This window comes from Streptomyces sp. NPDC004031 (assembly GCF_053604375.1).
Genome location: NZ_JBSGHL010000042.1, coordinates 1 through 57671 on the forward strand (window position 1 = coordinate 1; position 57671 = coordinate 57671).

The following is a 57671-nucleotide window of genomic DNA, read 5'->3' on the forward strand; positions in this document are numbered from 1 at the left end:
ACTCTTTCCCTACAGGTCGCTCTTCCGATCTAGCCCACCACCGGCCGGTGGTGGGCTCAGTGCGCGGCTCCCGCGCCCCTGGTGGTCACCCGGCGCGGAGCGCTGAGGCCTAGCTGAAGGAGTCGCCGCAGGCGCAGGAGCCCGTCGCGTTCGGGTTGTCGATCGTGAAGCCCTGCTTCTCGATGGTGTCGACGAAGTCGATCGACGCCCCGCCGAGGTACGGCGCGCTCATGCGGTCGGTGACGACCTTGACGCCGCCGAAGTCCTTGACCACGTCGCCGTCGAGCGAGCGCTCGTCGAAGAAGAGCTGGTAGCGCAGACCGGAGCAGCCGCCGGGCTGGACGGCGACCCGCAGCGCGAGGTCTTCCCGGCCCTCCTGCTCCAGCAGGCTCTTGACCTTGGAGGCCGCGGCCTCGGACAGGATGATGCCGTCCGTGGTGGTGGTCTCGTCCTGAACCGTCATCTGCTCACTCCCGGGTTGTACGGACTACTGGCTTACCGACTGCTAACCGGCGCCCTTCCGGATTCATTCCGGCGCCCGCGGCGGGGGCCGCGGCGTGTTCGTCCCCCCATGCTCGCACAGGTGGCCGCGAATCGAATGCGTCACATTGACGCGTCCGGACATCGTCAATGTGACGCGAACGGGCTATGATAGATAGCGTCAAGTAGACGAAAAGGTCTGCGCTGTCGAAGAAAGGGCGTCCGGCCCGTGACCACCACCGAAACTCTGGACGTACAGCCCACGCCACTCGCGCTGCTGCTGCTCGGCCGCGAGTCCGACCCACGCAGCGAGCGCGGCGTGGAGTGTCCGGGCGACCTTCCGGCGCCGTCCGACCCGAATCTGGTGGAGCGCGCCCGGGTCGCGAAGGCCCGCCTCGGCGAGAAGGTCTTCGTCCTGGGGCACCACTACCAGCGCGACGAGGTCATCGAGTTCGCCGACGTCACGGGCGACTCGTTCAAGCTCGCGCGGGACGCGGCCGCGCGGCCCGAGGCGGAGTACATCGTCTTCTGCGGCGTCCACTTCATGGCGGAGTCCGCCGACATCCTGACCTCCGACCGCCAGCAGGTGATCCTGCCGGACCTGGCCGCGGGCTGCTCGATGGCCGACATGGCCACCGCCGAGCAGGTCGCCGAGTGCTGGGACGTGCTGGCCGACGCCGGGGTGGACGGCGTGACCGTACCCGTCTCGTACATGAACTCCTCGGCGGACATCAAGGCCTTCACCGGGCGGCACGGCGGCACCATCTGCACGTCGTCCAACGCCCGGCGGGCCCTGGAGTGGGCCTTCGCGCAGGGCGAGAAGGTGCTCTTCCTGCCCGACCAGCACCTGGGCCGCAACACCGCCGTCCGCGACATGGGCCTCTCGCTCGACGACTGCGTCGTCTACAACCCGCACAAGCCGGGCGGCGGGCTGACCGCCGAGCAGCTGCGGGCCGCGAAGATGATCCTGTGGCGCGGCCACTGCTCGGTGCACGGCCGCTTCTCGCTGGAGTCGGTCGAGGACGTCCGCGCGCGCATCCCCGGTGTCAACGTGCTGGTGCACCCCGAGTGCCGGCACGAGGTCGTCATGGCCGCCGACCACGTGGGCTCCACCGAGCACATCATCACCATGCTGGACGCGGCCCCCGCCGGATCGGCGTGGGCGATCGGCACCGAGCTGAACCTCGTCCGGCGGCTCGCCAAGGCGCACCCGGACAAGCAGATCGTCTTCCTCGACAAGACGGTGTGCTTCTGCTCGACCATGAACCGCATCGACCTCCCCCACCTGGTGTGGGCGCTGGAGTCGCTGGCCGACGGCAAGCCGGTCAACCGCATCCAGGTCGACGCCGAGACCGAGCACTACGCCAAGCTCGCCCTGGAGCAGATGCTCGCGCTGCCGTAACCCTGCCGTACGCGGCGGCGGGGCGCGATGATGGGGCGGTGATCCTTCGACCGGTACGCGACGACGACGCGGACGCCGGGCTCGTACGGGAGATCACCGCCGCGGCCTTCGCCGCCCCGCACGCCCTCCCGGCCGGGCCCGCCGCCCCGCCCCGCCCGGCCGACGCCCGCGAGCACGACCGCACCCGGCACCTGGCCCGTACCGACCCCGGCGGCTGCTGGATCGCCGAGGACGAGACGGCGGGCCCGGTCGGCGCTGTGCTCTCCTCCCGCCGGGAAGGCACCTGGGGGCTGTCGCTGCTCGTGGTGACGCCGGGCGCGCAGGGCAAGGGCGTCGGCAAGGCGCTCATGGCACGGGCCCTCGTGCACGGCCGGGCGTGCCTGCGCGGCATCATCTGCTGCTCCCGCAACCCCGTCGCGGCCCGTACGTACCGCAGGGCGGGCTTCACGCTGCACCCCGCGATGCGGCTGACCGGCGTGGTCGACCCGTCCCGGCTGCCGCCGCCGGACGGCGCGGTGCACGAGGGCACCGAGCGGCACCGCGACCTCATGGACTCCGTCGACCGCCGCTCCCGCGGTGGGGCCCGCGGCCCCGACCACGAGCAGCTGCTCCGCCACTTCCGCCTGCTCGTCGTCGACGACCTCGCGGGCAGCGGGTACTGCTACGCCGACGACCACGGCGTCCACGCCCTCGCGGCGACCTCGCGCCGCCTCGCCACGCGGCTGCTGACCGCTGCGTTGCTGACGATGCCCGAGGGGCGGGCGGTACGCGTCACCGAACTCACGGCCGAGCAGGAATGGGCGGTGGACGTCGGCCTCGCGGCCGGCCTCGCGGTGTCCACCGCGGGGTATCTCTGCCTCAGGGGCATGCGCCCGCCGAATCCGTTCATCCCGTCCCGGCTCTTCGCGTGAGCCGGCTCCCCCCCTTTTTTTGCGCCTCGGGCTGCCCCCGGAGGTGCTTTGCGCGATCTTCCGCGCGTCGTGGCTGCTCGCGCAGTTCTCCCCCAGAGCTTCGCCTGGGAGGTACCCCCACGCGCCCCTGATGTGCTGGGCTCTTCCGTGCCGGGCACTCGTTTTCAGGGGCGCGGGGACTGCGCGACCAGCCCACCACCGGCGGACGGTCCCGTCGAAACAGGCACCCCCACCCCGTGGGGAACCCGGCGGCCGGGGCTACGCCCCCTCCGCGGGGGCACCGACGTACGGCCGCCCCGCCAGGGGCAGCCGCACCCACACGCGGAACCCCCCGCCCGGACGGGCGCCCGCCCGGCAGACGCCGCCGAGCGCGTTGGCCCGCTCGTACATCCCCAGCAACCCGTGCCCGCCCCCGGCGGGCCCCTCGGCGGCGGTCGCCGCGGCGCGCTTCTGGGCCGGCACCCCCGAGGCCGCCGGCACGGCCGACGTGCCGTCGTCGTCCACGACGACCTCCAGCGCACCGGACTCGCGCCGGATCCGGACCACCGCCCCGGCACCGGGCCCCGCGTGCTTGCGGACGTTGGTCAGGGACTCCTGGATCACCCGGTAGGCGGTGAGGTCCACGCTGACCGGCAGCGGCGGGCGCTGCTCCGGCGCTGGCCCTCCGGCCTGCGACGACAGGCACTCCACCGTGACCTGGAGGCCTTCCCGGCGGAATCCGTCGAGCAGCTGGTCGAGCAGGCCCAGGCCGGGGGCGGGCTCCATGGGGACGTCGGGCTCGCCGCGCAGCCGCAGCAGCCCGACGGTGGCGCGCAGCTCGTCGAGGGCGGAGCGGCTGGCCTCGCGGGCGTGGGTGAGTGCCTGCCGGGCCTGGTCGGGGCGGCGGTCCATGACGTGCGCGGCGACGGAGGCCTGCACGTTGGCCAGCGCGATCTGGTGGGCCACCACGTCGTGCAGCTCACGGGCTATGCGCAGCCGCTCCTCGGCGACCCGGCGGCGGGCCTCCTCGTCGCGGGCGAGCGCCTCGCGGCGTTCCCGCTCGGCGGCGGAGGCGGCGTAGGCGCGGCGGCTGCGCAGGGCGTCGCCGAACGCGACGGCGGTGCCGCCCCACGCCACGAGGGCCATGATCCAGCCGTCGACGACCCCGAGCAGGGCGAGCAGGACGGACAGGGCGCAGCACAGCAGCAGCCCCGTCCACAGCGCCCGGCGCGAGAGCCGCGCGGACGGCCCCACCCGCCGGGAGGTCCTAGCCAGGGATCAGCCCGTCGTTGTGCAGCATGTCCCGGACCTGGTCGAGTGTGGCGTCGGGGGCGGGGAGGATCAGCTGGGAGGGTTCCAGCGCGTCGTCGGGCAGTGGTTCGCCGAGGCGGCGGACCCCGTCGAGCAGGGCGCCCAGGGTGCGGCGGAAGCCCTCCTCGTCGCCGGCCTCGACGGCGGCGAGCAGCTCGTCGTCCAGCTTGTTGAGCTCGGTGACGTCGGCGTCCGCCAACCTCACCTGGCCCTCCCCCATGATCCGCGCGATCATGACGGCCTCCTCCGTTGCGGCTCCATTGCGGCTAAAGGGCGGTACGGCTGCGGAAGTGCGGGAACGGCGGCGCGCCCCTGCGGGCGTACGGGGACCGGGCGGGTCGAGAGATACCGGAGCCTGGGGCGTACGGGCGCGGGACGGGCCGGCCACGCCGGCGCGGTGTCCGCCGCCGGGCGTACCCGGTGCGCGGCCCACCGCCCGTCGTCACTGCTTGTCGAACCTCGGGGTGTCCTGCGGCCGGCCCTGGGCGTCCCGGCCCTGCTGACCGCCCTCGATCGCCGGGGTGCTCGTGCCGCCGGCCAGCTCCGCCTTCATGCGCTGGAGCTCCAGCTCGACGTCGCTGCCGCCGGACAGCCGGTCCAGCTCGGCCTGGATGTCGTCCTTGGCCAGGCCCGACGGGTCGTCGAGGGCGCCGGAGGCGATCAGCTCGTCCAGGGCGCCGGCCCGAGCCCGCAGCTGCTCCGTCTTGTCCTCGGCCCGCTGGATCGCCATGCCGACGTCGCCCATCTCCTCGGAGATGCCCGAGAAGGCCTCGCCGATCTGGGTCTGCGCCTGGGCGGCGGTGTAGGTGGCCTTGATGGTCTCCTTCTTCGTACGGAAGGCGTCCACCTTGGCCTGGAGGCGCTGGGAGGCGAGCGTGAGCTTCTCCTCCTCGCCCTGGAGCTGGGTGTGCTGCGTCTCCAGGTCGGTGACCTGCTGCTGGAGGGCGGCGCGGCGCGACAGGGCCTCGCGCGCCAGGTCCTCACGGCCCAGCGCCAGCGCCTTGCGGCCCTGGTCCTCGTAGGTCGCCGACTTCTTCTGCAGTTCGGTGAGCTGCAGTTCCAGCCGCTTGCGGGAGGTGGCGACGTCCGCCACGCCCCGGCGCACCTTCTGCAGCAGCTCCAGCTGCTTCTGGTACGAGTAGTCAAGCGTCTCGCGCGGGTCCTCGGCCCTGTCCAGGGCCTTGTTGGCCTTCGCGCGGAAGATCAGTCCCATCCGCTTCATGACACCGCTCATGGGCCTCGCGCGCCCCCTTCTCCGGCAACTGCTCCAGCACCTCTACAGACCCCAGCCTACGGGCCCTGGTTCCATTACCGCACTGTTCGGGACCGGATGCGCTCCTCCCCAAGGACGATCACGGTTCGGTGTCCCCCGCCCCGAGGAGTAGGTGAGGGGCTGGGGTAGCGCGGCGGAACCACGTAACCTGGGAGATGTGTTCCGACGTCGTACCCCAGATGAGCAGGCCCAAGCAGTAGCCACCGTGCTTGAGGACCAGACCCGCGACCCGCAGGCTCCCAAGGGTCGCCCCACGCCCAAGCGCAGCGAGGCCCAGAGCGGCCGCCGCAAGGCGCTCAACATGCCGACCGACCGCAAGTCGCAGGTCAAGGCCGCGCGCGAGGCGCGCCGCGAGGACCTCGCGAAGCGCCGTGAAGCGTTGGCCAACGGCGACGAGCGCAATCTTCCGGCCGCTCACCAGGGGCCCGTGCGCAAGTTCACCCGCGACTTCGTCGACTCGCGCTACCGCGTCGCCGAGTTCTTCCTCCCGATGGCGATCCTCATCCTCATCGGCAGCCTGCTGCCCGCGCTCCAGAACATCTCGCTCATCCTGTGGCTGCTGGTCATCGTGCTCATCGTGATCGACTCGGTGATCACCGCGATCTCGCTGCGCCGCCAGCTCGCCGAGCGCTTCCCCGACCAGAACACCAAGCGCGCGGTCAGCTACGGCCTGATGCGCACGCTCCAGATGCGCCGGATGCGGCTGCCGAAGCCGCAGGTCGCGCGCGGCGCCAAGCTCTGAACGCCGGACTGGACGCCGGGCCCCCCGGCCCCAGCGGCTTCCACGGCGGCGCCGACACCTGGCTGGGCAACCTCGGCGGACTGCGGAACACCGTCCGCCAGGAGCTGGTCTCCCGGCAGCTCGACGAGCAGCTCGCGCTGCACTACCCGCCCCCCGGCGGTGCGCACGCCGCGCGCCGCCGGCTGCGCGTGCTCGACGTCGGCCCCGGGCAGGGCACCCAGGCGATACGCCTCGCCCGCGCCGGGCACCTCGTCACCGGCCTCGAACCCGACCCGGCGATGATCGGCGTGCTGCGCTCGGCGGTCATGGCCGAGCCCGCGGAGGTGCAGGCGCGCGTCGTGGTCCTCCAGGGCGACGGCCGCGAGACCGGCCGGCACTTCGGGCCCGCCTGCTTCGACGTCGTCCTGTGCCACGGCGTGCTCATGTACGTGCCCGATCCCGAGCCGCTGCTCGCCGCGCTCGCGCGGGTCCTCGCACCCGGCGGGCTGCTGTCCCTGCTCGTCCGCAACGGGGACGCGCTCGCCATGCGGCCCGGACTGCTCGGCGACTTCCCCTCCGCGCTGCACGCGTTCACCTCCGAGGGGTACGTCAACCGGCTCGGGCTCGCGACCAGGGCGGACCGGCTCGGTCCGCTCACCGCGACGCTCACCGGCATCAACGTGCCGCTGCACACGTGGTACGGCGTGCGGGTCTTCACCGACGCCGCGCCCGACCACGCGATGGCGCCTTCGGCGCCGGGTGCTCTGGCCGCCCTCCTCGACGCGGAGGAGACCGCCGGGCGGACCGACCCCTATCGCGCGGTCGCCGCGCTCCTGCACGTCTGCGGCATCCGGGCGTAGCCCGGCCCCCCGGGGCCGCCGCCCCTTACGGCGGGCCGCGCGACCTTACCCCGGTGGGTGGTTGCGCGCGCAGTTCTCCGCGTCCGGCACGCAGGGTGAGCGTTTTCAGGGGCGCGGGACCCGGATGGACGTCGCGGGCGGGTGCGGGGGCGCGGGACGGGCGAGGCTCGGGGTATGAGCGCACTCCGGAGCCCCCGCGTCCTGGCCGGCGCAGCCTGCGCAGCGGTCCTCGTCGGCACGGCGACGTCCTGCTCGGGGGGCTCAGGGGGCGGCGGCGCCGAGGACCCGACGAGCGCGGCCCCCGCCGCGGGCGCCGCGGCGGTCGCGGCCTCCGGGGGCGGCGGCGAGCTGCAGTCGGCCTACGAGAGCACCGTCAAGGAGGTGCTGCCGTCGGTCGTGCAGATCACCACCGACCAGGAGCTGGGCTCCGGCGTGGTCTACGACGACAAGGGCGACATCGTCACGAACGCCCACGTCATCGGCAACGCCACCACCTTCCAGGTGTCGCTCGCCACGGGCGGCAGCCCGCTCGCCGCGAAGCTCGTCTCGTCCTTCCCGGCGAACGACCTCGCCGTCATCCGGCTCGACTCGCCGCCGGACGGGCTGAAGCCCGCGCGGTTCGGGGATTCGTCGAAGGTCGCGGTGGGCCAGATCGTGCTGGCGATGGGCAATCCGCTGGGCCTGTCCAGCAGCGTCACCCAGGGCATCGTGTCGGCGACCGACCGCACCGTGAGCGAAAGCGCGTCGGGCGGCGGGACGGGCGCGACGATCCCGGACATGGTGCAGACGTCCGCGGCGATCAACCCGGGCAACAGCGGCGGCGCGCTGGTCAACCTCGACAACCAGGTCATCGGTATCCCGACGCTCGCGGCGACCGACCCGCAGCTGGGCAGCGGGGCGGCGCCCGGCATCGGCTTCGCGATCCCGGCGTCGGCGGTCAAGCGGATCGCCGACCAGATCATCAAGAACGGCAAGGTGACAAACTCCGGCCGGGCGGCGCTCGGCGTGACCGTCCGCGGTGTGGTGGGCCCGGACCAGCAGCCCGCCGGGGTCGCGGTCGTGGCCGTCACGAAGGGCGGCGCGGCCGCGAAGGCAGGGCTGGAGTCCGGGGACGTCATCACGAAGCTGGGCGGGACGACGGTCACGACCGTCCAGTCGCTGACCGCGGCCCTCGCCGAACTGAAGCCGGGCCAGAAGGTGAAGGTCACCTACGACCGGGACGGTTCGACGAAGACCGCGGAGGTGACGCTGTCCTCGCTCGACTAGCGGGCGGGTCCGGGCGGCCACGCGCCCAGGCGCTCAGACACTCAGGCGCTCAGGCGCTCAGACCTCGGCGTGCAGGCTCATCGGGCCGTAGATCTTCGTGTCGCCGTCGCTGAGGACGACCTGCTCCGCGCCGCCCTCCAGCAGTTCCTTCCAGTACAGGCCGAGCCATGACTCGGCGTCCCCCTGTGTGGTGAACTCCTCGGGCTGCACCGCGGGCTCCACCGCGGTGCCGTCGGCCGTCTCGAACCGCCACGTCCACGCCATGTAGGTCTCCTCGTACGTCTGCTGACGGGGCCTGCCCTGGCAGCGTAGCCGCAGGACGCGCGGGTGGGGACGGTCGCCACATGGCGGACCCCGCGCGCCCGGGGCGGCCGGACGCGAGACGATCGTGTCCGTGGAAGCGACTCTGCTCGGCACCGCGGGGCCCGCGGGCCTGCCCGTCCCCGACTGCCCCTGCGCGGCGTGCGCCCTCGCAACGGGCGACGGGGGACGCGCGCCCAGCGCCGTACTCGTCGACGACGTGGTGCTGCTCGACCTCACCCCCGGAGTGGCGCTGGCCGCCGCGCGAGCCGGGCACAGCCTCGCGGGGCTGCGGCTCGTGCTGCTCTCGCACCCGCACGACGGGCCCGCCGTGGAGATCCCCGCGGGCCTGCCCGCGCCCGCCCGGGTGCCCGACGGGCAGCGGCTCACCCTCATCACCGGCCACAAGGTGCGGGCGCTGGCCATGGACGCGCCCGGCACCGGCTACGGCGTCGAGTCCCCGTCGGGCCTGCGGCTGCTGTACCTGCCGCCCGGCTGCGCGCCCGCGGGCCTCACGGAGGGCTCGGGCGAGCCGCCGTACGACCTGGTGCTGCTCGACGCGGTCGGGCGGCCGGACGCGCTCGCCCGGCTGCGGGCGGCCGGGGCGGTCACCGGCACGACCGACGTCGTCGCCCTCCACATCGGCCACGACGCGCCCCCGCAGCCCGAACTCGGCCGCCGGCTCGCCGCGTACGGGGCGCGGGCCGTGCCCGACGGGACGACGCTCACCGCCGGGGACTACCACGAGGTACCGGACGTACCGCGCCGCACCCTCGTGACCGGTGGCGCCCGCTCCGGCAAGTCCGCCGAGGCGGAGCGGCGGCTCGCCGCCTTCCCCGAGGTCGTGTACGTCGCCACGGGCGGCACCCGCGAGGGCGACGCGGAATGGGCCGACCGCGTCGCCCGCCACCGCGAACGCCGCCCGGCGGGCTGGCGCACGCTGGAGACCCGCGACCTCGTCCCCCTCCTCGCGGACGCCGCCGGCCCGCCCCTCCTCGTCGACTGCCTCGCGCTGTGGCTCACGCACGTCCTCGACGAGGAGGGGGCGTGGGACGACGCGACCTGGCGCGGGGGCGCTGCGCGCCGGGTCCGGGCGCGGGTGGACGAGCTGGTCACGGCGTGGCGGGCGACCCGGCGGACCGCCGTGGCCGTCACCAACGAGGTGGGCGCGGGGGTCGTCCCCGCGACGGCGTCGGGCCGCCGCTTCCGCGACGAGCTCGGCATCCTGAACGCGGCGATCGCCTCGGAGTCCGAACATGTCCTCCTGACGGTCTCCGGACTCCCCCTCCCCCTCCGCTGACCCCCTCCCGGGGGTTCACCCCCCCCGCCGCGGGGCACGCGTTTTCAGGGCCGCGCCCTGCCCCGCGGGGGACGCGCGTTTTGGGGCGCGGCCACGCCGCCGGGCAGGCGTTTTTGGGGCACGGCTGCGTTGCCGGGGACGCGTTTTTGGGGCACGGCTGCGCCGCCGGGCAGGCGTTGTTTAGGGGCGCGGGGAACTGCGCGAGCAACCCACCACCGGCCGGTGATCCGGACACGACAGCAACTGCCCCCTCGGGCCGGATCACTACCCACGCCCCGGTGGGGGCCCAGCGCGCAGCTCCCCGCGCCCCCGAAAACGCGTGCCCGGCAGGGCATCCGCGGCGGCCCCCGCGCAGGGGGAAGGTCGTCCCGCCGGACGGGGGCGGTAACGTTCGGCGGGTGAGTGGGATTGAACTCGACGACTTCGGCTCCCTCGTGGAGCGACCCGACGCCCGGACCCGGCGCGACTCCCAGGAGCGCTGGACCTCGCTCGTGCGGCCCGCGACAGGGCTGGGGAAGGCCGCGGAGATCGCGGACTGGCTGGCTGCCGTGCAGGGCGTGGTGCCCGCGCGGCCGATCACCTCGCCGCGCGTGGTGCTCTTCGCCGCGGACCACGGTGTCGCCGCCCTGGACGTGTCCACGCGGCCCGCGGGGACGGCGACCGAGCTGGTCCGGGCCGTGCTCGACGGCACGGCCCCGGTGAGCGTGATCGCCCGTCAGATGGGCGACGTGCCCGTCGAGGTCGTGGACATGGCGCTGGACTGCGATCCGGCGGAGCTGCCCGCCGAGGTGACGGCGCATCGGGTGCGGCGCGGCTCGGGCCGTATCGACGTCGAGGACGCCCTCACGCGTGAGGAAGCCGAGGAGGCCTTCCGGCACGGCATGGCCCTGGCCGACCGGCATGCCGACGCCGGTACGGATCTCGTCCTGCTCGGCGATCTGAGCGTGGGCGGTACGACGGCGGCCGGTGTGCTGATCGCCGCGCTGTGCGGCACGGACGCCTCCGTGGTGACCGGCCGCGGCTCCGGTATCGACGACCTCGGGTGGATGCGCAAGTGCGCCGCGATCCGTGACGCGCTGCGCCGGGCGCGCCCCGTGCTGGGTGACCAGATCGCACTGCTCGCGGCGGTCGGCGGCGCCGACTACGCGGCGATGACGGGCTTCCTGTTGCAGGCGGCGGTGCGCCGGATGCCGGTGGTGCTGGACGGTGTCGTCAGCGCGGCCTGTGCGCTGGTGGGCCAGCGGGTCGCCTTCCGGGCCCCGGACTGGTGGCTGGCCGCGCACACGACGGGCGAGCCGGGGCAGGCGAAGGCGCTGGACCGGGTCTCGCTCGACCCGCTGTTCGACCACGGCCTCCACCTGGGCGGCGGCGTCGGCTCCCTCCTCGCCCTCCCCCTGGTGCGGTCCGCGGCGGCGCTCTCCGCCGAACTCCCCCTGGAGGAGGCTCCGGAGGCCGCCGGGGACCCGGAGCCGGAGCCGCTGGAGGAGGACGCGACCGCGTAGGCGCGCCGCACCACGGCGTAATGCAATAAATAGGACATTACGCCTTATGCTTCCCAGCCATGGGAACGGGCAGCGCGCAGCCGGCGGACACACGGCACCGCGGGCCCGTCGCGGAGGCGCGGCAGCTCTTCCCCGACGTGTGGGAACGGCTCCGCGCGGGCGGCCTGCGCGGGGTCCCGGTCACGCTCACCGCGTGCGCGGGCATCCTCGTCCTCCAGATCCTCCAGCACCGGCAGGCCACGGCGGGCTGGGTGGAGCGCGCCGGCGGCGTTTACGCGAGCCTGCCGTGGTGGCAGGCCCTGCTGCGCACGCCCGTGTCGCTCTTCCTGCCGGACCCCGAACTGCCGGTGTGGGGCCTGGTCCTCCAGGTCGTCGTGGTCTTCGGCATCGCGGAGGCGACGATCGGCCCCCGCCGTACGCTCACCGTCGCGCTGCTGGCCACCCTCGCCGGCACCGGCTTCGCCCGCTACAGCCTGTGGGCGTCCCCGCGCTGGCCGCTCGCCCTGCCGCACGCGGACCTGCTGGTGCGCGACACCGGGCCGTCCGCCGCGGTCGTCGCGCTCGGGGTGTACGTCGCGCTGCGCCACCGCGCGTGGTGGACGGCGGGCGCGATCGTCGCCGCGATGGTGCTGGAGGTCGTGTCGATCCCGAATCTCGCGGGCTACGAGCACCTGGCCGGTATCGGCCTCGTCCTGGTGCTCACCGCGGCCCGCGCGGCAGGACGGGGAGGCGGGGCGGATAACCTCGCGCGGTGAACGACGACTCCCGGCCCAGCACCTCGGACGCCCTGCGGTTCGCCTTCGGCACCCTCACCGTGCTGCCCGTACGGGTCCGCCGGTGGGACCGGGGCGCGGCCCGCGGCGGCATGCTGGCCGCGCCGCTCGCGGGCGCCGTCGTGGGGCTCGCCGCCGCGGGCTGCGGCGGTCTGCTGTGGGCGCTCGGCGCGGGGCCGCTGCTCGCGGCGGTGGGCACGGTGGCCGCGCCCGCCGTCCTCACCCGGGGGCTGCACCTCGACGGGCTCGCCGACACCGCGGACGGGCTCGGCTCCGGCAAGCCCGCGGAGGACGCCCTGCGCGTCATGAAGCAGTCCGACGTGGGGCCGTTCGGCGTCGTCGTGCTCGTCCTCGTGCTGCTCGCGCAGGTCGCGGCGGTCGCGCAGTGCTACGGGCACGGGTGGCGGTACGGGTGCGGGGCCGCGGTGACCGCGGCGGTCACCGCGCGGGTGGCGCTCACCCTCGCCTGCCGGGCCGGCGTCCCGCCGGCCCGCCCGGAGGGCCTCGGCGCGGCGGTCGCCGGGACGGTGCCCGTACCCGCGGCCCTCGCCGTACCCGCGGCCTGCGCGGCCCTCGCCGCCGCCGCGTACGCCCCCTTCGGGGGCCTCACCCCGCTGCGGGCCGCCCTCGCGGTCGTCCTCGCCCTCACCGCGGCGGAGGCGCTCCTGCGGCGCTGCGTGCGCCGCTTCGGCGGCGTGACCGGTGATGTCTTCGGCGCCCTCGCCGAATCCGCGCTGACGGTGACCCTCCTCCCCCTCGCCCTCCGCTGAGCCCCCGCCTGCGCCGCAGGGCACCCGTTTCCAGGGGCGCGGGGAACTGCGCGAGCAACCCCCACCGGGGCGCGGGTAGCCAACCGGCCCGAAGGGGCAGTTGCGGTCGGTTCCGCCCCACCGGCCGGTGGGGCGGGCCGCGCAGTTCCCCGCGCCCCTGGTGGCTGCCCCGCGGCGCAGCCGCGAGCCCCCGCGGCGCCGGGCGGCGGAAAAACGGTCACCGCACCACGGAGCGGAACCGTCACCCGCCGCGGAGCGGCGTACGCTCGGCAGGTCGCCCGCGAAATGCCCCGATGGTGCGGCGGAATACGATGCGGAGACGGCCCGGCCGGGCCACCCACCGGCCATCGATGCGGACCTCGACCGAATAGGACCCTACCGACCGTGACAGCTCTGACACTCAGTACCTCCGCCGCCGCAGCGTTGCGCGCGGACGCCGTCGTCGTGGGGGTGAGCAAGGCCGCCAAGGGCGGCCCGGTGCTCGCGCCGGGCGCGGAGTCGGTGGACGCCGCCTTCGGCGGCAAGCTCGGCGCGACCCTGGAGACGCTCGGCGCGAGCGGCGCGGAGGGTGAGCTGACCAAGCTCCCCGCGCCGGACGGCGTGAAGGCTCCGGTCGTGGTCGCGGTGGGGCTGGGCGAGCCGCCCGCCGCAGGCGAGGGCTTCGACCCCGAGGCGCTGCGCAAGGCCGCCGGTACGGCGGCCCGCGCGCTGGCCGGTGCGAAGAAGGCCGCGTACGCGCTGCCGGCGGACGAGCCGGCGCAGGTGGAGGCGGTGGGGATCGGCGCGCTGCTGGGCGCGTACAAGTTCACCGCCTACCAGGCGGACGCCGGCAAGGCCCCGCTGGGCGAGGTCGCCGTGGTGGGGGCGAAGCCGCGGGACAAGGCGTTCAAGGCGGCGGTGGAGCGGGCGGTCGCGGTGGCGGCGGAGGTGAACCGGGCGCGTGACCTGGTGAACACCCCGCCGAACGACCTGACCCCGAAGGCGTTCGCCGCCGAGGTTCAGGCCGCGGCCAAGGAGTTCGGCCTGAAGGTCGAGGTGCTGGACGAGAAGGCGCTGCTCAAGGGCGGTTACGGCGGCATCATGGGCGTCGGCCAGGGTTCGGCGACGCCGCCGCGGCTGGTGCGGGTGGCGTACACGCACCCGAAGGCGAACCGGTCGCTGGCCTTCGTCGGCAAGGGCATCACGTACGACTCGGGCGGCATCTCGCTGAAGCCGCCGGGGCACAACGAGACGATGAAGTGCGACATGAGCGGCGCGGCCGCGGTCTTCGCCGCGGTCGTGGCGAGCGCGAAGCTCGGTCTGGAGGTCAATGTGACCGGCTGGCTGGCGCTGGCCGAGAACATGCCGGGCGGTGGCGCGACGCGTCCCGGTGACGTGCTGCGGATGTACGGCGGCAAGACGGTCGAGGTGCTGAACACCGACGCCGAGGGCCGTCTGGTGCTGGCGGACGCGCTGGTGCGGGCCTCGGAGGAGTCGCCGGACGCGATCGTGGACGTGGCGACGCTGACCGGCGCGATGGTGCTGGCGCTGGGCGACGGCCGGTTCGGGATCATGGCGAACGACGACGACTTCCGTACCGCCGTGCACGGCATCGCGCTCGCCGAGGGCGAGGACTCGTGGCCGATGCCGCTGCCGCAGGCGCTGCGCAAGACCTTCGACTCCCCCACCGCGGACATCGCCAACATGGGTGTCCGGATGGGCGGCGGCCTGGTCGCGGGGCTGTTCCTGCGCGAGTTCGTCGGCGAGGGCATCACCTGGGCGCACCTGGACATCGCGGGCCCGGCCTTCAACGAGAGCGGACCGTCCGGTTACACCCCGAAGGGCGGCACCGGTTCGGCGGTACGGACCCTGGTCGCGCTGGCCCGGCGGACCGCGGAGGGCGAGCTGCTCTGAGCGCGGCCCGTCACCTCCCCCGTACAGCCCGCGCAGGGCGCCGCGGGGGCGGGTTCTGACAAAAGCGGGCAGCGGGTGAGATGTGTCACGCGTACGGCCCCCGACGGCATGTCGGGGGCCGTACCGCGTGTTCCGTCGGGCAGGGCCGGTGCCCCGCGAGGGCGCGAGAAGTGCGAAGATGTTGTCTCGGCACGACAGGGCCCCCCTTTGAGACAAAGCGGCCGAACCAAAGCCGCCGTCCGGTCATGGTGGACCGGCTCCGGCGAACCCATGCATGGAGGACGTGACGTGGCGAACGACGCCAGCACTGTTTACGACCTAGTGATCCTCGGCGGCGGCAGTGGCGGCTACGCGGCCGCTCTGCGTGCCGCGCAGCTGGGACTGGACGTCGCCCTGATCGAGAAGAACAAGCTCGGGGGCACCTGTCTGCACAACGGCTGCATTCCCACCAAGGCGCTGCTGCACGCCGGTGAGATCGCGGACCAGGCTCGCGAGAGCGAGCAGTTCGGTGTGAAGGCCACCTTCGAGGGCATCGACATCGCGGCCGTCCACAAGTACAAGGACGACGTGATCTCGGGCCTGTACAAGGGCCTGCAGGGCCTGGTCGCCTCGCGCAAGGTGACCTACATCGAGGGCGAGGGCCGGCTGTCGTCGCCGACCTCGGTGGATGTGAACGGGCAGCGGATCCAGGGCCGGCACGTGGTGCTGGCGACCGGTTCCGTACCGCGTTCGCTGCCGGGGCTGACGATCGACGGCAACCGGATCATCTCGTCCGACCACGCGCTGACCCTGGACCGCGTGCCGAAGTCGGCGATCGTGCTGGGCGGCGGTGTGATCGGCGTCGAGTTCGCCTCGGCGTGGAAGTCCTTCGGCACCGACGTGACGATCGTCGAGGGCCTGCCGCACCTGGTCCCGGTCGAGGACGAGAACAGCTCGAAGCTGCTGGAGCGGGCCTTCCGCAAGCGCGGCATCAAGTTCAACCTGGGCACCTTCTTCCAGAGCGCCGAGTACACCGCGGACGGTGTGAAGGTGACGCTGGCCGACGGCAAGACCTTCGAGGCCGAGATCCTGCTGGTGGCCATCGGCCGCGGCCCGGTCTCGCAGAACCTGGGCTACGAGGAGCAGGGCGTCGCGATGGACCGCGGCTACGTCCTGGTCGACGAGTACATGCGGACGAACGTCCCGACGATCTCGGCGGTCGGCGACCTGGTGCCCACGCTCCAGCTCGCGCACGTCGGCTTCGCCGAGGGCATCCTGGTGGCCGAGCGGCTGGCGGGCCTGAAGGCCGTGCCGATCGACTACGACGGTGTGCCGCGCGTGACGTACTGCCACCCCGAGGTCGCCTCCGTCGGCATCACCGAGGCGAAGGCCAAGGAGATCTACGGCGCGGACAAGGTCGTGTCGCTGAAGTACAACCTGGCGGGCAACGGCAAGAGCAAGATCCTCAAGACCTCGGGCGAGATCAAGCTCGTCCAGGTCCGCGACGGTGCCGTCGTGGGCGTCCACATGGTGGGCGACCGGATGGGCGAGCAGGTCGGCGAGGCCCAGCTGATCTACAACTGGGAGGCGCTGCCGGCCGAGGTCGCGCAGCTCATCCACGCGCACCCGACGCAGAACGAGGCCATGGGCGAGGCCCACCTGGCACTCGCGGGCAAGCCGCTGCACTCGCACGACTGACCCTCACAACACGCCACCCATCCGCACAGATTGCAGAGGAGTAACCGCAACCATGGCGGTTTCCGTAACCCTGCCGGCGCTCGGCGAGAGCGTGACCGAGGGCACCGTCACCCGCTGGCTCAAGGCCGAAGGTGAGCGCGTCGAGGCCGACGAGCCGCTGCTGGAGGTGTCGACGGACAAGGTCGACACCGAGATCCCGTCGCCCGTGTCCGGCACGGTGCTGGAGATCCTGGTCCAGGAGGACGAGACGGCCGAGGTCGGCGCCCGGCTCGCGGTGGTCGGCGCTGCCGGCGCCGCGCCCGCCGCCGCCCCCGCGCCTGCCGCGCCCGCCCCGGCCCCGGCTGCTCCCGCGCCCGCTCCGGCCGCCCCGGCTCCGGCCCCCGCCGCGCCGGCTCCGGCTGCTGCCGCGCCCGCTCCGGCCCCCGCGGCTCCGGCTCCGGCCCCCGCGCCGGCTCCCGTCCAGCCGCAGGCCGCTCCCGCCGCTCCCGCGGCCACCTCCCCGGTGGACGAGGGCGCGTACGTGACCCCGCTGGTGCGCAAGCTCGCCGCCGAGAACGGTGTGAGCCTGGGCTCGGTGCGCGGCACGGGCGTCGGCGGCCGGATCCGCAAGCAGGACGTCATCGCCGCCGCGGAGGCCGCCAAGGCCGCCGCGAGCGCCGCTGCCGCCCCGGCCGCGCCCGCCGCCGCGCCGAAGGCCGCCCCGGCGGTCTCCCCGCTGCGCGGTCAGACGGTCAAGATGACCCGGATGCGCAAGGTCATCGGCGACAACATGATGAAGGCCCTGCACTCGCAGGCGCAGCTGACCAGCGTCGTCGAGGTGGACGTCACGCGGCTGATGCGGCTGCGCGGGCAGGCCAAGGAGGCGTTCGCGCAGCGCGAGGGCGTCAAGCTCTCGCCGATGCCGTTCTACGTCAAGGCCGCCGCGCAGGCGCTCAAGGCGCACCCGGTGATCAACGCCCGGATCAACGAGGACGAGGGCACGATCACCTACTTCGACAGCGAGAACATCGGCATCGCCGTGGACTCCGAGAAGGGCCTGATGACCCCGGTCATCAAGGGTGCGGGCGACCTCAACATCGCGGGGATCGCCAAGAAGACCGCGGAGCTCGCGGCCAACGTCCGGGCCAGCAAGATCACCCCGGACGACCTGGCGGGCGCGACCTTCACGATCAGCAACACCGGTTCGCGCGGTGCGCTCTTCGACACCGTGATCGTGCCGCCGAACCAGGCCGCGATCCTCGGCATCGGCGCCACCGTCAAGCGCCCGGTGGTCCTGGAGACGGTGGACGGCACGACGATCGGCGTCCGCGACATGACGTACCTGTCGCTGTCCTACGACCACCGGCTGGTGGACGGTGCCGACGCGGCCCGCTACCTGACGGCGGTCAAGGAGATCCTGGAGGCAGGCGAGTTCGAGGTCGAGCTGGGCCTGTAAGGGCTCCGCACGGCCGACAGCACACGGCTGCGCCCCCGTCCCGGTCTCCGGGGCGGGGGCGCAGCCGTCTGACATGCGGTCCGGTGAGAGGCAGGGTTGCTTCCGCGTCGTATCGTCTAAGGCACGCCACCCGTGAAGGAGCGCGCCCCATGACCCATGCCGCAGTCCCCCACCTGGTCGTGCACAGCCTCCGCGACCAGATCCGCGAGCACATCCTGGAGGGGATCGTCAGCGGCCGCTGGAAGCCGGGCGAGCGCATCGTGGAGCGCCGGATCGCGACCGAGCTGCAGGTCAGCCAGACGCCGGTGCGTGAGGCGCTGCGCGAGCTGGAGACGCTGCGGCTCATCGAGTCGGCGCCGAACAAGGGCGTGCGGGTGCGCCGGCTGACCGCGGCCGAGCTGCGGGAGAGCTATCCGGTGCGGGCGGGCCTGGAGCAGGTGGCGGCCGAGCTGGCGGCCCCGCGGCTGGCGGCGGACCCGTCGGCGCTGGAGCGGGAGGTCGAGGCGCTGCGGGTGGCGGACGCCGAGCTGGACGGCGAGGCGCAGGCCCGGCACACGGTGGCCTTCCACCACGAGATCGTCCGGGCGACCCACAACAAGGTGCTGCTGCACGCGTGGGAGGCGCTGGGCATCGAGGTGTGGACGACGCTGTCGATCCGCTGGCTGAGCCCCGCGCCGCGGGCGTACGCCGCCGAGCACCAGGAGATCGTGGACGCGTTCACGCGGCGCGACCCGGAGATCTGCGCGCTCATCAAATCGCATGTGATGAGCTGCGCTCCGCAGGTATAGGCATGCCGACGGCCGCATAATCGTCCGGGGTCCGCGGAGGGTCCGGCACGATTCGAAGGCGGAGCCGTGACGGCACGGCGTGCCTTGAAGGCTGGCACCCCGTGCCGACTTTGGATTCACCCCCTGACCAGCATTGATCGATCATCGATCGCGGAGGTATCGTCGATGCCAGAGGGCGAGCCCTGTCTGCCGACGAATCCCTTTCGCTCCTCATCACCTCCCTCCGTCCGGAAGGCGGCACCCCATGCCTGACGCCGTAGGCCGTACCCGGCCAGGTCAGCTCGATCAGATCCCCGATCGGGACCCGGAAGAGACCGCGGAATGGCTCGCGTCGTACGACGCGGTCACCCAGGCCGCCGGCCCGCACCGGGCCGCGTACCTGATGCGGCGCGTCCTCGACCACGCCTCGGCCGGCGACACCTCCGGCCCCGGCGGCGGCCCGGCGCTGCCCGCCCTCCTGGAGACGGAGTACGTCAACACCATCCCCACCGCCGCCGAGCCCGCCTACCCGGGCGACGAGGCGCTGGAGGCCCGGATCACCGCCTGGAACAGGTGGAACGCCGCGGCCATGGTCACCCGCGGCAGCAAGCTCGGCCTCGGCGGCCACATCGCCACCTTCGCGTCGGCGGCGTGGCTGTACGAGACGGGCTTCCAGCACTTCTTCCGCGGGAAGGAGGGCGGGGGCTCCGGCGACCAGCTCTACATCCAGGGCCACGCCTCCCCCGGCATCTACGCCCGCGCCTTCCTCGACGGCCGGCTCTCCGAGGCGCAGCTCGACCGCTTCCGGCAGGAGGCCGGCGGCGACGGCCTGCCCTCGTACCCGCACCCGCGGCGGCTGCCGTGGCTGTGGGAGTTCCCCACCGTCTCGATGGGCCTCGGTCCGCTGTCCGCGATCTACCAGGCGCGCTTCAACCGCTACCTGGAGCACCGCGGCATCAAGGACACCTCCGACTCGCGCGTGTGGGCCTTCCTCGGCGACGGCGAGATGGACGAGCCCGAGTCGACCGCCGCCCTGGCGCTCGCCGGACGCGAGGGCCTGGACAACCTGACCTTCGTCGTCAACTGCAACCTGCAGCGCCTCGACGGCCCGGTCCGCCCCAACTTCAAGATCGTGCAGGAGCTGGAGGCGCAGTTCCGCGCCGCCGGCTGGAACGTCGTGAAGGCCCTGTGGGGCTCGGCGTGGGACGCGGTCATCGCGCAGGACACCGAGGGCGCGCTGCTGCGGCGGCTGCGCGAGGTGCCGGACGCGCAGTTCCAGACGTACGCCACTCGCGACGCGGCCTACATCCGCGAGCACTTCTTCGGCGCCGACCCGGCGCTGCGCGCGCTCGGCGGCACGCTCGCCGACGCCAAGCTGCTGGAGCTGTTCCAGACCTCGCGCGCCGGGCACGAGCCGCGCAAGGTCTACGCGGCCTACCGCGCGGCCGTCGAGCACAAGGGCGCCCCGACGGTGATCCTGGCCCAGACCGTCAAGGGCCACACCCTCGGCGCGGGCTTCGAGTCGCGCAACGCCAACCACCAGATGAAGAAGCTCACGCTCACGCAGTTCCGCACCATGCGCGACCTGCTGGAGCTGCCGATCCCGGACAGCGCGCTGGCCGGGGACACCGTCCCGTACTGGCACCCGGGCGAGGACTCCGCCGAGATGCGCTACCTGCGCGAGCGGCGCGCCGCGCTCGGCGGTCCGGCCCCGGCCCGCCGGGTCACCGCGCGGCCGCTGCCGCTGCCGGCCGCGGACAACAAGGCGTACAAGGCGCTGGAGCAGGGCTCGGGCACGCAGGAGATCGCCACCACGATGGCGTTCGTCCGGCTGGTCAAGGACCTGATGCGGGAGAAGGAGACCGGCCGCCGCTGGGTGCCCGTCGTCCCCGACGAGGCGCGCACCTTCGGCATGGAGTCGCTCTTCCCGTCCGCGGGCCTGTACTCGCCCAAGGGCCAGACGTACGACCCGGTCGACCGCGACCAGCTGCTTTACTACAAGGAGGCGAAGGACGGCCAGATCCTCAACGAGGGGATCACCGAGGCCGGTTCGCTCGCCGACTTCACCGCGGCGGCCACGTCGTACGCCACGCACGGCGAGCCGATGATCCCGTTCTACATCTTCTACTCGATGTTCGGGTTCCAGCGCACCGCCGACCAGTTCTGGGCGCTCGCCGACCAGCTGGGCCGCGGCTTCGTGATCGGTGCGACCGCCGGCCGCACCACGATGACCGGTGAGGGCCTCCAGCACGCCGACGGCCACTCCCACCTGCTCGCCTCCACCAACCCGGCGGCGCTCTCCTACGACCCGGCGTTCGCGTACGAGGTCGGGGTGATCGTCCGCGAGGGCCTGCGGCGCATGTACGGGCCCGACGCCGAGGACGTCTTCTACTACCTGACGGTCTACAACGAGCCGAAGGTGCAGCCCGCGATGCCCGCGGGCGCCGAGGAGGGCATCCTCAAGGGCCTCTACCGCTACCAGGAGGCCGCCGGCGCCGCGGCCGGCGCCCCGCGGCTCCAGCTGCTCGCCTCCGGCACCGCGATCCACTGGGCGCTCGACGCGCAGCGGCTGCTCGCCGACGACTGGGGCGTGGCCGCCGACGTGTGGTCCGCGCCGTCCTGGACCGAGCTGCGGCGCGAGGCCATGGAGTGCGACGCGGCGCGGCTGCGCGGCGAGGAGCGCACCCCGTACGTGACACGGGCGCTGGAGGGCGCGCCGGGCCCGGTCGTCGCGGTCAGCGACTGGATGCGGGCGGTGCCCGACCAGATCGCCCCGTGGGTCGAGCAGGACTGGACGTCGGTCGGCACGGACGGGTTCGGCCTGTCCGACACCCGCGACGCCGCCCGCCGCCACTTCGGCGTCGACCCGCAGTCCCTGACCGTCCAGGCCCTCGCGGCACTCGCCCGCCGCGGTGACATCGAGCCGTCGAAGGTCAAGGAGGCGGCGCAGCGCTACGGCCTCTGAGCCCGCGGCGCGGGTACGGGGCCACGTGCCCCGTACCCGCGCTGCGCCGTTCGGCGGGCCGCGGCCCGTCCTGGCCCAAGTGCCCTGACGCTTGGGGGAATTGGGCAGCATTGTTGGCCCGAAAGGGATTGCGGGGTGTTACACGTACCCGCTAGCTTGCCCCGGATGCCTGCCAACCCCACCCCGCTGGCCGCCCCCACGGCGGAGGACCTGCACGCCTGGTACCGCGTGCAGTCGGCCGCGTTCGCGCACGACCGGCCCGGTGAGCCGGTGCCCTCGCACGCCGCGGTCCGGGCGCGGCTGACCACGACCGGCAGCGGCCGCCGGCAGGTGCTGTGGCTGCTGCGCGGCGCGGCCTCCGACCCGGTGGCCACCGCGTCCCTCCGCCTCCCGGCGGACACGGACGGCACCGCGGCCGTCGGCGAGATCCGGATGACCGTGCACCCGGCGCACCGCCGGCTCGGCACGGGCTCACGGCTGCTCGCGACCGTCACCGAGGCGGCGGCCGCGGAGGGCTGCGGCAGCCTCGTCGGCGAGGTCACGTCCGGCACCTCCGGCGAGGGCTTCCTCGCCACCCGCGGCTTCGTCCCGGTCCTGCGCCGCACCTGGCAGCGGCTGCCGCTGGACGACCTGCCCGCCGCCGTCGCCAAGCTCCCCGACGTACCGCACCCCGGCTACCGGCTCACCGCCTGGGAGGGCGCGGCCCCCGACACCCTCGCCGACGGCTTCACCGCCGCCCTGCGCACCCTCCCGCCGCTCCCCCCGGAAGCCGGACTCGCCCCGGGCGCGACCCGCTGGGACCCCTCGTGCGTCCACGAGACCGCCGAGCTGGCCGCCCGCCGCGGCGACCGGCTGCTCACCGTCGCCGCGCTGCACGACACCGGCGACCTCGTCGGCTACGCCACCGTGCTGCTCCCCGGCGACGGCGCGCGCCGCGCCCGCCAGTACGACGCCGCGGTCGTCCCCGACCACCGCGGCAACGGCCTCGCCCTGTGGATGACGGCCGAGCTGCTGCGCCGCACCGCCGCCGCGCAGCCGGGCCTGACCGAGCTGTACACCGCCGTCCCCGACGACAACCGCCACCTGCTCACCGTCAACGCGACGCTGGGCTTCCGTCCGCTGCGCCGCACCGTCCGCTACCGCCACCGGCTGCGCGGTCGCTGAGCCGCACACCCCGCGGGCGCACGCACCTTTCGGGCGTACGCCCCGTGGGCGGGCCTTTCGGGCGTGCCGGCCGGGCGCGGGGCCGGGGCCGCGCGCCGTGCCGCGCACCGGTGTGCGTAACGACACGGACGCGTCCGGCGGAGATCGCGTGCATGCGCCCGCGGCAACCGGGAAGCTGGACCGGTGATGGACGAGACGGAGTTCTGGGAGATCGTCGACAGCACGCGCGAAGCGGCGGGCGGCGATCCGGACGAGCACGCGGACCTGCTCGTCGAGCGCCTCACCCGGCTCGACCCGGAGGCCGTGCTCGACTTCGCACGGCACTTCGAGACCCGCTTCGTGCGGGCCTTCCACTGGGACCTGTGGGCCGCCGCCGACATCATGCTCGGCGGCGCCGACGAGGAGTCCTTCGACTACTTCCGCTGCTGGCTCATCTCCCAGGGCCGGCACGTCTTCGAGGGCGCCCTCGCCGCGCCCGACGACCTCGCCGAGCTGGTCCCCGGCTTCGACCCCGACACGGACGGCGACGCGGAGGACGTCGGCTACGCAGCCGACGAGGCGTACGAGCGGCTCACCGCGCTCCCGCTGCCCGACCTGGGGCTGCCGCCCCAGGAGGACCCCGAGGGCGAGGCCCTCGACTTCGACGACTCCACGGCGATGGCGGCGAGGCTGCCGCGTCTGTGGGACGCGTACGCCTGAGCTCGCCGCTGCGGGGCGCCCCGCGTGGCGGCGCGGACCCGTCCGGAGCGGACGGCGGAACAGAACGACGCAGCAGAACCGCGTGCCCGGCGGCGGGGGCGTGCGCTCCGGGAGAGGATGAGGGCATGCGGATTGCCGTCACAGGTGCGTCGGGACTCATCGGGGGTGCGCTGCGCGCGGGGTTGGAGCGCGACGGGCACGAGGTCGTACGGCTGGTCCGGCGCGAGCCGGCGGGCCCGGACGAGGTGCGGTGGGATCCGGCGGCGGGCCGGCTCGACCCGCGGGACCTCACCGGCGTCGAGGCCGTCGTCCACCTCGCGGGCGCCGGCGTCGGCGACCGGCGCTGGACCGCGGCCCGCAAGAAGGTGCTGTACGACAGCCGGGTCGTCGGCACCCGGACGCTCGCCGAGGCGCTCGCCGCGATGGACGTCCCCCCGCGCGTCCTGGTGTGCGGCTCCGCGATCGGCTACTACGGCGACACGGGCGACCGGCCCGTCGACGAATCCGCCCCCGCCGGGCACGGCTTCCTCGCGGAGCTGGTCCGCGACTGGGAGGCCGCGGCGCAGCCGGCCGCGGCGGCGGGGATCCGTACCGCGTTCGCCCGTACGGGCCTGGTCGTGGCGCGCGAGGGCGGCGCGTGGGGGCGGCTCTTCCCCATCTTCAGGGCGGGCCTGGGCGGCCGGCTCGGCAACGGGCGGCAGTTCTGGAGCTTCATCTCGCTGCGGGACGAGCTCGCGGCGCTGCGGCACATCCTCGACACGCCCGCCCTCACCGGCCCGGTCAACCTGACCGCGCCCGAGCCGCTGACGAACCGTGAGGTCACCGCGGCGATGGGCCGCGTCCTGCACCGGCCGACGCTCGCGGCCGTACCGGCACCGGTGCTGCGGGCGGCGCTCGGCGAGTTCGCCGGGGACGTGCTGGGCAGCCAGCGGGTGCTGCCCGCGCGGCTGCTGGAGTCCGGCTTCACCTTCGCGCAGCCCGGCATCGACGACGCGATCCGGGCGGCGTTGCGTACCGGATAAGGCCGGATCAGGCCGGTTGCGCCCGCATCAAGGACCTTTGATGAGGGCATGACCCTTACCAGCGTTCCGCGCCGCGCGCGCCCCACCGACCGAGCCGCACCGGTCGCGCGCCCCGCGCGGGCGCCTTACGAGCGGGGAGTCGACCCGAACCTCGGGGAGGGACATCGTGCTGTCAGCACGCGGCAAGACCACGGCACCTGTGGACGTCATCGTGATCGGAGCGGGCCTCGCGGGCCTGGCCGCAGCGCACCATCTGCTGGACGCGGGCCTGACGGTCGGCGTGCTGGAGGCCACGGAACGGGTCGGCGGCCGGATGGCCACCGACACCGTCGACGGCTTCCGGCTCGACCGCAGGCCGCAACTGCTCAACACTTCCTACCCGGAATTCCACCGGGTGCCCGGCCTGCGCGGACTGCCGCTCGCCGCGCTCGCGCCCGGCGCGCTCGTCCGCGCCGGGGGACGCGGCTACCGGGTCGGCGACCCGCGCGGCATACGGGCCGCGGGCCTCGGCTCCGCGCTGGACCGCGCCCGGCTCGCCGCGACCCTCGGGCGGCTCGCCGGAGCACCCGACGGGCGGCTCGCCGCGCGTCCCGAGACGACCGCCGCGCAGGCCCTGGCCCGGCGCGGCTTCGCGCCGCGCAGCGTCGAGGGCTTCCTGCGACCGCTGCTGGCCGCGCTGCTGTGCGACCCCGAGCTCCAAACGTCCAGCCGGGTCGCCGACCTGGTGCTGCGCGGCTTCGCCCGGGGCCGCACCTGCGTACCGGCCGGGGGCGCGGCGAGCCTGCCCGAACGCCTCGCGGCCGCGCTGCCGCCGGGCACGGTACGGCTGGGTACGCGCGCGGAGCGGGTCGCGGTGCACAGCGTGCGCACCGCGGACGGCACGGAACTGCCCTGCCGGGCGGTGCTCGTGGCCACGGGCGCGCGGGCCGCGGCGGACCTGCTGCCGGGGCTGCGGGTGCCGGGCTTCCACCAGGTGACGGTCTACCACCACACCGCGCCGGCCGCGCCCCTGCGGGAACCGGTGCTCGTCCTGGACGCGGACCGGCTCGGGCCCGTCTCCCATTCGCTGCCCGCCTCGGCGATCGACCCGACCCGCGCGCCCGCCGGACGCCCCCTGATCACCTCGGTCGTCCTCGGCCCACCGCCGGACGGCGACTCCGACAAGACCGTACGGGCGCATCTCGCGGAGCTGTACGACACGCCGACGGACGAGTGGGAGCTGCTCGGGGTCCGCACCGACCCCGAGGCGGTCGCCGCGATGCCCGCGCCGCACGACCTGCACCGGCCCGTGCGGCTCCTCGACGGCCTCTACGTCTGCGGCTCGCACCGCACCTCCAGCACGGTGCAGGGCGCGCTGATCTCCGCGCGCCGCGCCGCTTCCACGGTGGCCCGTGACGCCCTCCCCTCCCCCTCCCCCCACCAGGCCGCAGCCTGACCCCACCCCGGCGGCTTGCGCTGCCGCGCGGGGCACCACCAGGGGCGCGTGGGGGTACCCCCAGGCGAAGCTCTGGGGGAGAACGGAGCGAGCAACCCACCACCGGCCGGGGGTCCGGGACGGACCGAAGTGCCCCTTCGGGCCGGTGACGACCCGCGCCACCGTCGTGGCTGAGCGCGCAGTTCCCCGCGCCCCCAAAAACGCTCGCCCCGCGCGGGAGCGCAGGCGCGGGGTCAGAGGGGGAGGCCCGCGGGGGATGTGCGGGTGAAGAAGGCGCGGGCGGCGGAGGTGTCGCGGTAGGGGTCGAGACGCCGCGCGAAGTCCCGCGCGTAGTCCGCCGCGCGAGCGGACCGCATGTCGGCGGCCCCGCGGACGACCTCCGCCCCGAGGGCGCACGCCGCGTCCACCTCGCCGAGGGCGAGCCGCGCGGAGGCGAGGACGGCGCGGCAGAAGAGCCGGCTGCGGGCGTATCCGGCGGCGCGCAGCTGGAGGGAGCGTTCGGCCTGCGCGACCGCGGCCCGGTACTGGCCGAGGTCGCGGTGGCAGTGGCCGAACTCGTCGGCGAGCTGGGCCTCGTCGAAGAAGCGCGCCCAGGGGGGCAGTTCGTCGCCGGGGCGGGCTGCGGCGTAGGCGCGTTCGGCGCGGGCGAGTGCGGCGGTGCAGGCGCGGGTCTCGCCGAGGACGCCGTGTCCGCGTGCCTCGGCGGCGTGCAGCAGTGCCCGCACCGCGGGCGGCGCCGACGTGCCGACGCCCTGCTGGGCGACCCGGGCGAGCTGCACGGCTTCGCGTCCGTGTCCGAGGTAGACCGCCTGGCGGCTCATCGTGACGAGGACGTACCCGCCGTGGACGCGGTCGCCCGCGGCCTGGGTGAGGCGCAGCGCCTGGACGAAGTAGCGCTGGGCGAGGCCGTGCGCCCCGATGTCGTAGGAGGTCCACCCGGCGAGCCGGGTGAGGTCGGCGACGGCGGCGAAGAGCCGGCGGCCCTGGGTCTCGCCGTAGCTGCCGCGCAGCATGGGTTCGGCCTCGTGTTCGAGGTAGCGGACGAGGGCCTGGCGGGCGTGGCCGCCGCCGTAGGCGTGGTCGAGGGTGCGGAAGAGGTCGCCGACGGCGCGCAGCGCCGCGATGTCCCCGGCGCCGACGCGGCCCACGGCGGCGGGCGGGAGGGCGCGGCCGTCCGGTCCGGCGCCGCGCTGCGGGCCGCGGCTCTGCGCGGGCACCCGCGCCCCGCCGTCGGCGCCCGGACGGGCCGGGCCGTACGCGGCGACGGGTCCGCGCGCGGGGCCGCCGTACGCTCCTCCGGGCAGGAGGCCCGGGGGGCGTGCGGCGGTGGCGGTGCCGGGCGGCGGGGTGCGCGGGACGGCGGTGGTGCGGGACTGCGGGACGGGGGTGGACAGGCGGCTCACGGAGTCGTCGGCGGCGCCGATGAGCCAGTCGCGGCTGGGGACGACGAGGCCCGCCGGGGAGAAGGCGATCTTGCGCAGTTCGGCCTGGTTGCCGGTGTCCTTGCGCCACAGGCCGCTCACGATGTCGATGGCCTCGGCGGCGCCGGCGGCGTATTCGAGTCCGGCGTAGACGGGCGCGCACGCGTCGAGCCCGAGGTCCTGGGCGGACAGCCGGCGGCCGAGGCGCTGGGTGAAGACCTCGGCGATGAGCGCGGGTGTGGTGCCGCGCGGCTGCTGGCCGCGCAGCCAGCGGGTCACGGAGGTCTTATCGTAGCGCAGGTCGAGCCCGTGTTCCTGGCCGAGGCGGTCGACCCGGCGGGCGAGGCCGGCGTGCGAGAAGCCTGCTTCGGCGATGAGCGCGGCGAGCCGGGCGTTGCGGTGCTGGGTGCGTTCGCCGCGGCCGGTGCCGGCGGGCCCGCCGGGTTCGGCGGGGCCGGTCCGCGGGTCCTGGCCGGTTTCGGGGTCGGTGTCGAGGGCCGTCTGCTGCGCCGCGTCCGCCGTGTCCGGTGCGGACTGCGCGGGCGGCGGGTGGTGGCCGGTGGCGGTGGGGCGTCCGGGCCCGGGGGCGGGGACGGCGGAGGGCGCGTTCGGGGTGCGCGGCGTGACACTGTCGGCCATCGGCGGTACGGCCCTCTTCCCATGCGGCAACGTCGGATCGGCGCGAATGTAACGGCCGGGGCCGTCCGGCTCGCCACAAGAGCCCCGTATTCGTCCGATTGAGCGACAACGGTCCGCATTGCCGGGTAAGCAACCCGCGCCGGTGGTGGTCACCGTGGTATGGGTCACGCCGTCGCACGCCCGGCGGGCCCGCCCCGCGCAGGGTTGCTCCGCGCGTCCGCCGTACAGTTGACGGGGCGCCTCACGACAACCCGCGTCGGCCGCGCCGCCGCACCGCGAAGGAGTCGCCGTGAGTGAGCTGAAGTTCGTTCACCTGGGTTTCGGGCCCGACGCCGTGGAGTACCAGGAGGCGTGGCAGCAACAGCGCACGGTGCACGCGGCGCGGTTCGCCGACGAGATCCCGGACACCGTCCTGCTGCTGGAGCACCCGCCGGTCTACACCGCGGGGCGGCGTACGGCGGACAGCGAGCGCCCGCTGGACGGCACCCCGGTGGTGGACGTCGACCGCGGCGGCAAGATCACCTGGCACGGCCCCGGCCAGCTCGTGGGTTACCCGATCCTGAAGCTGCCGCGCCCGGTGGACGTCGTGGCGCACGTCCGCCGGATCGAGGAGGCCCTGATCCGGGTGGCCGCCGACTTCGGCGTCGAGACCTCCCGGGTGGAGGGGCGCAGCGGGGTGTGGGTGCTGGGCGACCCGGTCGAGAAGCGGCCGAGCGGGCTGACGCTGGACTTCGACCCGCGGCTGACCGACGACGAGTTCGACCCGCGGCTCAACGGCCCGGAGTACGCGCCCTCCAACGCCGGCCAGCGGCGCGAGGACCGCAAGCTCGCGGCGATCGGCATCCGCGTCGCCAAGGGCGTGACCATGCACGGCTTCGCCCTCAACTGCGACCCCGACACCACCTGGTACGACCGCATCGTGCCGTGCGGCATCCGGGACGCCGGTGTCACCTCGCTCGCGGAGGAGCTGGGCCGGGACGTCACCGTCGCCGAGGTGCTGCCGGTCGTCGAGAAGCACCTCGCGGACGTCCTGACCACGGCCGTCCCGCTGCCCCGGGTCATCGACGAGCCGTCCAGGAATTCCGCGGCGTAAGCTGGCGTTCACCGAAGAATCAAAGCCTCAGGCACAATCTCAGCTTTAGGGAGCCGGTCGTGTCCGCAGTCTCACCCGACGGACGCAAGATGCTGCGCCTGGAGGTCCGCAACAGCGAGACCCCCATCGAGCGCAAGCCCGAGTGGATCAAGACCCGGGCGAAGATGGGCCCCGAGTACACCCAGATGCAGTCGCTCGTGAAGCGCGAGGGCCTGCACACGGTGTGCCAGGAGGCCGGCTGTCCCAACATCTACGAATGCTGGGAGGACCGCGAGGCGACGTTCCTGATCGGCGGCGACCAGTGCACCCGGCGCTGCGACTTCTGCCAGATCGACACCGGCAAGCCGCAGGCGCTGGACCGCGACGAGCCGCGCCGCGTCGGCGAGTCCGTCGTCACGATGGACCTGAACTACGCCACGATCACCGGTGTCGCGCGCGACGACCTGGCGGACGGCGGCGCCTGGCTGTACGCCGAGACGGTGCGGCAGATCCACGCGATGACCGCCGACCGGGCCGCCGGACGCACCAAGGTCGAGCTGCTCATCCCCGACTTCAACGCGGTGCCCGAGCAGCTCGCCGAGGTCTTCGGGGCGCGCCCGGAGGTGCTGGCGCACAACGTCGAGACGGTGCCGCGGATCTTCCGCCGGATCCGCCCCGGCTTCCGCTACGAGCGCTCCCTGGAAGTGATCACGCGGGCCCGCGAGGCGGGCCTGGTGACCAAGTCGAACCTGATCCTGGGCATGGGCGAGGAGCGCGCCGAGATCAGCCAGGCGCTGCAGGACCTGCACGACGCGGGCTGCGAGCTCATCACCATCACGCAGTACCTGCGCCCCTCCGTGCGGCACCACCCGGTGGAGCGCTGGGTCAAGCCCGCGGAGTTCGTGGAGCTGAAGGAGGAGGCCGAGGAGATCGGCTTCGCCGGTGTCATGTCGGGCCCGCTGGTCCGCTCGTCCTACCGCGCCGGGCGCCTCTTCCAGCAGGCCGTCGACCGCCGCGCGCGGCTGGGCGCGGTGCCCGGCGCGGTGCACGCGGGCTGAGCCGCCGGGGGGCTCGGGTGTGAGTCCCCTCACCTGGCCCTGCCGGGCTGCCGGAAGAGTGACCTGGCGGGGCGGGGTGCGGGCGGGGGTGGGGCTTTCATGTGAGATTGACCGGGTGGTCACCGGCTGGTAACACGTTGTCGCGAGCCTGGTTCTCACGGCCGGTACGGGAGTCCGCCCACCCCGTCCGCGCCACGTACGACACAGCACCGCGCACTCCGGTTCGTCTCGTTGCCTCTGAGGGGGACGCCATGCCGTCCGAGTCGGTCCACGCCCGTCCGCACCTGCATCTGCACCTGCCCACGCACACGCCGGTGGCCGGCGCGCTGCGAGCTGTCGAATCGTTTCTGCTGCGTGGTGGCCAGCAGACCGCCCGGCGCAACGCCTGGGCGTCCGTCGTCGCCGACCGGCAGCGCGCCCGGGACCGCCGGGAGGCCGAGCACGAGATGGCGGCCCTGACGACCGGCGCCGTCCCGGACCCGGCGGCGGCCCTGGCCACGGCCGCGCGCGAGGACGCCGTACGCGACTGAGCCGGACCCCGGCACAGCAGGTGGTCGCCGTGACGGGCGAGCTCGCGGCCACGTATCCTTTGCCCCATGGCGAGGAAGACATCCGAGAACCCTGGGCGACTGGCACAGATCGCTCAGACGTACAAGATGACCCGGCAGGCCGACCCCAAGGTCGGGCTGATCGTGGCGGCTGTGGGAATCGTCACCTTCGGTGTCATCCTCGCACTCGGATTCCTGATCGATCATCCGATCTGGGCCGGGATCCTGGGCTTCCTGCTGGCCTTCCTCGCGATGGCGGTGATCTTCGGCCGCCGCGCCGAGAAGGCCGCCTTCGGGCAGCTGGAGGGCAAGCCCGGCGCGGCCGCGGCAGTGCTCCAGAACGTGGGCCGCGGCTGGACCGTGACACCGGCGGTGGCCATGAACAAGAGCCAGGACGTGGTGCACCGGGCGGTCGGCAAGGCCGGCGTGGTGCTGATCGGCGAGGGCAACCCGAACCGCGTCAAGGGCCTGCTGGCCAACGAGAAGAAGAAGGTCGCCCGGATCGTCTACGACGTGCCGGTGCACGACTACATCGTGGGCACGGGCGAGGGCGAGCTGTCCCTCAAGAAGCTGCGGACGACCCTGCTGCGTCTCCCCCGCACCCTGACCGGCCCGCAGACCACCCAGGTCAACGACCGGCTGCGCGCGCTGGGCGACCCGATGTCCAAGCTGCCCATCCCGAAGGGCCCGCTCCCCAAGGGCATGCGGATGCCCAAGGGCCGCTGACCTCTCCCTCACCTGACCCGGAAGGGCGCTCCCGGCACGGGGGCGCCCTTTCCGGCGTCCGGGCCCTGCCGCTCGCGGGCCGGACCGGACGGCCCGGCGGGCTAGACGCGGATCTGGACGGTCTTGACGGCCCTGTCGTGCAGGCCGCGCGTGTCGCGGTCGAAGACGACGGCCGGGACGACCAGCAGCACCAGCACGGTGCGCAGGACCGCGCCCAGCGGGGTGAGGCGCTTGCCGTCGATCTGCACGACCCGGGTCCGCATGATGAGCTTGCCGGGCGTCGCGCCGACGAGCGCGAGACCGATCATGCTCACCGCGCCGAACACCAGCAGCGCCCAGTTGTTCGCCAGATGGGCGTGACGGTGCGCGAGCAGACCGTATGCGATCAGTACGCTGAGGAACCAGTCGATGAACAGCGCGGCGATACGCCGGCCGACGGAGGCGATGGAGCCGGGCCCGTTCTCCGGGAGCCCGAGGCGCTCACCGCGGTACCCGAATTCCACGCCCATCTTCTCGGCTGCCGCACGGGGCCCCGAGAGCCACGATCCGATGACTTCCCTGTTGTCCACCCGACCACGGTAACCCCCGGACGGCCCAGCGCCGCGCCCCGGGGACCCGGTGCGCCACCACCCGGTTAACACCTACGAAACAAATGGGTCATGCTTGAGAAATGCCAGGTCCTTAAGGTCATGGCAGTGTGGGCGCGCCCAGTGGCCGCACCTCGATCGCCAGCCCCGGCCGGTCGGCCGGGCCTAGGAGGAGTGGGATGTTCCAGAACGCCGACGACGTCAACAAGTTCATCTCGGACGAGGGCGTCAAGTTCGTCGACGTCCGGTTCTGTGACCTGCCCGGTGTCATGCAGCACTTCACGGTCCCGGCATCGGCGTTCGACCCGAGCGAGGAACTCGCCTTCGACGGCTCGTCCATCCGGGGCTTCCAGGCGATCCACGAGTCGGACATGGCGCTGCGCGCCGACCTGTCCACGGCGCGCGTGGACCCCTTCCGCCGCGACAAGACGCTGAACATCAACTTCTTCATCCACGACCCGATCACGGGTGAGCAGTACAGCCGCGACCCGCGCAACGTCGCGAAGAAGGCCGAGGCCTACCTCGCGTCGACCGGCATCGCCGACACCGCGTACTTCGGCCCGGAGGCGGAGTTCTACGTCTTCGACAGCGTCCGCTTCCAGACGTCGTCGAACGAGTCCTTCTACCACATCGACTCCGAGGCCGGCGCCTGGAACACCGGCGCCCTGGAGAACAACCGCGGCTACAAGGTCCGCTACAAGGGCGGCTACTTCCCGACCCCGCCGGTCGACCACTTCGCCGACCTGCGCGCCGAGATCAGCCTGGAGCTGGAGAAGTCCGGCCTCCAGGTCGAGCGCCAGCACCACGAGGTCGGCACCGCGGGCCAGGCCGAGATCAACTACAAGTTCAACACGCTGCTGGCCGCCGCCGACGACCTGATGCTCTTCAAGTACATCGTGAAGAACGTCGCCTGGCGCAACGGCAAGACCGCAACCTTCATGCCCAAGCCGATCTTCGGCGACAACGGCTCCGGCATGCACGTCCACCAGTCCCTGTGGTCGGGCGGCAACCCGCTCTTCTACGACGAGCAGGGCTACGCGGGCCTGTCCGACACCGCCCGCTTCTACATCGGCGGCATCCTCAAGCACGCCCCGTCGCTGCTGGCCTTCACCAACCCGACGGTGAACTCCTACCACCGCCTGGTCCCCGGCTTCGAGGCCCCGGTCAACCTGGTCTACTCGCAGCGCAACCGCTCGGCCGCGATGCGTATCCCGATCACCGGCTCGAACCCCAAGGCCAAGCGCGTCGAGTTCCGCGCCCCCGACCCGTCCTCCAACCCGTACCTGGCCTTCTCCGCCCTCCTCCTGGCCGGCCTGGACGGCGTCAAGAACAAGATCGAGCCCGCCGAGCCGATCGACAAGGACCTCTACGAGCTGGCCCCCGAAGAGCACGCCGGCGTCCCCCAGGTCCCGACCTCCCTCCCCGCGGTCCTCACCGCCCTGGAGGAGGACAACGAATACCTCCAGGCCGGCGGCGTCTTCACCGCCGACCTGATCGAGACCTGGATCGACTTCAAGCGCACCCACGAGATCGCCCCGATCCAGCTCCGCCCGCACCCGCACGAGTTCGAGCTCTACTTCGACCTCTAGAAGTACCTCTGACCTGCGGAAACGCAGTTCGATCTCCTGCCGTTTCCGCAGGTCAGCGCGCCGCTGACCTGCGGAAACACTGGCTTCCCGAGTCACGCCGTGCACTCTGGCGCTCGCGATGTGAAATGGGAGTGCACTGAGTTCGATCCCGGATCGTCGACAAGTACTGCGACCAGGCCAGACTCGAACGAGTTCGGGCAGGGTGTCGCGTTTCGCGACGCAAAGCCCGAGGCCCCGGCTGTCGGACTTCGGATCGGGGGTTTCGTTTCAGCGCGACCACGTATCAAATCCTTCCCACTGAAGCAAGTGGGGGTAGGATTTGATACGTGCCCGAGTTCAGCCTCCGCCTCACGCAGCGCCTGGCAAGCCTGCCTCCGACGTTCACCGCGCGTCAGGCTCGTTCGGTGGGTCTCCCCTCGCGTGATCTGGCCGCCCTGGCCTCTGCTGAAGAGGTGGAAGAGATCTCCCGCGGTGTCTACCGCCGAGTGGACGCGGCACCGACAGCCCACATCGACCTCCTCGCCGTCTGCGCCCGAGCTCCGCAGGCGGTCGTGTGCGGGGAGTCCGCGCTGGCGCTGCACGAACTGATCGACGACATCCCGTACGAGGTCCACATCGCGGTGCCGCGCGGTGCGCACCGACCGGCGATCACCTATCCCACGACCCGCACGTCCCAATACGCGGCGGACACCTTCGCATACGCCATCGACCGGTTCGAGGCCGCTCCGGGCGAGACGATCCCCGTCTACAGTCCCGCGCGCTCCGTCGTGGACGCCATGCGCCTCGGCGGCACCGCCGGCAGGCCCCTGGCCCTCGGCGCCCTGAACCGATACCTCCGCCGACACGGCCAGAGCGGCGCCGCCGACCTCCAGGACGCCGCCCAGACACTCGGTGCCATGTCCACCATCCGACCGGCCATCGAAGCGGTGCTTGCCTGATGCCCAACCCGACCCGTGACACTACCGCCGGGCGCATCTACAACGACTTGCGCAACCTCGCCCGCCACAGCGGACGTCCGAGCGACCAGCTCATGCTCGAATACGTCCTGGAACGCTTCCTGTTCCGGCTGAGCAGTCACCCGGAGGGCGGACGGCACTTCGTACTCAAGGGCGGCCTCCTGCTCTCCCAGTTCGGCGCGCGGCGAATGACCCGGGACATCGACATCCTCGGCCGTTCCTTTTCCGGTGACGAAACCGAGATCACCCGCCGCATCGCGGCGATAGCTGCCACCGAGGCCGACGACGGGGTCGTCTTCGACCCCACGAGCCTGACCACCGTGCCCATCCGCCAGGACGACGAATACCACGGGCTCCGCCTGGCCATGGCCACAAGCGTCAGCAGGGCAAAGCTCAAGCTCCAACTCGACATCAGCTTCGGCGACCCGGTCACGCCCGAGCCGGCACTGATCGACTACCCCCAGGCCCTGGGAGGAACGCCCTTCCCGGTCTACGGTTACCCGATCGCCACCGTCATCGCGGAGAAGCTCTCCACTGCCGTCGCTCTCGGCGATCTCAACACCCGGGACCGCGACTACGCGGACCTCCACCAACTCATCACCCGCCACCGGCTCGACGGTCATGAACTCAGCGACGCGCTCACCGCGACCGCCGATCACCGCGGCATTCGGCTGCGCCCGCTCAGCAGCGCGATCACCGACCTGTCGACACGTCGCCAGGCCCCCTACGCAGCCTGGCTGCGCCGCCAAGGCTCGTCAGCCGCCCATCACCCCACCCAGTTCTCCGAAGTTGTCACCGTGGTCACGACTTTCGCCGACCCACTCCTCACCGGCGCTGCGCGGCAACGCACCTGGGAGCCGCAAGCAATGTCCTGGACCTGACCTTCGCCGCGCGCAGCATTTGTCCAACGGCGGAGCCATCCTCGACGTATCCGCTGTGTGCACCGGTTGTGAACGATCCCTCTCAAGACCACAAATGAGCAAGTCAGAGCCATTTTCGAGCTCACTCTCGGCCCGAGCCACACCCCCGTCACTCAGTGGGCCCTCGGTCCGTCGGAGCGAGCGGGAGAACATACTCCTTCGCCAGTCGCGCGAGGTGGAGGGGGAGGGGGTAGGCCAGCGGCGGATAGTCGTCGTGGTGACGGAGTTGGTGAGTCAACGTGGCCCAGTCGACTGGCGCTTCAGCCAAGCGGCAGCTCAGGACGGTGATTTCGAGGAGCTTCGGGTTCCATGCCGTTGCCCCGGGGACGGTACGACCTCCCGGTGGCGGAGTCAGCTTCATCAGGCCTTTCGGCTTCGCTGCCGTAGGCGGAGTGCCTGTCGTGCTGGCGAAGACGCGGTTGTCGGGATCGTCGGACGAGGCCCAGACGCCTTCGGAGAACCCGATCCTGGCCGATTCGTTGTGGGCGTACCACTCAGGCACTTCGCCCCGCCCGTTCTCGTCGCGGACCAGAACCATTCGCAAGTCCTGCCCGTAGACGGTGAGGCGCTGGTCCGGGTTGGTGCCGAAGCCGAGCATGTCCCGGGTCAGCGCGCCATTGCGCAGCCGCGGCCAGCACTGCCGCAAGTTCCCCGAATTGACCAGCAACAGGGTGGGACGGTCACGGAGTTGGAAGAGGACTGTCCGGATCTCGCGTTCCAGATCGGTCGGCGCGGGTCGGCCGGCCTCGGCCTCCACGAGGGAGAGCAGCATCCTCGGGTATGGCACCCACTCCGCCCGTCCGGCGTCCCAGCCTTCGACTGTTCCGGTGTCACTGTCGGCGCGGACTCGCACGGCGACCAGGCGACGAGCCGGGCACCGGGTGGGCCCGTCCTTCGTGTAGCGCACCAGCCAGAGAGCGGCATACTGCAGGTCTCCGGGGATCCCCCCACCTGCCCTATGGGTCGGCGGGCTGATCGCACCGAGTTGCCGGAAAGCATCCAGCCACGCCCAGTTGGCCCGATGCTCAAGAGCTGCTGTCCCGGGCTCGGGAAGGGTGATGAACTGCGTCAGCTTCCCCTGGCGCCCCCACGCCAGGCGCAGCGCGTGCTTGGGATCGGAGCCTGGCACCGAGTCGAAGTGCTGCTTCCCGTCGATCTCGGCCAGCACCAACCTGACCCCGCCGGAATCCCCGTCGTCTGCCTCCGCGACCAGGTCACAGCGCTCTGAGACTGCTTCGGCCAGCCGGACGGCCTGACGGCGCTTCCGGTCCGTGGGAATGTGCAGCGCGGTCGCCAGCTCACCGGTCGGCCGGGTGCGGACGACGATCCGCACGCCGTCGGCTGTCCAACTGGTCCCGTCTGCTCCGGTACTCCGGCTTCCCGGACCGAGGCCGATGACCTTCGGCAGCGCCGCGAGAAGAGCGTCCCGGGTCTGTGCCGACTGCCACCGGATCTCCACCTCCAGCGACCGGCCGTCCAGGGCACGGCCAAGCGCCGCTCGGCGTACCAGGGCCAGCTGAGCCTCCCTACTGCCCGGCTCGTCCTTCGCGCCCGTGCGCGGCAGCAGAGCGGGGGTGTTCCGCCGGGTGACGCGGCGCAAGTCCTTGACCCGGCGCAGAACGGGCCGCAGCCCTTGCTCCACCCAGGCGTCCAGTCCCGCGCGCTCCTGCGGCATCAGACCGGCCCCGACCTCGTGCGGGCCGAGGACCTGGTGGTACACGATTCCGGCGGCAACATCCTGCTTCCCGTTCAGCCACTTCTCGGGGGCAGTGAACAGCTGCTCCGGCTCCGGGAACCGGCGGGTGATGTCCAAGTCGGAGAGGAGCAGCACAGGACTGCGACGCTTCCAGGCAAGCTGCCTGGTGCCCCAGTCGTACCCGAGGGTGTTGACCATCAACCGGTAGCCGCGGTCCGGCCCCTCGGGCCACGGCAGCGGAGTGTCCAGCAGAACGGTCGCGCCGCTCAGTCTCCGTCGCGCAATGTCCAGCCGAGTGGCCCAGCGACGTACTCCAGCAGCGACGTGGACCCGGAACCGCCGGGCAAATGGCACCGTGTGGACGCTGACGGTCAGCTGGGCCGAGTAGTACCAGATCTGTTTGCGGTGCTCGTACCGCAACGGCGGCCAGGAGAGCAACTCGACGCCGCCGGTACCCGTGCTGACGACCCGGAACCGCAGGTTCATGCCGCCCGCGCGGAAGGAGGAGCCGGCCAGCCGGAAAGCCACCGCCTCCGGGAGCAGCCGGTAGAGCCGGCTCAGGGGCTCTGCGGTGCCCCCCGGCGAAACGACCGTCTCAGTCAGATCGACGTGCTCGGTCTCCCAACTGGGCAGGACCACCCCACTCCCCTTCGCTCCGGCCTGCAATGCCTGCTCCAGATCGACCGCTTCGTCCTCCTCGCCACTGGGCAGGCCTGCGGCCCACGTGCCGATCAGCGGCGCGAGGACCTGCTGCGGGACAGGTTCGCGCGCATACAGCCGGAGCAGGCGACCGTCGCGCCCGGCGTGGTGGTCGATGGCCAGCACGCCGGGCGCCCAGGCGCGAAGCAGGGAGTGGAGCCGGCCGAGGGGAAGCTGCAGGTGCTCACCACGCGCGGTTTTGTGATATTTCGTCAATTCGTTCTGCAACTCGTCGCCGAGTCGCAGAACGTGCAGGTTCTCCAACCATGCCCCGTGTTCGGGGTCCGGTTCGTAGGCCACGGTACGGATGGCGTGGTACATGACGGTGCTCCTCGATGCTCCTCGTGGGAGGGATGGGGTAGAGAGAGAAGAACGGCCACACCGACGTCGCCTCAGGCCGGTGGCAGAGGTTCTGCCAGGCAGCGCCCAAGCATTCGCCACAACGGTCGGTAGAGTGCGCGGACGATGAACTCCTCGCCGGCGGGCAGCAGACCGTCCTGGAAGTACGGGTCGAGGACCTCGAGGATGCTGTGCAGCAGGCTGGACTTCGAGGTGTCCGCGACGGGCGGGCAGGAGGCACGGTTCGGGGCGAAAGCCGAGTCCACGAAGACCACCCGCGCCGGAACCCCGCCCCGCACGAGCCGACCGATGACCTGCCACATCAGCACCAGGATGTCCCAGGTGACCTGTGCTCGGTCCTCCTCAAGCCGGCTCCACGCCATGGACCGCTGCAGCACCCGGTACCAGCAGGACCTCGCTTCCTTTCGGACCGCCTCGGCGCCCTCCTCCAGGCTGGACCCCCGGCGCACCCATTCGCCGAACAGCCCGTCAGCCTGTGCGCGCACGATCCAGTCGTTGACCGCGTGCACCGCAAGCGACAGGTCGTCGGGGTGCGGGTTCGGGCGGGCCAGGAAGTAGACCGACCCGATGGCCGCCTCGTCCCGGCGGTTGAGAATGTTGTGCCCGCGTTCGACCGAGAGCAGTGGCGCCACCAGAATGTCCGCCTTGAGATCCCGTAGACGTTCGACGTCGCCGCGACGCAGCGTCCGCGCCCGTTGAGCGGAGGGGGCTTCGTCCTCCTCTTCGATCTCGTCGTCGTCCGAGACCAGGCAGAGCACCTTGTGGCGCCAGCGCTCGTTGAGGTTGTGAAGCGTGTCCGCCACCAAGCGCGCCTCCTGGTAACTGCCCACCAGAAGGAGGATCTGATCGCGTTCCGGCGGGAGTGAGAGCAGTTCCTGTTCGAGTGGACCACCGTCCTCGATGTCTTCTGCTCCAACGCCGAGCCAGGTCGCGATGCGCCGCAGTTTGTCCGGCCGGTCGGCCGGATCGCTGCCCGAGACGCGCAGTTTCCCCGGCCCGTCGTCGATGAATTCGAAGCGCATCGTGCTCTCGGCCGCGATCTGGTCCATCACCCTGGACGGTGGCTCGATCACGACGCCGACAGGGATCTGGACGTGGTAGCGGCTGGACTGGCCCGCCCAACTACTCCCGGACATGAGCAGTACGTGTGCGCCCGGTCGACCGTCCACCCCGGCCAAACCGGGCATGGCCCGTAGCAGTTCACGGCCGACCCCGCTGCATCGGAAGAAGGTCAGCTCTCCGCTCCGAACACCTTCGCCGTCTTGGCCATGCACCAAGAACTGAAATCCGAGCACGTTGCCCATCGGTGCTTCCGGGACCATCGGGGCGTAGTCGTTGGGGCGCCGGTACATGTCGTTGAAGCCCAGGCTGAGTGCGGCTTCGACCCGCGGGTACATGGCGTTGATCAAGGCCAACCGGGGTTCCAGTGCGCTGAGCAGCAGGGTGAGTTCAAACCGATCGGCCATACTGTCACGCCACTGCTCGGGCGTCTGAGGTGGCGGAACCTCCTTGGCAACCCGCTTACCTCGGCGTGGCCTGTGCTTCCGCAGTTCCTCCTTCTCCTTCCACTGCTCGAACTGCTTCTTGTGCTGCTCCTCGCGTTCCGCCATGAATGTCTTGTCCAACTGGAGGAACTTGTCCACGAAGGTCAGCAGCCGCGTCCGCGTCTGCTCCGGATTCCCAGTGTGCAATACCTCGTTGAGCAGCACTGTGAAGTCCGAGGTGTTCACCTCGGAGTACCGGTGGCGATCGCCGAACGGATTGTCGCGGAAAGCCTCCAGCAACTTCTGCTTTTTCTCCAGCAGGACACGGTGTGGATGGTCCGCCGCCGCGTCTTCGGGCAGCGCGAAGCGCTCGTTGAGGATGTTCAACTGAAGCGTCCAGGCGCTGAAGTACCCGCGGCCCACCCAGCGACGCAGGGGGAACTCGGCCACCAGCATTGCGTGCAGGCGGTCCGTGGCCGCTACCACCGTGTTGACCGCGGCGCAAAAGATCTCCACGTCCCGGTCGGACAGTTGAGTCCGGCCGCCGGCGGCGAGTTCGCGAATCTTGTGCCGGCTCAGCTGGTCGATCAGTCCCCGCTCCTCGTCGGCCGCCAGCAGCACCGCCGGAGCAAAGATCCGGTCCAGATGCATCTGAACCCGGTCCACCTCGTCAATGATCACCAGATCGCTGCGCCGGCAGGCGAGTTCGAGGAAGCGAATGCGTTCTCCGTTCTGCGGGTACGGCGGCGCGGAATCGATCAGGCCGGGCAGGGTGGCGACCCAGATTTCAGCTCCGACCAAGGCTCGCGGACCGTGGTGCCGGGGGCAGGCGGACCAGTACGGGCAGGTCAGGAACTCTCTTTGCCACTCGGTGGAGCGGACGCGCCGGGTTTGGCGCCGCGGATCGGCCGGCCGGCGCAACCGGCTGCACGGCGATTCGCCATACGCGAGTGGCTCGCCCGTCCCGCCACGCAGTTTGAGGTTCAGCACACAGGACGTCCCCAGGTAGTCGAAGGCCGGGTCGTCGTGCGCCAGTAGCCGATGCTCACCACGGCCGGCCAGCCTGCGGTGCAGGCGTTGCGCGTGGCGCTCCCGCCCGGACGAGCCGAGCACTGGCGCCGCAGCGCCGTCGGTGTACCGGTTGTAGAGCTCGACCAGCTTCAACACCTCGGCCACGTCGGGGACCACGACGGTGGTCCGCTTCCCCTGCCGTGCCAGGTGGACCGCGATGATGTCCCGCAGCGTGCTCTTGCCCGCTCCCACGATGCCGAGCAGGTGCTGGATCCCGTCCACGGTGAACTCGTCGGACTGGCGGAACGTACCGAGTTCCGCGATCGACATATCGAATCCCCGCAACCGTTCGGCCCAGGTGGCCTTTTTCAGCTCGCCCCGGCGTCGGTCCTCGGCATCCATGGCGGCTGCGGTGCGGGCCAGCTCCGCCCTTCGGAAAGTCAGCGGCTCGCCCCCGCCTGCCGGGATCAGGTCCAGATCGTGCGCCACCAAGGGGGTCGGCGTGACCTCCGGAAGGTCGACCACCGCCAACGTACGGCCGACGGGGAAGGCATGGGGCCCGGAGCCGGCGACCGGGCGCCTGCGGCCAGCCAACGGAGGAGCCGCCGTCAGCAGGTGGTCGTAGGCCTGCCACCGCTGCTTCCCCACCCAGGTCTCCTGACGGACCGCCGCAGAGTCGACGAGCGTCACGTCGTAGCCGCGCAGCGCCTGGGCCAGCCGCTGATAGCGGTCCAGAGCTTCCCGCCAGGCCCGGCGTCTTGCCAGGGTCCAGAGCGAATACCTGGCAACCCTGAGAGTCCGCTCGGCATCCGGCGGGAGCAGGATCCCGTATGCCTTGGCGAACCCGTACCCGCTGAAGAGCACCCAGGCCTCGCCCGCCGGAGAATCCGGCATCAGCTGCTGCTGGAGGTACAGGCCGAGTTCGACCTGGCAGAGGAACTCCGCCGTCGGGGTGGGCAACGGCGATCCGCTGTACCGCTGGAGTTCCCGTACTGTCTCGTGCAATACCGGCGTCAGACTACGCAACCTGCTCTCCCTGCGTCGCGGATCGATCGGGAGCGCGGTCTTCGCACAGCCGGGCGACGAGATCGGCCGGCCCGGTCAGCTGAATGCGATCCGAAGAAGACGTCATCTGATTGAATGCCGTTCGATAGCCGACGGACCCGGCCAGCGCCTCTGGCACCACCACCAGGGCCGGCTCCATGTCGCCGGTGAATCTCTCCGCCAGCAGCGAGGGCTGGACCCGGTCGCGGATGTACACCTGACGAACCGCCAAGTCGTCGTCTCGGAGCTGGTAGCCGGCCAGCTCGCCGGTCAATGCCCGGTGGCTGATGCCCGCACGGTCGAGCTCACCCAGCACCGCCAGCTCCAGTCGGAACGGGAGCGAGAGGTAGATCCGCAACGGCTTGCGCAGCAGCAGGACGTCGCCCGGCTTGCGGATCAACTCCATCGGGGTCCCGTGCGGGCAGTTCTCTCCCTCGCACCAGGTGCTCGGCCCGGAGACCGGCGCGCCCCGGTCCGGTACCCGGCCACCGTCCAGCAAGGCCGGCAACCGACAGCTGCCGCAGCACAACAGGGTGCCTCCGGCGGTCAGGCTCTCCGGTACCGGGCGGTAGAAGTCCTTCACGCGGGACCAGATCTCCCTGCTCCAATCGGGCCCGAAAGGGTCGTCCCGGCGGATCACGGGGTTGAGCGCCAGGAACTGCCGGCTGCGGTGGAACCGCTCGATCGGACCGCACCTGCCGGCCAGCTCGGCCAGGAGTCTCCGGGCGGTCTCCTCCGGGCCGTCATCCGTTCCGGCTGACGCCAGTTCCGCACAACTACGCGACGGCAGCAGGCCTTCCCCATGCACCAACCTGGTGTCAGGGAGAACCAGCGTGTCCGGGACCGCGAAGAACGGGTCATCGGCCGGCTTGTAGCGGCACCACTGCAGCAGTTCCGGCAGGCTCTTCGGCGCGGCGATACCGAGGTCCAGGCAACGCAGTACCGCCCGGTCCAGTGCCAGCTGCGCGGCGGCCGGGTACGGCAACTGGAACGATCTGAGTCCCGTCTCCTCCCCCAAGTCAGCCACGACCTTGGCAAGCTCACGAAAGAGCACGGCCCCGTCCCGCGTCATCGGCCCACCCCGGAGGCAGCCCCGGAAGAGCACCAGCGTGCCGTCTCACAGCGAGCACAGGATGGTCCGGGGCGCGCCGGATACTCCTCGTCCCGCAGCCAGCCGTCGACCAGCCCTCGCACGATCGTGTTGGCGGCGGCCTGCACCTCGGGGACGAACGGGTCGATGGTCTCCAGGTCCGCTCCGCCTGGTCGGAGCACCTCGAGCTCGATCCGGGCCTGGCCCGCTGTGCCTCCCAGATCGCCACGGGCAAGCAGCAACGTGGCCAGGGCCAGTTGCGGATGCTGCTCCAGCAACGGGCTGTTCGCACGCCACTCACGCTGCGACGTCTTGGTCTCGCGCCATACCCAGGCGCCATTGTCCCGATAGAGCAGATCAGGCTTGGCGACCACCACCACCTCGGCAGCGGTGTCATAGCGCACCACCCGTGGCTCACTGCGCACATCGGTGGCGTCGCGGACCAGACGCATCGGGCAGACCGCGGCATGCCTGCGCAGCAGGATGACGCCGAGCGCGCGCTCGTGCTCGGGCAGCTCGAACTCCTCGGGTACCCACTGCTCCGGAACCATGACGGTGCACGGACGCGGTGGACCGTCGCCGTGCCGCTCGGCGAGATATGCGTGCAGAGCCCGACCACGCTCGGTCACCACGGAATGCTCCACCTCGTCGGCAAGCGGCAGGTGCAGCCGACGCATCTGATCACGGGCCGGGCAGACGCGGTAGTTCCGGCCGTTCGTGACCGACCACACTCGCCGGGTACGCCCTCGCTCCTCCATCCCCAGCAGGCCGGGTGCACGCCGCAGCACCGGACATACGGACGCGTACGCGCAGTCCGCGCAGGCAGCGCCTGGGCGATACTCCTGGCTGTCCAGCAGTTCGTTCAGTGCCGCCCGCCCATAGGTCCGGTAAGCAACCAACGCCTCCTCCCTGGTGCCGTCGAAGAGCGGACGGACCTGCGCGTCCAGCAAGGCGAACTCGACGATCCTCACGCGTTGTGGGGTAGGCCCGGGAGCGCCCTCGGCGAGCACAAGAGCCGCTGCCGCGACGAAGCTGTCCGGGGGAGGCTTCTTGCTCAGCCGGTTCACCGGAAGCCGTAGTTCTCGCACTGTGCCGTCATCGGACTGTAAGCACCGGCCCCAGACAGACAGTTGGTATTCGCCGCCGTCGCGCGACTCGGTTTCGGTCGCCAAGTGGCTGTAGCACCAAGGCGTTTGCACCTCCGACAGCGGAAGGTCAGGGTCCGTCGGGAAAGCGGTGTCGTAGCTCGCCAGTGCGTGTGTCGTCCACTGCCGCAAGCCGTCATGGCTCGGCGTCGCTTCCCAGGACAGCTCGACCGGCTCGCCACCGGTCCGAAGACGAGCGTCGCAGGCTGCCATGAACGGGCCGAGGGCGAACTGTTCCAGCCGCTCCCGAGGGCGGCGAATCGTCGGAACGGTCCGGTAGCCGCGCGCCTTGAGGGCGTCGGCTGCCGGGCAGCGGAAATCGCCGCCCTTGAACATGCCTACGGACACCTTGACGCGGCGGGACATTCGGCGAACCCCCTCCGGGGGAAGCCATGATTCGGACACAATGACCTCAGCTCACACAGGAAGACAGTTGATGGCAAGGAAATTCAGAAACTTCGGGGACATCGAGGAGCACTATGAGGTGCTCGAACAGATCGGCGGTGGCGCCCAGGGTGACCTCCATCTAGGGCGGAGCCGGAGCACCCACGAACGGGTGGCCGTCAAGCTCCAGCGGAAGCGGGAGTTCGAATCCGAACAAAGATTCGCCGAGCTCGCACAAGAGATCACCCGCGAAGGGGCCTACAACCACCTGCTCTCCCCCGGCCCCAGCGGCACGCTGCGGTTGTTCGGTATAGGCGACTATCGAGCCCGCCGCGGCATCGTTCTCGAATTCGTGGACGGCGTCCTGCTGTACGACATGATGACGAAATCCCGGCCGGTCAGAGAGCCGGCCACGGTGGCCTCGCTCATCGGCCAACTCTGCGAGATCCTGGACGACGTCCACCGCAAAGGGTTCGTCCACCGCGACGTGAAGCCGGAAAACGTCATGGTGGAGCACTCCGGACGTGTGCGGCTGATCGACCTGGGCCTCGCAATCCGATCTCGTCAGGGCACCCGGTACGGGTGCGGCACGATCGAATACGCGCCCCCTGAACAGCTCGACGCGACCACCGCCGGAGTGACCGCGCAGGCAGACATCTTCTCCCTCGGCTGCCTGCTTCTGGAGCTCACGGTCATGTGCCTTCCTTACGAGGGGACACGAGCCGGGAAGACAGCCCGCCGCCCGATCGTCATGACGGCAGATCGACTCGCCCTGGTACCGGACCCGTTCAAGGCGCTCGCCCTGGCCATGGTCGAGCTTGCGCCGGAGAACCGCCCCGGTTCGGTGCGCGAGGTGTTCGACTCCCTGCGCTGTTACCTGCCGGTGGTGAACGGTCCTCGGCCGGTGAAACCACTCGAACCCGACCCGACGGAGTACTACCGGACTCACCCACCCAAGTGGTGAGGCAATCAGCCCCGTGGCCGTCACCGCAGCGACTCCAGCCGGTCCCGCACCTCGGTGAGGCCCGCACCGCCCATCTGCTCGCGCAGCACCAGTACCCGTTCCAGGACGACCACCGCATCAACCGGCTGCCCTGCCGCCACCAGCGTGTCGGCGTACAGCCAGAGTGCCCGGTCCTCGCCGATCCACGAACCGAGGTCGCGGTAGATCTCGATCGCCTGCTGGAACAGCAGAAAGGCCGGCTCCTGCTCACCCAGGGCGAAGCGAATTCCTGCCAGGGTGCGCAGCACATCGGCGCCGCCGCTCCGGTCCGCCGTCCCGTGGACCAGAGCGAGCGCCTCGGTGCAGAGCCTGAGGGCTTCCTCGTGCTCGCCCCGGTCGTGGTGGAGTGTGCCCAGGCCGTTCAACACGGCCGCCGTCCCGGCTTCGTCGGCCAGCTCCCGGTAGACCTCCAGCGCAGACCGCTCGCACCGCTCCGCCTCGGACTCCCGGCCCTGCTTGCGCCGGGCCAGCGCAAGCGCATGGAGCGACCGAGCCAGGCTCAGCTTGCCGACCTGGCTGGGGTCATGGCCGCTCAGTCGAACCGCCCCGAGGAACTGGTTGGCCGCCAGGTTGAAGTGGCCCTGATGCCAGCTGGTCCCTGCGCGCATCCGGCAGATCATGGCCTGGTCGACCGGTGGCGCGCCGCTCTGCTGCGCGGCCTCGGCAGCCCGAGCAAGGAATCGCTGAGCGTCCTCGAATCGGTGGCGGCGCCACTGGTAGGTGACCAGGGCCATCGGCAACAGCCAGGTGTAGCGCGAAAGGCCGCGCGCGATCGACAACTCGATGCCGCGCACCAAGGTGTCGTACTCCTCCTCGATCAAGGCCAGCGCGTGGTCCACACCCTCTGGCTGGACCACCGTGATCTGCTGTGGCTCGCCGACCGGCAGCCACCGCTGCTCGTCCAGCCACCGGTCGCAGGCCCAGGCATTCTGCAACTGGTGCTCCAGGATCTGCCGAACAGTGGCTTCCTCGAACCCGGCCCCCGGGGCCAGGGCGACAGGCTGCACACGAAGGCGGGCAAAAGTCCTCACCAGTTCATTCACCCGGTAACGGCCTGACAGCAGTTCCACCAGGTGCGCCGCCCGCAACTCCTCCAGCGCCCGGTCGGTGTGCAGTCCGCCAGCCGCCATACCGAGGTCCAGCAGCGCCGCCCATCCGATCGACGGCCCTGGGTGCACGGCAAGCTGCCAGAGCAGACAGCGGGCTTCCTCGGACAGGGCATCCACCGAGCACGCCAATACCGCCTGGACGGACAGCTGGGACCGAGGGTTGTCCAGGGCGTCCAGTCGCTCTTCCTCCTTCCTGAGCTGATGGTGCAGGTTCTGGATCGCCGCATATGCCTGGCCGTCCAGCCGCTGGACCGCCACAGTGAGCGCCAACGGATGACCGTCGCAGAACTTGACCAGTTCCTTGATCTCCTCACTGGCCTTTCGACGGTCAGCCAGAGGGATGTACTCATGGAGCAGGGCTGTGGCGGCCTCGTGATCCAGTTCGCCGAGAGTCCACTCCGTCACCCGCTGGCCGGCTCGCAGCGCCTCCAAACGCCGGCTGCTTGCGATCAGTACCGCGCTGGCCCCAGTACCGGGCAGCAGCGGCAGCACCTGCTGGTCGTCCCAGACCTGGTCCAGCACGATGAGCACGGACCGGTTCGCCAGCACCGAACGCAGTGCCGCGCTCTTCTGAGCCAGTCCGACCGGCGAGGTAGGCAGCGGGAACTCCGCCAGGAACCGGTCGATGACATACTCGGGGTCAGCAGGCTGTTCCCCTCTCCCTGCGATGCCGCCGAGGTCTGCGTAGAGAGTCCCGTCCGGGAACGAATGCTGCAGTTGGTGCGCGGCGAGGTTCACCACCAGTCTCTTGCCGATCCCGGGCATGCCACCGATAACCACTGTGGAGGGCCGACCGCACTCCTGCTGCCGCAGTACCGTCTCCACTACCTCGCGGATCACCCCTCTCCGACCGAGTGCCGGCCGTCCTTGCGGCGGCAGCTGACGCGGCACATAGCGCAGGACGGTGTGTGGAGTCGCGCGGTTTCCGCGCAGTTGGCCGATGATCTCCTGCAGATCCTCACTCGGCCGCTTGAAGTTATCGATCCAACGCTTGATCTCCTTCTCCAGTCTCGTCGGCGACAGCGAACTGCCGTGTTGCCTCAGGTAATACGTGAACAGCCACGGCTGATCCGTCAGTTCGCGATAGAAACGGTCCGTCTCGGCCCGCAACCACTCATTCAGACCCGCCCGTTGAGCAGCCTCGAACTGGGCCCGCAACGCCGCCAGCCATTCCTGGCGCAGCTCTGCCCGGCGCGCCACCGCCCACTCCTGCGTCAGTCCGCTCAGTGGTCCTGTCTCCTGCGGCCACTGAGCCATCGCAGCGGAGATGGTGTTGAACCGGTCCTTCCCCAGCAGCCGTTCGGCACTGGCCAACAGATCACGGAAACGGTAGAGATCGATCTGGTCCCTCGGTGGATCAATGACACACACACCGCACTCCGTGCGCAGGAAGAGCGCATTTCCCAGCGCCTTGCGCAGCACCCGCATCGCTTGGTCCAGCCGACTGCGTGCGAAGACCTGCCCAGGCCAGAGGCAGTCGAACACATCGGGTACTGGGCACCGACCGTTCGGCGAGGTCAGCAGTAACGCAAACAGAGCTGCGGGCTTGGTGGTTCCCATCACCGTCGGGCCATCAGCAGGACCCGACGGCCCGACAGACACCACGCCAAGCACACGTCCATCCACGTTCGATTCCTCCACCTCGCGGAGACCATCCCGGCTCACAGCTTCGACACCATAGAGATCTGTGCGTATCCGGGTGCCCGTTTACACAGTTGTGCTCCTTTGCGCCCCCTTCAGATCGAACTCAGAGATTCCTCAGTTCTCCTCCCCTCCGGATGTGGGCCCGCTGGGCAACATGGCGTCACGTGCTCGCCGGTCCCGGCGACGACGGATCGGTCCCGGAAGTCCCGGGACCAGGAAGGACGAACCCTTGAGTAACCGACTGCCCGCCCGCCGGGGCGGGCGCGCCAAGCGGACCTCCGGCGGCATGCCGCCGACGGCCAAGCGCCGCACCCGTGAGAAGGAGCTGCCGCTGCCTCCGGCCGTACTGCCCGAGCCCGCTGCGGACAACCCGGCGCCGCCGGAGCTCTGACCCTCGTCGGGGGTGCCCGTCTTCGGGTGGGCACCCCTCGGTAGGGCCTCTCGGTCTCTTTACCGATCCGGCCCATCAAGTTCACGGGCTGGCACTCGCTACCACTGCGTAGCACTCGGTACCACTCAGCAACAGGTCCGCGTCGAAGCGGGCGGCAGGAGAGGACTGACCCTTGACCGTTGCCGGCACCAGCAGCGTGTTTGCTGCCGTAGCAGAGTATTTCGACAATCCCCGAGTCGCGGAGGCGGTCCGACTGACCGTAATCACGGACGACGGTGCGGCGGTCAGGCTGACGCCTGCCCAGGCACACCAGGCCCTCTACGGGCCAACTCCGGATCCGGCTTTGGCCGCTCCGATCTGGCAGGCGACCCTGAACGGCGCACGGGAGGAGTCCGAGCCATCCGAGATGTGGGGGTTGCTACTGATCTGGTTCGCTTTGCCGAGACTGACCGGCGCCGCATACCGGATCAGCCACCGACTGCGCGCCGACCGAGCTGACGTGGAGGCAGAAATGGTCCTCGGCCTGTTGGAGGGGCTGCGGAGCGACGAGCCACCGACGATGGACGACCTGCTCAAGGCCGTGCGCAGCCGAGCATGGCGCCTCGCCAGGGCCAGCGCGCGCGAAACTGCCTCGGCTGCCCTGGAACACCTCGCGGACGACCATGCCGTGCCGCGCGACGATTTGCCGGACCCTGAGCAGCCGCGGCAACTCCAAGTCGAGGTCACCCGGCACGAGGGCACTGACGGGCTGCGGGCGCAATTGCGTTTCACCGTTTCCCGCGAGAGCCTGGGTCGGCAGGCCTTGACGATGCTCACCAAGGCGGCAGAGTGCGACCAAAGGGCCAAGTGCCGACCCGGGCCGGTGGACCGCCATCTGGCCGGCGGGTACCGGCGCCGCCGGGCAGGGACCCGATGAGCGCCGACACGTGCGGTCCGCTGAGCTTCATGGAGGCGTTCGATCTCCCTGTGGTGGTCGACATTCAGACCGCGGCCCGCGCGCTGGGCATCTGCCTGACGACCGCATACCGCCTCGCCAGGCAGGATGCTTTCCCCTGCAAGGTCCTTCGAATCGGCAATCGGTATCGCATCCCCACCACTGAGCTGATGCGAGCCCTCGGTGTGGACGATCGTGCTCTGTACACCCTGAGCCCCGGTACCTGATCCTGTACTCCCCCATCCGCTCGGCCGTCGTCGGTGTCGCGCGAGCCACGCGCGGCACCGCAGCCGCCTCCCTCGCAGGGTGGAACGGAACCCGAACGGTGGAGTGGGATGCGTCGGCGCGCATTTCAGGTTCACCACCGCGGAGGAGGTCGAGGAATCCGCCGCGGCCGTTGCGGCTTACCACAAGGCGGCGGGCGTAACGGGCCGCGGACGCGAGCAATGCCGCCGGGCAGCCGGTCAGGATCTCCTCGCGCACCCTGGTGTCGGGGTAGCGGCGGCTGTGACCTGCCAGCTGTTCGGCGAGCAACAGCGTGGTGTTCTGGCGGAACTTGCCTCACACGTAGTCGGCTTGGTCACGTCCAGCTACGCCCACGATCGTGGCGCCGCGTCGGCCTCGGCGAAGGCGAGGTCCACCGCCGCCGCTGAGGAAGGCGAACCGTTGGCTCCGACGACGACCGGCGCGTCGGCGGGTACGTCCAGGAGCGGCTCGGGCACCAATACCGCTCTGCACCGCAGACGGCCGAGCGGGGAGTGCCCCTTGCCGGTGCCAGCGAAGGCACCCTCGACGCGGTGAACCTGTGGGCGCCAAGCCCAGGAGCTCCGCCCCTGCCCGATCAGGTGAGGTTTTGCCCCTTTGGGGGCGATCACACCCTTGCATCGCACTATTCGGTCGCCGGCTAGTAGCCACGCGAACCCTGGGGAGGTCAGCCAACAGAGACCTCCCCTTTCGCGGTGAGGACCACCTTCGGGCTGCGTCACCCCCTGGCGAGCGGCTATCCCGGCACTACCTGGCCTTGATGATTCTCCACCGCATCGGCTGTCGCGGGTCCTACCAGAAGCAAGTGCGGGTCGGATGGTGGGCCGGGGACACCCAGCTAGTGTCGTGGGTGGATCCGGCAATAGCCCCCCACAGCACCGACCCCGCTACCGGCCGTACGGCGTCCCCCCTCGCTGAACGACGAGCCCCGTCCACGCGAGCAACCGCGGCACACCTCCAGGACCCTGCGTAGCGGCCGACGATCGCAATCGTCACGGTGCTCTCATCGCCGCTCAGCGCTTCTCGTCACAGCCCATCGTCAAGACCGCCGAATGTGCATTGGATGTGAAACGGCCCCACCTCCCTAGCCCGTACGTGCAGGTCAGAGGCACGTTCGAGCTCTACTTCGACCTCTAAACCGGGACCTCGGCCCCTCTCCCCGAGGGGCCACTACAGAGCCTCTGAGCTGCGAAACCGCGGCTCAGAGGCTCTTGTCGTTGCGCGCCCGTCCACACCCTCACGCCTCACGTGCGAGGGGAACGTCGGATGGGACAGCCCTTACTCGTCGCGTTCGAAGTCGGCCTCCCAGACCTTTCGGTCGAGGGCGCGCTGGGCGCCGAAGTAGAGGTCGTGGACGAAATTCTGCGCCTGCTCGGGCGGCAGGGCGGGGGCCTCGCTGCGGAGTCGGCGGGTCCAGGCGGCGATGTCGCCGTCCGCGGCGGCCTGTTCGGCGGAGGAAGGCTCCGCGCCGGCCACCGCGCGGCGGTCTGCTTCGGTACGCGTCTGCAGGCGGTCCGCGTCAGGGCGTTCCGGCAGGCCGCGGCTGTGACCCGTGTCGGGGTCGCCCTCGACCGCGCGGTTGGACTTGTGGTGGTGTGCCATGGCTGCTCCCCTCGCTCACCGGCGCGTCATCCGTAGGTGCAAGGTAGGTACAAGGTAGGCGCAGGCGAAAGGCCCCTGTACATCATCATTTTAGGTGCCATGACGACCCGCGGCCATGTCGCACCACCCGCGGCTACGGCGTAGCGTGAAGGGAAGAGACGGGGTGCCCGTCAGCTCGGCTCCCCGTACGCGAGGAAGCCCGCTGAGGAGCTGAGGGCCATGCGCAAGAACTCTCCGGTCAAGGGCCATCACGGTCTGGGAGCGCGGGGGCAGGGGAAGCAGCTCTACTTCCACACACAGATCCCGCATGCGGAGCGGCAGCCCACGGACCCTGTCCAGGCCAAGCGGCAGCAGCCGCGCGAGCGCCGCGGACCGAACGGCCACTGGGCCCCGTAGAGCCCGCCCAGCTGCCCGAAAAGTCGCCGTAAACCAGTGAAGGTGGCATGGTGCACACGTCCGATCTGACCCCCGAGACCCTGGACGGCCTGCGCAGGCCGCGGCCCTATCCCGCGATCACGCTGGCGATGCCGACCGATCCCGACCGCCCGTTCGGCGAGAAGGACCGCATCCTGCTGCGCGACCTCGTCGTGCAGGCCAGAAGGCAGCTGGCGGACGACCCCGAGGTCCCCCGCGAGGCGCGGCTGGAGCTGCGCGACCGGATCCTGGACCCGGAGGCGATCGAGGAGGCGGGCGCGCCCTTCCACCCCGCGGGCGCGCTCGTCGTACACGCTGCGGCAGGCGAGCCGGTGCAGTTGTGGCAGCTGACCTCGCCCGCGGTCGTACCGCGGGTGGAGTTCGCGACGGCCTTTCTGACGCGGTACGCGGTGGCAGCCGAGCAGCGCGCCCGGCCGTACCTCGTGCTCGTCCTCGACCAGGGCACGTGCCGGCTCTACCAGGGTTCGGTACGCGAGCTGGTCGAGGTGACGCGGCACGGCTTCCCCGAAGCCCCGCAGATCCCGTCACCGGAGGACGCCCTCCCCGGGCCTATCCCGCACGCGGCCCCGTACGAGAGCCACGGCGAGCGGGTCAAGCAGTATCTGCGCACGGTGGACGCCCGGCTGACGCCGGTGCTGGACGAGCACCACGGCGCGCCGCTGTTCGTCGTCGGCAGCGAGAAGGCACTGTCGGTCTTCACCGGCCTCACCTCCCACCGCGGCCGCATCGCCGGCACCCTCCCGCTGACCGGCATGGACAACGACCCGGCGTCCGTCCTGGCCGAGCGGGTCGAGCCGCTGCTTCGGGACTTCCACGACCGGCAGGTGGCAGACGTCCTGGAGGACCTGGGCACGGCGGGCGCGCAGCAGAAGTACGCGGGCGGCCCCCAGGAGGTATGGACCGCGACCGCCGACAAGCGCGTGAAGCTGCTGGTGGTCGAGGACAGCCTCGCGGTGGCGGGCCACATCACCGACGACGGCCGCGAACTGGCCGTCGAGCCCTACCCGGAGCCCGTCACGCTCCCCGACCCGCGGCGCGATGCGCAGGCCCCCGCCGACACCGAGGGCCTGGCCACCGACATCGTCGAGCAGCTCGTGGAGAACGCGGTGGAGGCGGGGTCCGAGGTGCTCTTCGTCCCCGACGACACCCTGCTCGCCGCGGGCGGCGTCGCGGCCGTCCTGCGCTACTGAGCCGGAGACGGTCCGGTGCCCGCCGTCCCTTCGCCCGGGGCGGCGGCGGGCGGCGGGGAGGGTTCGGGGACGCGCCAGAGGATGGGGAAGCGGTCCGCGTCGGGCAGGCTGAGGGGGCCGGGTGGGCCTATCTGCCGGATCAGGTAGCCGAGGACCATGTGGTGGGCCTCCTCGGAGACGTCGTCCCAGGTGTCGGGGGTCACGATCATGATCTCTCGCATCAGGCTCAGATCCGACTCGTTCTCCAGCATCTGCGCCCGGTCGTCGCGGTCCATCGTCTCGTCGGCCCGCATCGCGCGGATGGACTCCGCGAGGAGGTTGGGTTCCGCCCGCAGGCGGCGGCGCGCTTCCCGGCAGCCGTGCTGGAAGGCCGCGTACGCGTCCATCGCCTCACGGTCCAGGTCCTGGTAGCCGAACGGCGTGCCCTCGGTGGCTCCGATGTAGTCGCCCTTCAGTGTGTGCAGCAGGATCCTCAGCGCGTACTCGGCCCCGTCCTCCTCGATGAGCTTCTCCATCGCGCGGATCCACTCGTCCTCGGAGATGATCGGTTCGTGCGGGACGGCGAGGCCGGGGGCTATCTGGACGGCGCTGAACGGGTTGATCAGGAGACCCGCGACCATCTCGGGCGTCCACGTGCCGTCCTCGCCGCCCCAGCCGCCGTTGGCCAGTTCCCGGAACGACTTCCGGGCGCCCTTCTCCCCCTCGCGGGCCGCGCGCCACAGCAGCAGGAACCGTCCGACCTCGGCTTCCTCGGGGCGTGGGGGGCTGCACAGGCCCGCCAGGACCATGACGATGTCGTGCACCGTCTCCCAGCGCGGCAGCTGCTTTCCGCTGATCGAGGAGCGCACGGTCTCGTGGCTGGGGCCGGACAGCGAGTCCTCCCGTTCGCGGATGAGCGTGCTCACCTTGCGGAAACTCAGCTCGCCCGCCGCCCGGTGCAGTTCCTGCAACGCCTCGGCCAGTTCAGGGTGCAGGCTTTCCGGCCGTGACCCGTTGGGGGTGTCCGCCACCTGGCTCCTCCTCGCTCAGGGCCGGTGAACGCTCCGGCCGGGTGTCAAGTTTCGCCGCTGCGACGTCCGGCGCCGTCAGCTTCCGTCAAGTTCGGCGCCCGGCGCCCCGCTTTCTGACTAGCCGCTGAACTCCCAGGTGAGCATGGTGAGGACACCAGCGGAGCACGTCACCCCGAGGAGTTCGCCCCGTGCACATCCCTGTCTACGCGCACAGCACGATCCGCGCCGCCGTGCCCGCCGCACCGATGAGCCGGCAGCTGGCCGGTCTGGACTGCTGCGTGTGCGGTGCCCCGTTCGGCCGGGATCTCGGCGCCCGGCCGCTGGGTCCGGCTCCGGACGCGGGACTGGCTGCGTGCCTGCCGTGTCTGCGCCGCCTGGTCGGGCGGGCGCGGGAGACCCGGGACGCCGCGCTGGTGCGGAGCGCCGAGCAGGTCCGCAAGGAGTCGGAGTCCTGGGAGTCGGTGCGCGAGCACCACATGGCCCGGCTCGACGCGGTCCGGCGGGCCGCGGAGGAGGTCGCCGAGCTGGCCGGGGACGAGGAGGTCCCGGCGTCGCGGATCGCGTGGCTGTCGATATCGCTGGAGTCGGCCCACACCTGGATCCCCGGGACCCCGGAGCCCCCGCCCTCGGTCGACCGTGAGGACCGTCCGCTGGCGCACGCGGAGATGCTGCTGAGCGGCGCCATGATCACCGCCCGCGGCGCCGTGGCCGACAGGCTCGCCTATCACCTGGTCAACGAGGCGCAGCCCGCGGAGCCGGAGATGTGCGAGGAGCTGGAGTGCCCCGAGGGCTGCTCGGGGCGGCACGACACGACGCACATCGACTGCGGGCCGGACGCCGTGTTCGAGGACCTGCTGGAGCACGACGTCAGCATCGAGGTGCCCGGTCCGGGTCCCCTGTCGCCGCGGCTCGCCGCGCTTCTCGCGCCACCGCCCGAGGAACCGCCGCCGCTGTTCCCCGGGTTGGAGGAGCAGGCTTCCGCCGCGCTTGCCCATCTCGGCATCGATGCCGGGGACGAGGAGGTCCTGCTGAGCGCGGCGGCCGCCGGGCTGGCCGCCGATGCGCTGCTGGGCGAACCGCTCGACGCGATCCGCGCGGCGCCCGGCGGGCCCGGCGCCGGTGACGTCCTCGCGCAGGGCGCCGACCTGTACCGGCGGGCCCGCAAGGCGCTCGCCGCCGCCCGTGACGGCGGGCCGGACCGGCTGGGCGCGTTCACGGTCGTCGCCTCGGATCCGGACCTCCCGTGGGCGGGCGGCTCCCGTTTCACGCTGCGGGCCGCGAGCGGACCGGTGGCCGACTTCGTCCGGAACGTCGAGGAGCAGGTCTGGATCACCGAGAACCTGATGCGCCGCCAGGGGTGGCGTGACGCCCTGCTGCACCGGGCGTTCACCGCCGTCTTCAAGGCCTCGCACCACTTCGGCATGCCCGGCTGGCCCGGCGTCGTCGATGCCGCGCTGGAGCGTCTCGCCGCGCTGGACCGGCAGTCCGCTCCCCCGCAGCTGGGCGATCTCCGTGCCGTGGAGAGCGCGCTGCTCCAGGCGCCGGACCGGCTGGGAGTGGTCGCCCTCGACTGGCTCGCTGCTCACGGCGTGCTCGGTTAGCGGGGGTCGCGCCATGAGCTGGGATCAGGTGACCCTCCTCGTTCTCGCGTCGTTCGGCTGCCTCACCCTGCTGCTGACGCAGATCGACGAGGTGCTGTCGAAGGTGCCGCCGATCATCCGGGCCTGGCGGCGGGTGCGGGACGAGCTGCGCCACGGCAGCCACAGCAGCCACGGCCCTTCGGCTGCCGGGCCGCCCGACCGGGAGCGGACGGAGGGAGAGCCGGACGGGAGCTGAGGGTGCGCGGCGCTGGTGCCGCCCGGCCGGTGCCGTCACCGCGGGGGGTCAGTCGGTCAGGATGACGTCCAGGGTGCGGGGGCCGTGGACGCCCTCGACGCGGTCGAGTTCGATGTCGCTCGTGGCGGAGGGGCCGGAGATCCAGGTGAGGGGGCGGGTGGGGGTCAGGCGCGGGAGGGCCTCGGCGAGCGTGGCCACGGCCTGGGTGGCCGTGCGGACGACGCAGATGTGGTGGTCGGGGGCGAGCGTCAGCACCCGGCGGCCCTGGTCGGGGCCGGCGTCCAGCACGATCGTGCCGGTCACGGCGACGGCCACCCGGCAGCCGGTCAGCACGCTGTCCACACCGTCCAGTTCGAGGGCCGTGAGCGGCCGCTCGGGGGTGTCCTGCCGGACCTCGACGCCGTCCGCGGCCGCGACCCAGCCCGCGGGCAGCCCGGGTGGCACGGCGACGCTGCGCGCCGCGCGGGCGGCGAGCAGCCGTGCCACCACCGCGGGCACCTCGGCCTCGGCGGCGTGGTGGACGTGGGCGCGGTAGTCGGCGAGGTTCTCGGCGAGCAGGGCGACGAGGGCGCGGTGGCTCTCCGGGGACGCCGCGGGCGGAGCGGCGGGCGGCCCGCCCGCCGTCGGCGGCATCGCGGGGTCGGGGGCGTTCCGCGTCGCCTCGCGGATACGGGCCAGGATGGCGTCACGGCTGCTGGTCACGGGGTCTGCTCCTCACGGGACGCGGCGTGGTCCCGCCACCACGCGCGGAAGGGCCGGGCCGGCATCCGGGGCAGGTCGCGTTCGGCGGACCAGGCGCCCGCCGGGCCGGGCAGCGGGAGGGAGCGCGGGTGCAGGCCGCGGGTCGCGGAGGCCGCGCGTTCGGCGGCGGCCAGGGCGGCGGGGTGGTCGAGCAGCCAGGTGGCGGCGCGCATCGCGGCGCGCTCGGCGCGGTGGCCGGGCTGTTCGGCGACCCGCTCGCGCAGGTGCACCAGCACCTCCGGGATGTCGATGGCCACCGGGCACACCTCGTAGCAGGCCCCGCACAGCGACGAGGCGAAGGGCAGTGAGGCGTCCACCTCGCTCTGGGTGCCCCGCAGTTGGGGGGTGAGGACGGCGCCGATCGGGCCGGGGTAGGCGGAGCCGTAGGCGTGGCCGCCGGCCCGCTCGTAGACGGGGCAGACGTTGAGGCAGGCCGAGCAGCGGATGCAGCGCAGCACCTGGCGGCCCACGTCGTCGGCGAGGGTGGCGGTGCGGCCGTTGTCGAGCAGCACGAGGTGGAAGTCGTGCGGGCCGTCGCCCGGCGTGGTGCCGGTCCACATGGTGGTGTACGGGTTCATCCGTTCGGCGGTGGACGAGCGCGGCAGCAGCTGGAGGAAGACGTCCAGGTCCTCCCAGCGCGGCAGCACCTTCTCGATGCCGACGACGGAGATCAGTGTCTCGGGCAGCGTCAGGCACATCCGCCCGTTGCCCTCGGACTCGACGACCACGAGGGTGCCGGTCTCGGCGATCATGAAGTTGGCGCCGGACACCGCGACCTTGGCCCGCAGGAACTTCTCCCGCAGGTGCAGCCGGGCGGCTTCGGCGAGTTCGGCGGGCCGGTCGGTCAGGCCGTCGGGGGCGGGGCGGCCCCACTCGGCCATCCTCGTGGCGAAGATGTCGCGGATCTCGGTGCGGTTGCGGTGGATCGCGGGCACCAGGATGTGCGAGGGCAGGTCGTCGCCGAGCTGGACGATCAGCTCGGCGAGGTCCGTCTCGTAGGCGGTGATGCCCTGCTCGGCGAGGGCCGCGTTGAGGCCGATCTCCTGTGTGGCCATCGACTTGACCTTGACGACCTCGGTCTCGCCGGTCGCCCGCACCAGGCCGGCCACGATCCGGTTGGCCTCGTCCGCGTCGGCGGCCCAGTGCACGGTGCCGCCGGCGGCGGTGACCGCGCCCTC

Annotated in this window: 50 protein-coding genes (1 of these 50 running past the window's edge); 33 read left to right on the plus strand and 17 right to left on the minus strand. The window is 71.9% G+C overall.

What is annotated here, in order from left to right; translation table 11 throughout:
* Nucleotides 1–109: 109 nt before the first annotated feature.
* Nucleotides 110–463: a HesB/IscA family protein gene (locus tag ACWERV_RS24670; protein ID WP_031520826.1), complete on the minus strand. Its 354-nt coding sequence runs from the start codon at nucleotides 461–463 to the stop codon at nucleotides 110–112.
* Between the two features lie 246 nt (nucleotides 464–709).
* Here ACWERV_RS24670 and nadA point away from each other — a divergent pair, with 246 nt between their 5' ends.
* Both nadA and ACWERV_RS24680 read left to right on the plus strand, forming a co-directional pair.
* Nucleotides 710–1882: a quinolinate synthase NadA gene (nadA, locus tag ACWERV_RS24675; protein ID WP_398191053.1), complete on the plus strand. Its 1173-nt coding sequence runs from the start codon at nucleotides 710–712 to the stop codon at nucleotides 1880–1882.
* 38 nt (nucleotides 1883–1920) lie between these two features.
* Complete coding sequence (locus tag ACWERV_RS24680) at nucleotides 1921–2793, plus strand: GNAT family N-acetyltransferase (protein WP_452936706.1); 873 nt, start codon at nucleotides 1921–1923, stop codon at nucleotides 2791–2793.
* A 258-nt stretch (nucleotides 2794–3051) separates the two neighbouring features.
* On the opposite strand, the gene ACWERV_RS24685 is transcribed toward ACWERV_RS24680, so the two are convergent.
* The 3 genes from ACWERV_RS24685 to ACWERV_RS24695 form a co-directional block, all read right to left on the minus strand.
* Entirely contained in the window at nucleotides 3052–4026 is a 975-nt protein-coding gene (locus ACWERV_RS24685) for a sensor histidine kinase (protein ID WP_452936708.1), read from the minus strand.
* Nucleotides 4027–4039: 13 nt separating this feature from the next.
* Nucleotides 4040–4318 carry a PspA-associated protein PspAA gene (pspAA, locus tag ACWERV_RS24690; RefSeq protein ID WP_452936710.1) on the minus strand — a complete coding sequence of 93 codons (279 nt, stop codon included), beginning with the start codon at nucleotides 4316–4318 and terminating at the stop codon, nucleotides 4040–4042.
* Nucleotides 4319–4525: 207 nt separating this feature from the next.
* Nucleotides 4526–5317 carry a PspA/IM30 family protein gene (locus ACWERV_RS24695; RefSeq protein WP_398191043.1) on the minus strand — a complete coding sequence of 264 codons (792 nt, stop codon included), beginning with the start codon at nucleotides 5315–5317 and terminating at the stop codon, nucleotides 4526–4528.
* A gap of 196 nt (nucleotides 5318–5513) precedes the next feature.
* Between ACWERV_RS24695 and ACWERV_RS24700 the strand changes: the two genes are divergently transcribed.
* The 3 genes from ACWERV_RS24700 (at nucleotide 5514) to ACWERV_RS24710 (ending at nucleotide 8203) form a co-directional block, all read left to right on the plus strand.
* A complete protein-coding gene (locus ACWERV_RS24700) occupies nucleotides 5514–6098 on the plus strand; it encodes a DUF3043 domain-containing protein (protein ID WP_452936713.1) in 585 nt (194 codons plus the stop codon).
* 62 nt (nucleotides 6099–6160) lie between these two features.
* Nucleotides 6161–6937 (plus strand): class I SAM-dependent methyltransferase, encoded by a 777-nt coding sequence (locus tag ACWERV_RS24705; protein WP_452936842.1) that lies wholly within the window; start codon nucleotides 6161–6163, stop codon nucleotides 6935–6937.
* Between the two features lie 174 nt (nucleotides 6938–7111).
* Nucleotides 7112–8203, plus strand: coding sequence for a S1C family serine protease (locus ACWERV_RS24710; RefSeq protein ID WP_452936716.1), 1092 nt, complete (start codon nucleotides 7112–7114; stop codon nucleotides 8201–8203).
* Between the two features lie 57 nt (nucleotides 8204–8260).
* On the opposite strand, the gene ACWERV_RS24715 is transcribed toward ACWERV_RS24710, so the two are convergent.
* Complete coding sequence (locus ACWERV_RS24715) at nucleotides 8261–8467, minus strand: hypothetical protein (RefSeq protein ID WP_031520807.1); 207 nt, start codon at nucleotides 8465–8467, stop codon at nucleotides 8261–8263.
* Nucleotides 8468–8597: 130 nt separating this feature from the next.
* Here ACWERV_RS24715 and ACWERV_RS24720 point away from each other — a divergent pair, with 130 nt between their 5' ends.
* The 13 genes from ACWERV_RS24720 (at nucleotide 8598) to ACWERV_RS24780 (ending at nucleotide 25905) form a co-directional block, all read left to right on the plus strand.
* Complete coding sequence (locus ACWERV_RS24720) at nucleotides 8598–9803, plus strand: bifunctional adenosylcobinamide kinase/adenosylcobinamide-phosphate guanylyltransferase (RefSeq protein ID WP_452936719.1); 1206 nt, start codon at nucleotides 8598–8600, stop codon at nucleotides 9801–9803.
* Nucleotides 9804–10201: 398 nt separating this feature from the next.
* A complete protein-coding gene (gene cobT, locus ACWERV_RS24725; RefSeq protein WP_452936722.1) occupies nucleotides 10202–11305 on the plus strand; it encodes a nicotinate-nucleotide--dimethylbenzimidazole phosphoribosyltransferase in 1104 nt (367 codons plus the stop codon).
* 59 nt (nucleotides 11306–11364) lie between these two features.
* A complete protein-coding gene (locus tag ACWERV_RS24730) occupies nucleotides 11365–12060 on the plus strand; it encodes a hypothetical protein (RefSeq protein WP_452936725.1) in 696 nt (231 codons plus the stop codon).
* Nucleotides 12057–12848, plus strand: coding sequence for an adenosylcobinamide-GDP ribazoletransferase (locus tag ACWERV_RS24735; RefSeq protein WP_452936727.1), 792 nt, complete (start codon nucleotides 12057–12059; stop codon nucleotides 12846–12848). The genes ACWERV_RS24730 and ACWERV_RS24735 overlap by 4 nt, the downstream gene beginning before the upstream one ends.
* Before the next feature lie 384 nt (nucleotides 12849–13232).
* Nucleotides 13233–14741: a leucyl aminopeptidase gene (locus ACWERV_RS24740; RefSeq protein ID WP_452936730.1), complete on the plus strand. Its 1509-nt coding sequence runs from the start codon at nucleotides 13233–13235 to the stop codon at nucleotides 14739–14741.
* 288 nt (nucleotides 14742–15029) lie between these two features.
* Nucleotides 15030–16418 (plus strand): dihydrolipoyl dehydrogenase, encoded by a 1389-nt coding sequence (gene lpdA / locus ACWERV_RS24745; protein ID WP_398191019.1) that lies wholly within the window; start codon nucleotides 15030–15032, stop codon nucleotides 16416–16418.
* Nucleotides 16419–16470: 52 nt separating this feature from the next.
* Complete coding sequence (gene sucB / locus ACWERV_RS24750) at nucleotides 16471–17853, plus strand: 2-oxoglutarate dehydrogenase, E2 component, dihydrolipoamide succinyltransferase (protein WP_452936733.1); 1383 nt, start codon at nucleotides 16471–16473, stop codon at nucleotides 17851–17853.
* A 149-nt stretch (nucleotides 17854–18002) separates the two neighbouring features.
* Complete coding sequence (locus ACWERV_RS24755) at nucleotides 18003–18641, plus strand: GntR family transcriptional regulator (RefSeq protein WP_398191014.1); 639 nt, start codon at nucleotides 18003–18005, stop codon at nucleotides 18639–18641.
* A 244-nt stretch (nucleotides 18642–18885) separates the two neighbouring features.
* Entirely contained in the window at nucleotides 18886–21585 is a 2700-nt protein-coding gene (aceE, locus tag ACWERV_RS24760) for a pyruvate dehydrogenase (acetyl-transferring), homodimeric type (protein WP_452936736.1), read from the plus strand.
* A gap of 165 nt (nucleotides 21586–21750) precedes the next feature.
* The gene (locus ACWERV_RS24765) at nucleotides 21751–22749 is read left to right on the plus strand and encodes a GNAT family N-acetyltransferase (RefSeq protein ID WP_452936739.1); all 999 of its coding nucleotides are present in this window, start codon (nucleotides 21751–21753) and stop codon (nucleotides 22747–22749) included.
* A 186-nt stretch (nucleotides 22750–22935) separates the two neighbouring features.
* Nucleotides 22936–23448, plus strand: a complete 513-nt coding sequence (locus ACWERV_RS24770; protein ID WP_452936742.1) for a DUF4240 domain-containing protein — start codon at nucleotides 22936–22938, stop codon at nucleotides 23446–23448.
* A gap of 125 nt (nucleotides 23449–23573) precedes the next feature.
* Entirely contained in the window at nucleotides 23574–24470 is an 897-nt protein-coding gene (locus tag ACWERV_RS24775) for a TIGR01777 family oxidoreductase (RefSeq protein WP_452936744.1), read from the plus strand.
* Between the two features lie 166 nt (nucleotides 24471–24636).
* On the plus strand, nucleotides 24637–25905 hold the full coding sequence (locus ACWERV_RS24780; RefSeq protein WP_452936746.1) for an NAD(P)/FAD-dependent oxidoreductase: 1269 nt from the start codon (nucleotides 24637–24639) through the stop codon (nucleotides 25903–25905).
* Nucleotides 25906–26138: 233 nt separating this feature from the next.
* Here the strand turns inward: ACWERV_RS24780 and ACWERV_RS24785 are convergent, their stop codons facing one another.
* Entirely contained in the window at nucleotides 26139–27965 is a 1827-nt protein-coding gene (locus ACWERV_RS24785) for a regulator (protein WP_452936749.1), read from the minus strand.
* Nucleotides 27966–28254: 289 nt separating this feature from the next.
* Here ACWERV_RS24785 and lipB point away from each other — a divergent pair, with 289 nt between their 5' ends.
* The 4 genes from lipB (at nucleotide 28255) to ACWERV_RS24805 (ending at nucleotide 31369) form a co-directional block, all read left to right on the plus strand.
* Entirely contained in the window at nucleotides 28255–29058 is an 804-nt protein-coding gene (gene lipB, locus ACWERV_RS24790) for a lipoyl(octanoyl) transferase LipB (protein ID WP_452936751.1), read from the plus strand.
* Nucleotides 29059–29117: 59 nt separating this feature from the next.
* Nucleotides 29118–30095: a lipoyl synthase gene (gene lipA, locus ACWERV_RS24795; RefSeq protein WP_452936754.1), complete on the plus strand. Its 978-nt coding sequence runs from the start codon at nucleotides 29118–29120 to the stop codon at nucleotides 30093–30095.
* A gap of 251 nt (nucleotides 30096–30346) precedes the next feature.
* A complete protein-coding gene (locus ACWERV_RS24800; RefSeq protein ID WP_398190991.1) occupies nucleotides 30347–30625 on the plus strand; it encodes a hypothetical protein in 279 nt (92 codons plus the stop codon).
* A gap of 66 nt (nucleotides 30626–30691) precedes the next feature.
* Nucleotides 30692–31369 (plus strand): DUF4191 domain-containing protein, encoded by a 678-nt coding sequence (locus ACWERV_RS24805; protein ID WP_452936756.1) that lies wholly within the window; start codon nucleotides 30692–30694, stop codon nucleotides 31367–31369.
* A gap of 101 nt (nucleotides 31370–31470) precedes the next feature.
* Here ACWERV_RS24805 and ACWERV_RS24810 read toward each other — a convergent pair whose 3' ends face one another.
* Nucleotides 31471–31938, minus strand: coding sequence for an RDD family protein (locus tag ACWERV_RS24810; protein WP_398190985.1), 468 nt, complete (start codon nucleotides 31936–31938; stop codon nucleotides 31471–31473).
* A 197-nt stretch (nucleotides 31939–32135) separates the two neighbouring features.
* Here ACWERV_RS24810 and glnA point away from each other — a divergent pair, with 197 nt between their 5' ends.
* The 3 genes from glnA to ACWERV_RS24825 all read left to right on the plus strand — a co-directional run bounded on the left by glnA (nucleotide 32136) and on the right by ACWERV_RS24825 (nucleotide 35382).
* Nucleotides 32136–33545 carry a type I glutamate--ammonia ligase gene (gene glnA, locus ACWERV_RS24815; protein WP_398190982.1) on the plus strand — a complete coding sequence of 470 codons (1410 nt, stop codon included), beginning with the start codon at nucleotides 32136–32138 and terminating at the stop codon, nucleotides 33543–33545.
* Between the two features lie 326 nt (nucleotides 33546–33871).
* Nucleotides 33872–34483: a type IV toxin-antitoxin system AbiEi family antitoxin domain-containing protein gene (locus ACWERV_RS24820; RefSeq protein WP_452936759.1), complete on the plus strand. Its 612-nt coding sequence runs from the start codon at nucleotides 33872–33874 to the stop codon at nucleotides 34481–34483.
* Nucleotides 34483–35382, plus strand: a complete 900-nt coding sequence (locus tag ACWERV_RS24825; protein WP_452936761.1) for a nucleotidyl transferase AbiEii/AbiGii toxin family protein — start codon at nucleotides 34483–34485, stop codon at nucleotides 35380–35382. The genes ACWERV_RS24820 and ACWERV_RS24825 overlap by 1 nt, the downstream gene beginning before the upstream one ends.
* 148 nt (nucleotides 35383–35530) lie before the next feature.
* Here ACWERV_RS24825 and ACWERV_RS24830 read toward each other — a convergent pair whose 3' ends face one another.
* The 4 genes from ACWERV_RS24830 to ACWERV_RS24845 all read right to left on the minus strand — a co-directional run bounded on the left by ACWERV_RS24830 (nucleotide 35531) and on the right by ACWERV_RS24845 (nucleotide 44286).
* On the minus strand, nucleotides 35531–38137 hold the full coding sequence (locus tag ACWERV_RS24830; protein ID WP_452936764.1) for a pPIWI_RE module domain-containing protein: 2607 nt from the start codon (nucleotides 38135–38137) through the stop codon (nucleotides 35531–35533).
* 71 nt (nucleotides 38138–38208) lie between these two features.
* Nucleotides 38209–41697: a pPIWI_RE_Z domain-containing protein gene (locus ACWERV_RS24835; RefSeq protein WP_452936767.1), complete on the minus strand. Its 3489-nt coding sequence runs from the start codon at nucleotides 41695–41697 to the stop codon at nucleotides 38209–38211.
* On the minus strand, nucleotides 41690–42769 hold the full coding sequence (locus ACWERV_RS24840; RefSeq protein ID WP_452936768.1) for a pPIWI_RE_Y domain-containing protein: 1080 nt from the start codon (nucleotides 42767–42769) through the stop codon (nucleotides 41690–41692). The genes ACWERV_RS24835 and ACWERV_RS24840 overlap by 8 nt, the downstream gene beginning before the upstream one ends.
* Before the next feature lie 14 nt (nucleotides 42770–42783).
* The gene (locus tag ACWERV_RS24845) at nucleotides 42784–44286 is read right to left on the minus strand and encodes a PD-(D/E)XK nuclease family protein (protein ID WP_452936772.1); all 1503 of its coding nucleotides are present in this window, start codon (nucleotides 44284–44286) and stop codon (nucleotides 42784–42786) included.
* A 100-nt stretch (nucleotides 44287–44386) separates the two neighbouring features.
* Between ACWERV_RS24845 and ACWERV_RS24850 the strand changes: the two genes are divergently transcribed.
* Nucleotides 44387–45298, plus strand: a complete 912-nt coding sequence (locus ACWERV_RS24850) for a serine/threonine-protein kinase (RefSeq protein ID WP_452936774.1) — start codon at nucleotides 44387–44389, stop codon at nucleotides 45296–45298.
* Nucleotides 45299–45318: 20 nt separating this feature from the next.
* Here the strand turns inward: ACWERV_RS24850 and ACWERV_RS24855 are convergent, their stop codons facing one another.
* Nucleotides 45319–48072: a tetratricopeptide repeat protein gene (locus ACWERV_RS24855; RefSeq protein ID WP_452936777.1), complete on the minus strand. Its 2754-nt coding sequence runs from the start codon at nucleotides 48070–48072 to the stop codon at nucleotides 45319–45321.
* A 247-nt stretch (nucleotides 48073–48319) separates the two neighbouring features.
* Here ACWERV_RS24855 and ACWERV_RS24860 point away from each other — a divergent pair, with 247 nt between their 5' ends.
* The 3 genes from ACWERV_RS24860 to ACWERV_RS24870 all read left to right on the plus strand — a co-directional run bounded on the left by ACWERV_RS24860 (nucleotide 48320) and on the right by ACWERV_RS24870 (nucleotide 49642).
* A complete protein-coding gene (locus tag ACWERV_RS24860; RefSeq protein ID WP_452936779.1) occupies nucleotides 48320–48481 on the plus strand; it encodes a hypothetical protein in 162 nt (53 codons plus the stop codon).
* A gap of 172 nt (nucleotides 48482–48653) precedes the next feature.
* The gene (locus ACWERV_RS24865; protein ID WP_452936782.1) at nucleotides 48654–49397 is read left to right on the plus strand and encodes a hypothetical protein; all 744 of its coding nucleotides are present in this window, start codon (nucleotides 48654–48656) and stop codon (nucleotides 49395–49397) included.
* Nucleotides 49394–49642 carry a helix-turn-helix domain-containing protein gene (locus ACWERV_RS24870; RefSeq protein ID WP_452936785.1) on the plus strand — a complete coding sequence of 83 codons (249 nt, stop codon included), beginning with the start codon at nucleotides 49394–49396 and terminating at the stop codon, nucleotides 49640–49642. Before ACWERV_RS24865 ends, ACWERV_RS24870 begins: the two co-directional genes overlap by 4 nt.
* Before the next feature lie 363 nt (nucleotides 49643–50005).
* On the opposite strand, the gene ACWERV_RS24875 is transcribed toward ACWERV_RS24870, so the two are convergent.
* Nucleotides 50006–50137: a hypothetical protein gene (locus tag ACWERV_RS24875; RefSeq protein WP_452936787.1), complete on the minus strand. Its 132-nt coding sequence runs from the start codon at nucleotides 50135–50137 to the stop codon at nucleotides 50006–50008.
* Between the two features lie 820 nt (nucleotides 50138–50957).
* Nucleotides 50958–51281, minus strand: coding sequence for a hypothetical protein (locus ACWERV_RS24880; RefSeq protein ID WP_452936790.1), 324 nt, complete (start codon nucleotides 51279–51281; stop codon nucleotides 50958–50960).
* Nucleotides 51282–51500: 219 nt separating this feature from the next.
* On the opposite strand from ACWERV_RS24880, the gene ACWERV_RS24885 reads away from it, so the two are divergent.
* Nucleotides 51501–51677, plus strand: coding sequence for a hypothetical protein (locus ACWERV_RS24885; RefSeq protein WP_398190976.1), 177 nt, complete (start codon nucleotides 51501–51503; stop codon nucleotides 51675–51677).
* Between the two features lie 47 nt (nucleotides 51678–51724).
* Nucleotides 51725–52906 (plus strand): baeRF3 domain-containing protein, encoded by a 1182-nt coding sequence (locus ACWERV_RS24890; RefSeq protein WP_452936793.1) that lies wholly within the window; start codon nucleotides 51725–51727, stop codon nucleotides 52904–52906.
* On the opposite strand, the gene ACWERV_RS24895 is transcribed toward ACWERV_RS24890, so the two are convergent.
* Entirely contained in the window at nucleotides 52900–53916 is a 1017-nt protein-coding gene (locus ACWERV_RS24895; RefSeq protein ID WP_452936797.1) for a hypothetical protein, read from the minus strand. The genes ACWERV_RS24890 and ACWERV_RS24895 overlap by 7 nt on opposite strands.
* A 188-nt stretch (nucleotides 53917–54104) precedes the next feature.
* Here ACWERV_RS24895 and ACWERV_RS24900 point away from each other — a divergent pair, with 188 nt between their 5' ends.
* Nucleotides 54105–55517 (plus strand): hypothetical protein, encoded by a 1413-nt coding sequence (locus tag ACWERV_RS24900; protein WP_452936799.1) that lies wholly within the window; start codon nucleotides 54105–54107, stop codon nucleotides 55515–55517.
* Between the two features lie 13 nt (nucleotides 55518–55530).
* The gene (locus ACWERV_RS24905) at nucleotides 55531–55752 is read left to right on the plus strand and encodes a hypothetical protein (protein WP_452936802.1); all 222 of its coding nucleotides are present in this window, start codon (nucleotides 55531–55533) and stop codon (nucleotides 55750–55752) included.
* A 48-nt stretch (nucleotides 55753–55800) separates the two neighbouring features.
* Here ACWERV_RS24905 and ACWERV_RS24910 read toward each other — a convergent pair whose 3' ends face one another.
* Entirely contained in the window at nucleotides 55801–56454 is a 654-nt protein-coding gene (locus ACWERV_RS24910) for a LutC/YkgG family protein (RefSeq protein WP_452936804.1), read from the minus strand.
* On the minus strand, nucleotides 56451–57671 hold the 3' portion of the coding sequence (locus ACWERV_RS24915) for a lactate utilization protein B (protein ID WP_452936807.1). It continues 222 nt past the right edge of the window; the window shows 1221 of its 1443 coding nt (coding positions 223–1443); the start codon falls outside the window, past its right edge — the gene reads right to left on this strand; its stop codon occupies nucleotides 56451–56453. The genes ACWERV_RS24910 and ACWERV_RS24915 overlap by 4 nt, the downstream gene beginning before the upstream one ends.

Coding starts and splice junctions, on each gene's coding strand:
- ACWERV_RS24850 (WP_452936774.1), top strand. CDS start 44,387: ATGGCAAGGAAATTCAGAAACTTCGGGGACATCGAGGAGCACTATGAG.
- ACWERV_RS24825 (WP_452936761.1), top strand. CDS start 34,483: ATGCCCAACCCGACCCGTGACACTACCGCCGGGCGCATCTACAACGAC.
- ACWERV_RS24730 (WP_452936725.1), top strand. CDS start 11,365: ATGGGAACGGGCAGCGCGCAGCCGGCGGACACACGGCACCGCGGGCCC.
- ACWERV_RS24785 (WP_452936749.1), bottom strand. CDS start 27,965: ATGGCCGACAGTGTCACGCCGCGCACCCCGAACGCGCCCTCCGCCGTC.
- ACWERV_RS24755 (WP_398191014.1), top strand. CDS start 18,003: ATGACCCATGCCGCAGTCCCCCACCTGGTCGTGCACAGCCTCCGCGAC.
- ACWERV_RS24870 (WP_452936785.1), top strand. CDS start 49,394: ATGAGCGCCGACACGTGCGGTCCGCTGAGCTTCATGGAGGCGTTCGAT.
- ACWERV_RS24890 (WP_452936793.1), top strand. CDS start 51,725: ATGGTGCACACGTCCGATCTGACCCCCGAGACCCTGGACGGCCTGCGC.
- ACWERV_RS24805 (WP_452936756.1), top strand. CDS start 30,692: ATGGCGAGGAAGACATCCGAGAACCCTGGGCGACTGGCACAGATCGCT.
- pspAA (WP_452936710.1), bottom strand. CDS start 4,318: ATGATCGCGCGGATCATGGGGGAGGGCCAGGTGAGGTTGGCGGACGCC.
- ACWERV_RS24775 (WP_452936744.1), top strand. CDS start 23,574: ATGCGGATTGCCGTCACAGGTGCGTCGGGACTCATCGGGGGTGCGCTG.
- ACWERV_RS24765 (WP_452936739.1), top strand. CDS start 21,751: ATGCCTGCCAACCCCACCCCGCTGGCCGCCCCCACGGCGGAGGACCTG.
- ACWERV_RS24770 (WP_452936742.1), top strand. CDS start 22,936: ATGGACGAGACGGAGTTCTGGGAGATCGTCGACAGCACGCGCGAAGCG.
- ACWERV_RS24715 (WP_031520807.1), bottom strand. CDS start 8,467: ATGGCGTGGACGTGGCGGTTCGAGACGGCCGACGGCACCGCGGTGGAG.
- ACWERV_RS24845 (WP_452936772.1), bottom strand. CDS start 44,286: ATGTTCAAGGGCGGCGATTTCCGCTGCCCGGCAGCCGACGCCCTCAAG.
- ACWERV_RS24710 (WP_452936716.1), top strand. CDS start 7,112: ATGAGCGCACTCCGGAGCCCCCGCGTCCTGGCCGGCGCAGCCTGCGCA.
- ACWERV_RS24800 (WP_398190991.1), top strand. CDS start 30,347: ATGCCGTCCGAGTCGGTCCACGCCCGTCCGCACCTGCATCTGCACCTG.
- ACWERV_RS24905 (WP_452936802.1), top strand. CDS start 55,531: ATGAGCTGGGATCAGGTGACCCTCCTCGTTCTCGCGTCGTTCGGCTGC.
- ACWERV_RS24880 (WP_452936790.1), bottom strand. CDS start 51,281: ATGGCACACCACCACAAGTCCAACCGCGCGGTCGAGGGCGACCCCGAC.
- glnA (WP_398190982.1), top strand. CDS start 32,136: ATGTTCCAGAACGCCGACGACGTCAACAAGTTCATCTCGGACGAGGGC.
- ACWERV_RS24830 (WP_452936764.1), bottom strand. CDS start 38,137: ATGTACCACGCCATCCGTACCGTGGCCTACGAACCGGACCCCGAACAC.
- ACWERV_RS24670 (WP_031520826.1), bottom strand. CDS start 463: ATGACGGTTCAGGACGAGACCACCACCACGGACGGCATCATCCTGTCC.
- sucB (WP_452936733.1), top strand. CDS start 16,471: ATGGCGGTTTCCGTAACCCTGCCGGCGCTCGGCGAGAGCGTGACCGAG.
- ACWERV_RS24695 (WP_398191043.1), bottom strand. CDS start 5,317: ATGAGCGGTGTCATGAAGCGGATGGGACTGATCTTCCGCGCGAAGGCC.
- ACWERV_RS24885 (WP_398190976.1), top strand. CDS start 51,501: ATGCGCAAGAACTCTCCGGTCAAGGGCCATCACGGTCTGGGAGCGCGG.
- aceE (WP_452936736.1), top strand. CDS start 18,886: ATGCCTGACGCCGTAGGCCGTACCCGGCCAGGTCAGCTCGATCAGATC.